This is a genomic window from Paenibacillus tarimensis (assembly GCF_021532315.1).
Classification (GTDB): domain Bacteria; phylum Bacillota; class Bacilli; order Paenibacillales; family Paenibacillaceae; genus Paenibacillus_I; species Paenibacillus_I tarimensis.
Map to the genome: position 1 here is coordinate 1 of NZ_JAKGAO010000027.1, position 57,671 is coordinate 57,671.

58 protein-coding genes (1 of these 58 running past the window's edge) are annotated in these 57,671 nt (G+C 52.6%); 5 read left to right on the top strand and 53 right to left on the bottom strand.

Annotation, left to right across the window (positions count from 1 at the left end):
* Positions 1-299 precede the first annotated feature (299 nt).
* The 3 genes from L1N82_RS20030 to L1N82_RS20040 form a co-directional block, all read right to left on the bottom strand.
* The gene (locus L1N82_RS20030) at positions 300-7,094 is read right to left on the bottom strand and encodes a PKD domain-containing protein (protein ID WP_235289241.1); all 6,795 of its coding nucleotides are present in this window, start codon (positions 7,092-7,094) and stop codon (positions 300-302) included.
* A gap of 24 nt (positions 7,095-7,118) precedes the next feature.
* Positions 7,119-8,051, bottom strand: a complete 933-nt coding sequence (locus L1N82_RS20035) for a copper amine oxidase N-terminal domain-containing protein (RefSeq protein ID WP_235289242.1) — start codon at positions 8,049-8,051, stop codon at positions 7,119-7,121.
* Between the two features lie 242 nt (positions 8,052-8,293).
* A complete protein-coding gene (locus L1N82_RS20040) occupies positions 8,294-9,178 on the bottom strand; it encodes a nucleotidyltransferase-like protein (RefSeq protein WP_235289243.1) in 885 nt (294 codons plus the stop codon).
* Positions 9,179-9,321: 143 nt separating this feature from the next.
* On the opposite strand from L1N82_RS20040, the gene L1N82_RS20045 reads away from it, so the two are divergent.
* Positions 9,322-9,738, top strand: a complete 417-nt coding sequence (locus L1N82_RS20045; protein WP_235289244.1) for a YgzB family protein — start codon at positions 9,322-9,324, stop codon at positions 9,736-9,738.
* Positions 9,739-9,820: 82 nt separating this feature from the next.
* Here L1N82_RS20045 and L1N82_RS20050 read toward each other — a convergent pair whose 3' ends face one another.
* From L1N82_RS20050 to L1N82_RS20215, 34 genes are all read right to left on the bottom strand, one after another.
* Positions 9,821-11,557: a glycosyl hydrolase family 18 protein gene (locus tag L1N82_RS20050; protein WP_235289324.1), complete on the bottom strand. Its 1,737-nt coding sequence runs from the start codon at positions 11,555-11,557 to the stop codon at positions 9,821-9,823.
* Positions 11,558-11,718: 161 nt separating this feature from the next.
* Positions 11,719-12,141 carry a peroxide-responsive transcriptional repressor PerR gene (gene perR / locus L1N82_RS20055; RefSeq protein ID WP_235289245.1) on the bottom strand — a complete coding sequence of 141 codons (423 nt, stop codon included), beginning with the start codon at positions 12,139-12,141 and terminating at the stop codon, positions 11,719-11,721.
* 87 nt (positions 12,142-12,228) lie between these two features.
* Positions 12,229-14,253: a DUF4097 family beta strand repeat-containing protein gene (locus L1N82_RS20060; RefSeq protein ID WP_235289246.1), complete on the bottom strand. Its 2,025-nt coding sequence runs from the start codon at positions 14,251-14,253 to the stop codon at positions 12,229-12,231.
* Positions 14,254-14,268: 15 nt separating this feature from the next.
* Positions 14,269-14,910 (bottom strand): MgtC/SapB family protein, encoded by a 642-nt coding sequence (locus L1N82_RS20065; RefSeq protein ID WP_328284504.1) that lies wholly within the window; start codon positions 14,908-14,910, stop codon positions 14,269-14,271.
* 361 nt (positions 14,911-15,271) lie between these two features.
* Entirely contained in the window at positions 15,272-16,714 is a 1,443-nt protein-coding gene (gatB, locus tag L1N82_RS20070) for an Asp-tRNA(Asn)/Glu-tRNA(Gln) amidotransferase subunit GatB (protein ID WP_235289247.1), read from the bottom strand.
* Positions 16,715-16,747: 33 nt separating this feature from the next.
* The gene (gene gatA, locus L1N82_RS20075; RefSeq protein ID WP_407946793.1) at positions 16,748-18,190 is read right to left on the bottom strand and encodes an Asp-tRNA(Asn)/Glu-tRNA(Gln) amidotransferase subunit GatA; all 1,443 of its coding nucleotides are present in this window, start codon (positions 18,188-18,190) and stop codon (positions 16,748-16,750) included.
* A 46-nt stretch (positions 18,191-18,236) separates the two neighbouring features.
* Entirely contained in the window at positions 18,237-18,524 is a 288-nt protein-coding gene (gene gatC / locus L1N82_RS20080) for an Asp-tRNA(Asn)/Glu-tRNA(Gln) amidotransferase subunit GatC (RefSeq protein ID WP_235289249.1), read from the bottom strand.
* Between the two features lie 159 nt (positions 18,525-18,683).
* Positions 18,684-19,064, bottom strand: a complete 381-nt coding sequence (locus L1N82_RS20085; RefSeq protein ID WP_235289250.1) for an ATPase — start codon at positions 19,062-19,064, stop codon at positions 18,684-18,686.
* A 146-nt stretch (positions 19,065-19,210) separates the two neighbouring features.
* Positions 19,211-20,062, bottom strand: a complete 852-nt coding sequence (locus L1N82_RS20090) for an ABC transporter permease (protein ID WP_235289251.1) — start codon at positions 20,060-20,062, stop codon at positions 19,211-19,213.
* Positions 20,059-20,988, bottom strand: coding sequence for an ABC transporter ATP-binding protein (locus L1N82_RS20095; RefSeq protein ID WP_235289252.1), 930 nt, complete (start codon positions 20,986-20,988; stop codon positions 20,059-20,061). The genes L1N82_RS20090 and L1N82_RS20095 overlap by 4 nt, the downstream gene beginning before the upstream one ends.
* Positions 20,988-21,194 (bottom strand): PLD nuclease N-terminal domain-containing protein, encoded by a 207-nt coding sequence (locus tag L1N82_RS20100; protein WP_235289253.1) that lies wholly within the window; start codon positions 21,192-21,194, stop codon positions 20,988-20,990. Before L1N82_RS20100 ends, L1N82_RS20095 begins: the two co-directional genes overlap by 1 nt.
* Positions 21,195-21,284: 90 nt before the next feature.
* A complete protein-coding gene (locus tag L1N82_RS20105) occupies positions 21,285-21,512 on the bottom strand; it encodes a sigmaY antisigma factor component (RefSeq protein ID WP_235289254.1) in 228 nt (75 codons plus the stop codon).
* Positions 21,500-21,886 (bottom strand): YxlC family protein, encoded by a 387-nt coding sequence (locus L1N82_RS20110; RefSeq protein WP_235289255.1) that lies wholly within the window; start codon positions 21,884-21,886, stop codon positions 21,500-21,502. Before L1N82_RS20110 ends, L1N82_RS20105 begins: the two co-directional genes overlap by 13 nt.
* Positions 21,870-22,412: an RNA polymerase sigma factor SigY gene (sigY, locus tag L1N82_RS20115; protein ID WP_235289256.1), complete on the bottom strand. Its 543-nt coding sequence runs from the start codon at positions 22,410-22,412 to the stop codon at positions 21,870-21,872. The genes L1N82_RS20110 and sigY overlap by 17 nt, the downstream gene beginning before the upstream one ends.
* Positions 22,413-22,679: 267 nt before the next feature.
* Positions 22,680-23,906, bottom strand: a complete 1,227-nt coding sequence (locus tag L1N82_RS20120) for a M24 family metallopeptidase (protein WP_235289326.1) — start codon at positions 23,904-23,906, stop codon at positions 22,680-22,682.
* A 195-nt stretch (positions 23,907-24,101) separates the two neighbouring features.
* Entirely contained in the window at positions 24,102-24,584 is a 483-nt protein-coding gene (locus L1N82_RS20125; protein ID WP_235289257.1) for a hypothetical protein, read from the bottom strand.
* Positions 24,585-24,821: 237 nt separating this feature from the next.
* Entirely contained in the window at positions 24,822-25,247 is a 426-nt protein-coding gene (locus L1N82_RS20130) for a hypothetical protein (RefSeq protein WP_235289258.1), read from the bottom strand.
* A complete protein-coding gene (locus L1N82_RS20135; protein ID WP_181438714.1) occupies positions 25,244-25,390 on the bottom strand; it encodes a hypothetical protein in 147 nt (48 codons plus the stop codon). Before L1N82_RS20135 ends, L1N82_RS20130 begins: the two co-directional genes overlap by 4 nt.
* A 34-nt stretch (positions 25,391-25,424) precedes the next feature.
* A complete protein-coding gene (locus L1N82_RS20140; protein ID WP_181438713.1) occupies positions 25,425-25,574 on the bottom strand; it encodes a hypothetical protein in 150 nt (49 codons plus the stop codon).
* Positions 25,575-25,597: 23 nt separating this feature from the next.
* Positions 25,598-26,497 (bottom strand): hypothetical protein, encoded by a 900-nt coding sequence (locus tag L1N82_RS20145; protein WP_235289259.1) that lies wholly within the window; start codon positions 26,495-26,497, stop codon positions 25,598-25,600.
* Positions 26,498-26,514: 17 nt separating this feature from the next.
* The gene (locus L1N82_RS20150; RefSeq protein WP_235289260.1) at positions 26,515-27,447 is read right to left on the bottom strand and encodes a type II secretion system F family protein; all 933 of its coding nucleotides are present in this window, start codon (positions 27,445-27,447) and stop codon (positions 26,515-26,517) included.
* Positions 27,447-28,826, bottom strand: coding sequence for an ATPase, T2SS/T4P/T4SS family (locus L1N82_RS20155; RefSeq protein WP_235289261.1), 1,380 nt, complete (start codon positions 28,824-28,826; stop codon positions 27,447-27,449). Before L1N82_RS20155 ends, L1N82_RS20150 begins: the two co-directional genes overlap by 1 nt.
* A complete protein-coding gene (locus tag L1N82_RS20160; protein ID WP_235289262.1) occupies positions 28,823-29,674 on the bottom strand; it encodes a P-loop NTPase family protein in 852 nt (283 codons plus the stop codon). Before L1N82_RS20160 ends, L1N82_RS20155 begins: the two co-directional genes overlap by 4 nt.
* Positions 29,671-30,402: an SAF domain-containing protein gene (locus tag L1N82_RS20165; RefSeq protein ID WP_235289263.1), complete on the bottom strand. Its 732-nt coding sequence runs from the start codon at positions 30,400-30,402 to the stop codon at positions 29,671-29,673. Before L1N82_RS20165 ends, L1N82_RS20160 begins: the two co-directional genes overlap by 4 nt.
* Positions 30,403-30,560: 158 nt before the next feature.
* Positions 30,561-31,169 (bottom strand): TetR family transcriptional regulator, encoded by a 609-nt coding sequence (locus L1N82_RS20170; RefSeq protein ID WP_235289264.1) that lies wholly within the window; start codon positions 31,167-31,169, stop codon positions 30,561-30,563.
* 106 nt (positions 31,170-31,275) lie between these two features.
* A complete protein-coding gene (locus L1N82_RS20175; protein ID WP_235289265.1) occupies positions 31,276-32,442 on the bottom strand; it encodes a YhgE/Pip domain-containing protein in 1,167 nt (388 codons plus the stop codon).
* A gap of 225 nt (positions 32,443-32,667) precedes the next feature.
* Positions 32,668-33,018, bottom strand: coding sequence for a type II toxin-antitoxin system PemK/MazF family toxin (locus L1N82_RS20180; protein WP_111147303.1), 351 nt, complete (start codon positions 33,016-33,018; stop codon positions 32,668-32,670).
* 3 nt (positions 33,019-33,021) lie between these two features.
* Positions 33,022-33,303, bottom strand: coding sequence for a CopG family ribbon-helix-helix protein (locus tag L1N82_RS20185; RefSeq protein ID WP_111147302.1), 282 nt, complete (start codon positions 33,301-33,303; stop codon positions 33,022-33,024).
* A 234-nt stretch (positions 33,304-33,537) separates the two neighbouring features.
* Positions 33,538-34,722: an alanine racemase gene (alr, locus tag L1N82_RS20190; RefSeq protein ID WP_235289327.1), complete on the bottom strand. Its 1,185-nt coding sequence runs from the start codon at positions 34,720-34,722 to the stop codon at positions 33,538-33,540.
* 183 nt (positions 34,723-34,905) lie between these two features.
* Positions 34,906-36,138, bottom strand: coding sequence for a DUF4367 domain-containing protein (locus tag L1N82_RS20195; protein WP_235289266.1), 1,233 nt, complete (start codon positions 36,136-36,138; stop codon positions 34,906-34,908).
* A gap of 115 nt (positions 36,139-36,253) precedes the next feature.
* Entirely contained in the window at positions 36,254-36,838 is a 585-nt protein-coding gene (locus L1N82_RS20200; RefSeq protein ID WP_235289267.1) for a hypothetical protein, read from the bottom strand.
* Positions 36,839-36,977: 139 nt separating this feature from the next.
* Positions 36,978-38,135 carry a PstS family phosphate ABC transporter substrate-binding protein gene (locus L1N82_RS20205; protein ID WP_407946790.1) on the bottom strand — a complete coding sequence of 386 codons (1,158 nt, stop codon included), beginning with the start codon at positions 38,133-38,135 and terminating at the stop codon, positions 36,978-36,980.
* A gap of 224 nt (positions 38,136-38,359) precedes the next feature.
* Complete coding sequence (locus L1N82_RS20210) at positions 38,360-39,169, bottom strand: VLRF1 family aeRF1-type release factor (RefSeq protein ID WP_235289269.1); 810 nt, start codon at positions 39,167-39,169, stop codon at positions 38,360-38,362.
* An 84-nt stretch (positions 39,170-39,253) separates the two neighbouring features.
* Complete coding sequence (locus tag L1N82_RS20215) at positions 39,254-40,306, bottom strand: CobW family GTP-binding protein (protein ID WP_235289270.1); 1,053 nt, start codon at positions 40,304-40,306, stop codon at positions 39,254-39,256.
* A gap of 88 nt (positions 40,307-40,394) precedes the next feature.
* On the opposite strand from L1N82_RS20215, the gene L1N82_RS20220 reads away from it, so the two are divergent.
* On the top strand, positions 40,395-40,931 hold the full coding sequence (locus L1N82_RS20220) for a DUF2062 domain-containing protein (RefSeq protein WP_235289271.1): 537 nt from the start codon (positions 40,395-40,397) through the stop codon (positions 40,929-40,931).
* 121 nt (positions 40,932-41,052) lie between these two features.
* Here the strand turns inward: L1N82_RS20220 and nadE are convergent, their stop codons facing one another.
* The 7 genes from nadE to L1N82_RS20255 all read right to left on the bottom strand — a co-directional run bounded on the left by nadE (position 41,053) and on the right by L1N82_RS20255 (position 46,536).
* The gene (gene nadE, locus L1N82_RS20225) at positions 41,053-41,862 is read right to left on the bottom strand and encodes an ammonia-dependent NAD(+) synthetase (RefSeq protein WP_235289272.1); all 810 of its coding nucleotides are present in this window, start codon (positions 41,860-41,862) and stop codon (positions 41,053-41,055) included.
* 16 nt (positions 41,863-41,878) lie between these two features.
* Complete coding sequence (locus L1N82_RS20230) at positions 41,879-42,313, bottom strand: BrxA/BrxB family bacilliredoxin (RefSeq protein ID WP_235289273.1); 435 nt, start codon at positions 42,311-42,313, stop codon at positions 41,879-41,881.
* A 153-nt stretch (positions 42,314-42,466) separates the two neighbouring features.
* Positions 42,467-42,883: a DUF3905 domain-containing protein gene (locus L1N82_RS20235; protein WP_235289274.1), complete on the bottom strand. Its 417-nt coding sequence runs from the start codon at positions 42,881-42,883 to the stop codon at positions 42,467-42,469.
* Positions 42,884-42,899: 16 nt separating this feature from the next.
* On the bottom strand, positions 42,900-43,037 hold the full coding sequence (locus L1N82_RS20240) for a hypothetical protein (RefSeq protein ID WP_235289275.1): 138 nt from the start codon (positions 43,035-43,037) through the stop codon (positions 42,900-42,902).
* A 58-nt stretch (positions 43,038-43,095) separates the two neighbouring features.
* Positions 43,096-44,781 (bottom strand): ATP-binding protein, encoded by a 1,686-nt coding sequence (locus tag L1N82_RS20245; RefSeq protein ID WP_235289276.1) that lies wholly within the window; start codon positions 44,779-44,781, stop codon positions 43,096-43,098.
* A gap of 137 nt (positions 44,782-44,918) precedes the next feature.
* On the bottom strand, positions 44,919-45,782 hold the full coding sequence (locus tag L1N82_RS20250) for an alpha/beta hydrolase (RefSeq protein ID WP_235289277.1): 864 nt from the start codon (positions 45,780-45,782) through the stop codon (positions 44,919-44,921).
* Positions 45,783-45,822: 40 nt separating this feature from the next.
* Positions 45,823-46,536, bottom strand: a complete 714-nt coding sequence (locus tag L1N82_RS20255; protein ID WP_235289278.1) for an HAD family hydrolase — start codon at positions 46,534-46,536, stop codon at positions 45,823-45,825.
* A gap of 149 nt (positions 46,537-46,685) precedes the next feature.
* Here L1N82_RS20255 and L1N82_RS20260 point away from each other — a divergent pair, with 149 nt between their 5' ends.
* On the top strand, positions 46,686-47,957 hold the full coding sequence (locus tag L1N82_RS20260; protein WP_235289279.1) for a BaiN/RdsA family NAD(P)/FAD-dependent oxidoreductase: 1,272 nt from the start codon (positions 46,686-46,688) through the stop codon (positions 47,955-47,957).
* Between the two features lie 69 nt (positions 47,958-48,026).
* On the opposite strand, the gene L1N82_RS20265 is transcribed toward L1N82_RS20260, so the two are convergent.
* Positions 48,027-48,656 (bottom strand): hypothetical protein, encoded by a 630-nt coding sequence (locus L1N82_RS20265; RefSeq protein ID WP_235289280.1) that lies wholly within the window; start codon positions 48,654-48,656, stop codon positions 48,027-48,029.
* A gap of 190 nt (positions 48,657-48,846) precedes the next feature.
* A complete protein-coding gene (locus L1N82_RS20270) occupies positions 48,847-49,266 on the bottom strand; it encodes a universal stress protein (RefSeq protein ID WP_235289281.1) in 420 nt (139 codons plus the stop codon).
* A gap of 171 nt (positions 49,267-49,437) precedes the next feature.
* Between L1N82_RS20270 and L1N82_RS20275 the strand changes: the two genes are divergently transcribed.
* A complete protein-coding gene (locus L1N82_RS20275) occupies positions 49,438-49,971 on the top strand; it encodes an NUDIX hydrolase (protein ID WP_235289282.1) in 534 nt (177 codons plus the stop codon).
* A 56-nt stretch (positions 49,972-50,027) separates the two neighbouring features.
* Here L1N82_RS20275 and L1N82_RS20280 read toward each other — a convergent pair whose 3' ends face one another.
* From L1N82_RS20280 to L1N82_RS20310, 7 genes are all read right to left on the bottom strand, one after another.
* Positions 50,028-50,429 carry a hypothetical protein gene (locus tag L1N82_RS20280; RefSeq protein WP_235289283.1) on the bottom strand — a complete coding sequence of 134 codons (402 nt, stop codon included), beginning with the start codon at positions 50,427-50,429 and terminating at the stop codon, positions 50,028-50,030.
* Positions 50,430-50,484: 55 nt separating this feature from the next.
* Positions 50,485-51,513 (bottom strand): hypothetical protein, encoded by a 1,029-nt coding sequence (locus L1N82_RS20285; protein WP_235289284.1) that lies wholly within the window; start codon positions 51,511-51,513, stop codon positions 50,485-50,487.
* Positions 51,514-51,567: 54 nt separating this feature from the next.
* Entirely contained in the window at positions 51,568-52,812 is a 1,245-nt protein-coding gene (locus L1N82_RS20290) for an ABC transporter permease (RefSeq protein ID WP_235289285.1), read from the bottom strand.
* Positions 52,813-52,825: 13 nt separating this feature from the next.
* The gene (locus L1N82_RS20295) at positions 52,826-53,542 is read right to left on the bottom strand and encodes an ABC transporter ATP-binding protein (RefSeq protein ID WP_235289286.1); all 717 of its coding nucleotides are present in this window, start codon (positions 53,540-53,542) and stop codon (positions 52,826-52,828) included.
* 204 nt (positions 53,543-53,746) lie between these two features.
* Positions 53,747-55,030, bottom strand: coding sequence for an MFS transporter (locus L1N82_RS20300; protein WP_407946794.1), 1,284 nt, complete (start codon positions 55,028-55,030; stop codon positions 53,747-53,749).
* A gap of 65 nt (positions 55,031-55,095) precedes the next feature.
* Positions 55,096-55,503: a GIY-YIG nuclease family protein gene (locus tag L1N82_RS20305; RefSeq protein WP_235289288.1), complete on the bottom strand. Its 408-nt coding sequence runs from the start codon at positions 55,501-55,503 to the stop codon at positions 55,096-55,098.
* Positions 55,504-55,586: 83 nt separating this feature from the next.
* Positions 55,587-56,354 (bottom strand): DUF2087 domain-containing protein, encoded by a 768-nt coding sequence (locus tag L1N82_RS20310; RefSeq protein WP_235289289.1) that lies wholly within the window; start codon positions 56,352-56,354, stop codon positions 55,587-55,589.
* A gap of 364 nt (positions 56,355-56,718) precedes the next feature.
* Between L1N82_RS20310 and L1N82_RS20315 the strand changes: the two genes are divergently transcribed.
* Positions 56,719-57,671 carry the 5' portion of a stalk domain-containing protein gene (locus tag L1N82_RS20315; RefSeq protein WP_235289290.1) on the top strand. It continues 418 nt past the right edge of the window, so the window shows 953 of its 1,371 coding nt (coding positions 1-953); the start codon lies at positions 56,719-56,721; its stop codon lies off the right edge, out of view.

Below are 57,671 nucleotides of genomic sequence, written 5' to 3' on the forward strand. Positions count from 1 at the left end.
AATGACAGGGCAGTTCGCTCGTTGTTCAGTTTTCAAAGAACAATCTTTGACAAGACTGTAATTTAGCTTGTCATTTTGTCGACCGACTTTTCAGCGGCGACTTTTATAATATATCATACAGCCTATCTTCAATGCAAGCATTTTTTTGAGAAGTTAATTAGCAAACTTAAACGCCGTTACTCTCAATCTTGCTGACCTCAGAAGCGGCGAAAGTTAATTTATCATAAAGCTGAATATAAAGTCAAGGGCTGCGACGACTTTTTTACACATTAATCGACCAGCCCTTATTTTCATTCAAGTTATTGTCTTCTATGCACCCGGACGGCCTGATACACACTGCCCAGGATTCGAACAGGCACTTCCGCTGTTTTCACCACACCATTCCGGTAGGTAACCGTGAACTTCACGGTATGCAGTCCCTTTGGCAACCCGCCATCAAGTGTACTCCACAAAGGGTTGAACATTTTTCCCGAAAATTGTGTGGAACTAGATTGGCTCAGGATTACCTCGGTTCGCAGCCTTTTATTATCGAGTGACAAAGCTTCTAACTTAGCGGTAAGCTCTTTTACTGGGGCTGGGGAGGTGACAGCTCTCAATAATAATTCCTCTCCTGCGTAAAAATCCTTCGGATGGCTCACCACTTCGTGACCCGCTTTTTTATGATAACTGTACCATTGGTCCGTATGCTGAACATCTCCTGTTAATGTCAACGGAATAACAACAATTCGTTTGACTGCCGAATCTTCGGCTTTTCCATCGGAACAGGTAAGCCTCACACTATAAGAGCCGGGAGACACTCTGTCTAACAAGGGATTCTTGGCCGTAGAAGCAATCCGGGTACCATCGGGCCGGGTGATCTGCCATTGGTATGTCAGAGTATCGCCGTCAGGATCAGTGGATCGATTAATAAGCTGCAGGTTGTCCCCTTCATAAACCGGCTTGGGCTCCCAGTCAAAGTCTGCAATAGGCGGCCTATTCGTTTCTATATAAAAGAACTTGGGCGCGCTCCACTCTCCCCAATCATAGCCATCATTAGATCTCACTCTCACATACATGTTTACGTGTTCCGGCAAGTCTACGCTCGGGAGCCACGATGCCCTGTTGCCATTCAGCACTCCTGAATGAATGACCTCATTGCCCCCATATCGATAAATTTTAACCTCGTAGCTAGTCTGCGGGTCTGCATCCCCATCCCAGTAACCCCATTTGAAAGTCGGTCGAAGCTCAATAAATTTGGTGGGATTAGCTTGGTCGGAACTAGGCGGTACCAAGATATTCGTATTTGGCAGCCGATTATGGATCGTTACGGTACGCGTATACTCAGCTGCTGCCCCTTCCGAATCTTCGACGACCTGCCGGATCGTAAAGGTTCCTAGTGTGCTGAAGGTTTTTACCCAGTTGGTGCGCGATGAACTCTGGAAGCTCTCTGCACCCGATCCATTACGGATATAATACCGATGCATCAAATTCTCTCTTCCGCCATCCTCCAAGTCGTACGCCTGTGAGTCAAAGGTGATATTTACGCCGCGGTACGTATTGATATGGCTGGTTGTAAACCCTGGTACCGGTGGATTATTTGGCGCTGCCAACATGCCAACGTCTATCGATACAACGTGATAGTTACTCCAGGCCGAATATTCATCCCGGACAGCCATACCGATCTCGTATGTGCCGATCTCTTGAGGCGACACAAGCTTGGTAGCCTGGTAATCTCCACTCGGTGAAATATAGTAGAACTTCTTCTCCAATACACCTTTTGTCGCTCGATAATCAATGCCGGTATTTTCGGTCGAATAATGGCTGGCATTCTCATAACGATCCGGATCCCGGCTGTAATCCGTCCACTTGAGCTTGCCATCAGGCTGCTGAGCAACCGTAAAGTTCGCAATTGGCCGCCGGTGGACCGTGATCCGTTCAACAAACTCGTTCGAAGACTTCCGATATGAATCAAACAACATATTTGGCATCCGGTGATCCGGATGCGGATCATCCTTGGCCTTCAGCCTAACGGTGTAGACACCAACTGCATCAAAGGCCAGCTGCTCTGAATTAAAGGTTTTTCCATTCAATCTCGATACTCCTTGGTTATTAATAAACCGTACGTTGTGATCGATGCTCCAGGTGAACCCTTCAGCTGCAGGATCGTTCTCCGAATCTTCATATTTAATCTTGTTGTACTTTACATCTGCTTTGAGCTTATCTTCATCCAGAATCGCATACTGATTAGACCATTCATCATTCTCTGTCACCAGTTTGTACCGCAGGCTGCTGTACGTCATGTAGGACTTGTCAGCGAAGTAGCCGAACCGTCCGCTGCTGTAAGTGGAATCTTCCACTTCAAACAATGGAATGTTATTAAGCTTCACCAGAATTTTATTTCCTGCAAACTTCACCAGGAAGGAGTAAGCTTTTTTGTCCTCCATTGGATAAGCAGCTGAACCGAGCTCTGTTCGCTGACCATTCACATATTTGACAAGCCGCACGGTCTGGCCGTTTGTTTCAACAGCATACCGGTTCAGTAGATTGGACTGAATTCGGAATGAAAAGCCGGCCCACTCTTTGTCGTAGTCCACATCTTCCATGGTCAAGGAATAGCGGACTTCTGCGTTGTCCAGGTTTACATCAGAGTAGAACTGGCCGTTTGTGAACGACTTGACCACTGCCTCTTTCGTACTCGGCTGACCAACAGATACGCTCATGTTCATAGTACTAGCCTTGTCGTGGTAGCTTTGGCCAATCGTAACATACACACCATCACCGAAATATTCAGCAAAAATAGTGTAATTACTGCAAGTAGAACCTGCTTTACCCACAAGATTATTACCTGAATAAACAGAATGGCTTCCTCGCCGGGCATCCCAGCCCCCGCATGCAGCTGATCCGTCATCGAATGTGGTTCGGTTACCTTCAATGGTCGTTGTGCCATTTGCACTGAGGTACCGCTCTCCATTCCAACGCATGGTATACTTTGGTCCACTATCAAGCTGCTTATCTCCATAATGGTAAAGGCTAAGATCATCCCGGCTCTCGTAATTTGTCTTTCGTTCCTTAATAGCGCCTGTGCGCATATCCAGTGCTACGACATCTTCAGCTCCCGGTGAAGGCATGATATCACCCGGTCTTACGTAGTTCCAATATACCTTGGCTAATGCGGTTCCAGATCCTACATCAAGCGCTACTTGGGCGTCTTGGTCACTTGCTCCTATATTTGACCAGAACAAGGTACTGCGTAGGGGACCGCTGCGCTTTCCCGGCTTCAAGTAAGTCCGCCAAGCAAGGGTGAAATCAGAATTATACTTCGTGACATTTAGATCGTCATGCTCTTTAGTGCCGTTCGAGTAGTACTGGTACGCATAAATGTTGCCTTCCGCATCGACATTGTAGCTTTTTCCGGCGTTAAATACGTAGGACGCTGATGCCCGTGCATTCTCTTTTTGAACGGGCCGGTTCCAGATTGCATGACGAACCACTTCAAAATTCATATTCATTTCCACCCAATGGATGCGCTGCGTACCACCGTTACCGTCAAACCAGTACATGGCGACATTCTTACCCTTAGTGTGGTTGAATTTGTAGCCCCAGTAGGCATTAGCCAGTGTTACGGTTTCAGGCTTATCGAAAGTGCTTCGAATCTCTTCGCCAGTAAATGCATCCAACACCGCAAACTCATAGTATTTCTGGTTTGGTTCTGGACCGCGTACCGAACCTTCCCAAAGCCGTTGCACAAAGAGATAGCGGCCATCTACAAGCTCCCAGTTAACAATATTTCTATCGGAGGACATATAAGCCGTCCGACCATCTGCCAGTGTCACTTCACGTCCGTTTGGCCAGTAATGAATAAACTCATATGGACTCTGGCCGCTCTTGTAGTCAAATTTTATATAATTCTGATATGGCCCATAAACATCATTTAAGCCAGACATTTTTGCTGGGTTTACAGCATAGATCTTGTCTCTGTGTACCGTCTCTCCTGACGAATTCCGAGTGGTATTTGGCTTAAAGAAATAGATGAGCTTCTTGTTAGAGCGAATCTTATCCAGTTCATCTCGATACCACATGATAGGATCTTTGGTGTCGGGATCAATCATCTTTTCAGATTGGATCGATGTCATAGACTCCACAGATCGCCACGGCGATAAGCGATTCGTACCATAACCATTATTGGTTAATGGAAAAGCAAGCGTCCAGGGGCCATTACCGCCAGCCGATGCCACATCGTAAAAATCCTGCTGCTGCGGACCAAAGTTCCGGCCTTCCCCACTGACCAGATTGTTCCCTGCAGCTGACCATAAGTTTTCCTTGCTGTAGACTTGACTGTTGCTGTTAGTCACATACACCGGCCATCCCAGCATTTCGCTTGGCTTTATAGTTATATACGGATCAAGATCCGGATTTGGGTTAAGTCCTTCCATACTGAAGGAAACCTCTGGTGCCTGGTTCACCACATCCATTGTACGTGTCACTTCGCTGGCATACATCGTATCTGCTGTCTTGCCGCCATCTTCGGTTACCTTCACATAAAACAGGTATTTACCGACCTTCTGTGGCTTGAAGGAAAGCTTGGTTAGTTCGCCATGTATGGTTTGCCATTCGTCATCCGCAAAACCATTATTATTCCTATCATACTTATACATATAGTCGGATTTAATGATTGGGTCACCATCTGGGCTGTAAGACTTATTAAGAATTTGCGAGGTTTCGTTACGAATACCGACTGCAGGAGCCTCTATAACCGCTACAGGAGGAATATCCGGCCTGACCGTGATATAGCAGTAATCTGCATACTCTGATTTCCGGCCCACACTGTCGTAGACATGCAAGCTAACCTGTACCGTAATGTTATCGGTCGTATCATTCTGATAAATGGTTTGTTTGTTGGTCCACTCGTCCCTGGAATGATCAATGCTCTTTCCGTAATCGGGGCTGTAGCTTCGGCTGGAGTCAAAGAGACTTGGATCGATATACCGGCCCGCTTTGACTATGGCCGGACAGCCAGCGATGGGTACAGGCGCTTTTGATCGCACATAAATGGTGGCTGAAGCAGTAGCTGATGCTCCGAATTCATCCCGTATAGTTGCCGATACGGTATGATAGCCTGGCGTGTCCATCTCGATATTGTAAGTACCCCATTCGGCAACAGTAGCTTTGGATGGTAACGTCTTCGCCCAATCACTATCCTCATCAAAATGCCATGCCGAGAAATAAAGATCGTCCCCGTCCGGATCGTAAGGAGTAGGAACGGATGGATCATTGATTACAACCAGGTGCATAGTGGTGCCTTCCACCACTTCGGTCACCGGCTTTCGTACATTATCTGGCATTACCCAAGCCAATTGGAGTTCAGGTGGCCTGTTATTTTGAGCTGCATTTACTGTTAACGGTTTGGTGCTCATCCAGTCCGATTCACCACAGCTTGTCGAGATCTTGATGCTCACATTATGGACCCCTACTCCAATAACCCATGGATATGTACTGTAGGAATACGATGTATCGGCTGTTTTACTGCTCTCCCAAGGGGTTAGAAATATGCCGCCTCGTTCGATTTTGTACCGGTGACCGATATACTCACAGCTACTCAACTGAAAGTCCTTCGGACGAATGGTGAAGGGCTCCCGGTAGTTAATGGTGCTCGGGATGATATCGAAGTTGCCGGTAAAAGCATTGGCTTTCTCGTAAAAGAATGAGATATATGCTGTGTTCTGTGTTCTCGATAATGTAGCCGTTACCGAAGTACCGTTAGCTACGGTACTGGAATAAGCGCGATAGTTAATGCTGTTGCCCAAGATTGTTCCATAGCTGCCGTTAGCTTGAACAGTATGGTTTCCCATAGGAACAGACTGGGTTTCTTCTGATCCTTGCTGCAGAAATCTACCATTTGAGCCGCTACGGACCATATGCCTGATCTTCAGGGTGCCTAAATCGGTTCCAGCAGCAGGTTCATAAATCTGGTACAGATATAGAGTTTTAAATGAACCATTATATGGTGTGTTCTTCAAACCATTATAGGTGCCTGATGTGTAGCTGCCACCAGAGAAACCAGGATCCGTTCCCGTAGTCGATCTCACATGCCCTATAAAAGTGTAGTTAGGATTCTCCGGCGGTGTGAACGGATAGGTTTGGTTTAATTCAAGGTTGACCTGCTGATCCGGAAAAACACTGGATATGCTTTTCCCGTCCTTGGTGACATGTTTTACGATGGCCTTACCGCCAGCTTTCTTGTAGTAATAATTGACAATATATGTATCGAAGTTACCGGAATACGTAAACTTAGATGGCGTACCTGTTATGATACTTCCGGATGGCGTTTCACCGTTATTAGAACTCTTATACCCTACGTATTCATAGTCTGTATGTTCAGGTGGGTTTGCAGGGTACTGTTGACCTACCGTCATTGAATTAGTACTGTTTTGAAACACACTGTTTAAGCTTGTCCCATCCGTAAGGTAATGGTTTGTTTTAATCTGACCAGCGTAAGTGAACTCGAATAAGACAGGGAAGTAATATCGGTAAGCTTGCACACTATCGTTACACTGAGGGCAAGGATCTCCCCCCTCTGAATCTCTTCGAACATCAAATGGCATAGGCGCGTCCAATGTACCATTCAACCCTACATTAAAAGAAACTTTGGATGTTCCTTTCCCATCCAACCCAGAAACCACTGGGCTACCTGTCACTGTACCAAAGTAGTCTTTATATGATGCATAATTATCTTTTGAAGTTCGAGAACCATCAAAATATTCAATATGTTTTATATTGCTCTGGTCAAACCGAGTGATTTTAACATCCTGAATAACGCGATTTGTTGCCGTAAAGGTATACCCATGGTTCAAATCGTTAGGTGTAACAGTAGCCCCGGGGGGCTTTTGTGTCCAACCCCCGGAGCCTTTCCATATCTCATAATACATAAAGCCTACCGCATATCGTTTCAGTGGATTTCCTTCATCACTTTTATCTTGATAGAGCTGAACATGAGCGTTTGAAAAGCTGGGAGCAGCGGCGGCTTTCCGTGAAGGGAGTAATTCTAAAAAAGGTAGAAAAAATGGTGCGACAATTGTTAGGATAAGGCACAACGCCAAGTATTTCTTACGAATCATTTATGATTTCACGTCCTGCCTGCATTATTTAAGATAATTTTTAATAAGAATTGCTGCATCGTTATATTCTTGAAAACCGATGTACTCAATATCTTTTAGTTTGAGGTTTTCGTAGTCCTGGATATTAAGGAGATATAGATCATTTGGATGAACCACTCGGTTGTACTGAATCCTTGTATCTCCAAACGTATCTCTTCCCGATTGAGTTTCAGGTCTTAATTTGGTCTCTTCTCCAGACTGTAAGAAGTAAATATTCATACCCATCTTACTTACTTTGGTCGATGCTATTCTTACAAGCTCTTCCCCTTCAGGAGTCGTTCCTTTATCTACTCGATAAAAAATATTTCCATTTATAACAACAGGAAAATCTTTTTCTGTTAACACATTTACTTTTGTATGAGGTTTCAACTTGGAGTCTTCAATGGCTGATTTCGCTTGTTTCCCCTCATAGTATTTTAGGAATGGCTTGATATCCTGAGCTTTCACCACATCCCCAATCTTCGGCACATCCTTGCTGCCGATCCACACAAACTGATTCAGCGAATCCCATTCTACCTTCACGCCTAACCCTTCCGAGATAAAGCGCAAAGGAACCATTGTACGGCCGTTGATAGCCGATGCTGGCTGACCAAGCTTCAGCTGCTTACCGTTTACCGTTGCCTTGCTTGCGCCGATGGTCAATTTAACCGTCCTATCTCCCTTTACAATCGTAATGTCCTTCCCTTTCAGCGAAAGCTTACCGCCAAGGTTCTCCGAGACAAAACGAACCGGAACCATTACCGACCCATTCTTGTTGATTGGCTTCTGATCCGGGAAGGACACCTTCCGGGCGTTGATCAATACTTCCAGCGACAGCTTGTAGTTCATCTTCACCGTTGCTGCAGAGGCCGGTTGTCCAAGCGCGCCCAGTCCCATAATCAGTGCCAAACCTATCATAAGCTTCTTTGCTTTCTTCATCATAAAATCCCCTTTGCGGATATAGTCGACAAAATAATTGTCCTTTTTCTATAATACGGTACTATTTTCCTATATTGCCAGTAAAAATTGTGCGACCGATAAGGAGTTCTTATCTCCCATTGCACAAAAAAACACCCGCCCCCGCATGTCGAAAACATGCATGGGCGGGTGCTTCCCACCGTTCATTCATCTGGATTGATTATACAGCGACTCCCAGATATACGCAATAGATAGATTTATATCTAGGCTTCCTGGGCAAGAGGAGCATACATTAGTTCAATTGAATCCGTATCGCCCGATTCGGGGATAACGGCTACTTCGCGGATAAGGCCGCGTTTGACCAGCTTTTGCAGCAGCAGCGCATAGTCCAGCTTGAGCGCCTGCAGGCCGGGATGCTCAGACAAATCCATCACATTCCACGGTTCTTCACGGCCTTCCATGACTTCAAGCAGCAGGGTGCAGCAGGACTTCATATTACTCATGACCTGGAACTCACAAGCCAGCAGAACCAGATGAACACGCTGCTCCAGCGTTTCAGGGCTAACGGTCAGTTCATCGTACAGCTTATAAATGCCTGGATTGATTTTCCGGATCTGCGCCCACACGGTCACTTCCGGATGCACACCCGCTTCAATAAGCGAAATATGCGCCCAGTGATGCAGGGAATTCAGGATACAGCTGTGCGCGTCAAGGATGTTGCCGTCCTGTAGATTTTGCTTCGCCTGGAGATAGGTGCGGAGAAAAGCGGAAAACTCCGCCAGCTTTTTCTGCTTGCGCAGCTCTTCAGGAAATACAGCCAGACGCTGCTTCATGTGCGACATGTATTCGCCCTGTTCGAACAAAATTTCACCCCGCAAGAGCCATGGTATAATATTTCGATTCTCATTACCCGTCAGCCAATATTCCAGCGTATCAGGCGCTATAGTGCGAATCTGAATTCGCTGACCGTCACTTGTGACATGCTCAATACCTTGATCATACGGCAGATTATTCCTTACAGCCAGCAGCAGCAGATCCATGCCGTCAATTAGCGGATTATACGAGAATGGATTGTCCACTGCGAGCAGTCCAAGTAAACCATCCTTCTCGATGAGTCTGTCTAGCAGAAGCGTCTTTGTCATCTTCATCACACAAATCCCCCATATAGCTTAGTGCCTCTCTTTAAGCTATAATAAATATCTGCGGTATGTAGTAATGTTCGACAACAAGAGACCGTTTCCTGCTAAGGGGAGCGTCTTAAAGCTCTTTTTCATGGAAGGATGAAGACTGCATGTTTTTTAAATCAGCCAAAATTAATGAATTCCGTCTCTGGGGACTTGTTTTTACATTACTTGGCATGGGCCTCATGATAGCAGGTACTGCTGGCATTGTATTCTGGGGAGGACAAGCAGGCAAAATATTCGCAGCTGTCTTCATGGTCATCGGCATGATCGCCATGTTAATCAGTGTCGGCATTTACTTCTGGGCAGGCATGCTCTCAACCAGCGCCATTATGCTGCAGTGTCCGGAATGCGGCAAGCAGACCAAGATGCTGGGCAAAACAGACCGTTGCATGTTCTGCAGAACCATGCTGACGCTCGATCCGAAGGCCGCCACCGAAATACCCGCAGAACCGGCAGCATCAGCACCCGATAACGCAATCGATGCTGCTGATACAGCTCCATCCCAATCGACACCAGGCCGTTAATGCTCGCAGTATTCATATCAGCTAACAAAGAAGCTTCCCGCAGCTGATGCGGGAAGCTTCTTCTTTTGTTTACCTATGGAGATTAAGGGCGCTTGTTCAGCCCTTCCTCAATCGTCGACCAAATCGCAGGCTTCTGGAAGCTGCGCTGCCAGCTTGCGACTCCGCCCAAATCATACTTGCGCACCAGTGCAATCCGGGCGGCCATGGAGGTTTCATCCTCGAGCCAAATCCGGTTCAGCGCGCCATCTTCCTTGTACTCGACATAATTCTGGCCAGTGTCCGGCTGAAAGACAGGCTTCAGCTTTTTCTCCCGGATCAGTTCTTCTGCCGCTTCCATACCAATCGCCTTGGAAGTAACCTTGACCGTCCCGTCCTTCTGTTTAGTCTCTGTCCAGATCCGCGTATACAGCGGCAGGCCAAGCAGCAGCTTGCGCGGCGGCACGCCATCCTCCTCCAGAATCCGTGTCACGGACCGCTCCACCCAAGGAAGCGAAGCAACCGAGCCAGCCACCGGGCTGGAGCCCCAGTGCTCGTCATAAGCCATGAGCATCATGTAATCCACCGTTTGGCCGAGTGCGGCGCGGTCGAGGAAGACCGACCACATCTCACTGTTGGACTTAGGAGTCACATCAATGGATACAACCAGATTCTGCTCATGGGCAAGCGGGGTAAACTCCCGTACGAACTGGACCAGATTCTCCTTGTCCCTCGTATAAACATTCTCAAAATCAATATTAATGCCCTGGAGGTTATAAAGCTTAGCATATGACAGCAGCTGCTTGACCATACGGCTTCTTGTTGTATAGCTCTGCAGAGCTTCCGTCGTCAAATCCGGATCAAAGCCGTTGGCAAACAATCCCCAAACCTGCATCCCGCGATTATGAGCCCAAGCAACATAATTCTTGTCACCCTTCATGCGAATGGTACCGTCACCCTCTACAAGCTCCATCCAGGTCGGGCTTACCACATTAACGCCAGGCATGTCCCCAATCTTACTGGTATCCGGCTGCCGGGAATAGACTGCTTCCCAAGTGAGGTTGATCTTCTCGCCAAGCACCTTCCACGCGATAAAAGGCTCCTCCTGCTTCGGCGCTTCGGCCTCTTCAACACCGGTAAAAATAATGTCCGACTTGTCGGCATAGCCCAAATGCCCTGCCGGTCCCTGCACACGGTACCAGCCTTCCGCTTCTCCCCAAATTCGTACTCCATCGCCGCCCTTGACTTTCTCCACAATAGCTGCGCGAATCGTTGGCTCCTCCCGGATTGCAGTCACATCCTCCATCACCGCCTGCCCTCTCTGAACGGCCTGGCCCGGCATAAGCAGCGTTACGATTCCCGTTGCTTCAGCCAAATCAGCCGTTAGACCCGACAGCTCCTCCACCGGGGTCAGCGGTATATATATCTGATCGTCCTGCTTCTCTGCCGCGAAGGCAAGCTCGAACGGCTTCTGGTTGAGCGTCGCTGTCAAGGCCTCCGTCTTCATATGCAGCACTCTATCCCCTGTCGTCATAATAATGGATTCACTATCTGCCTCATACCGTATGGGCAGCTTGTCTGCGAACACCTCCTGCAGCAGCTCCAGCGGGAGCTTAATCTGCTGCCCCTCGAGAATAGCCTGGCCTTCGAGAAGGTCTCCTTGATAAACAACCGGGTTCGTATACCCGTATTCAGGCACTTTCATTTCTGTGTTCGGAATGTAATTCAACCATACCCAGTAACCTGCCGCCACAGCGGCTGTAATAAACATAACCGTCAGCATAAAACGGACAAAACCATTTCCCCTTCTCCTGCGCGGCGGCTTGATCATGCGCGCCTGCATCGTTTCCAATGAACGTTCCTCCCCGCTCTCCCTGTTGCTTGTCTATGATTCGGTAAAAAAATAAAAACGTACAGCGGCCGGCAGGTTATATTGTCCCGCACCTCTGTACGTATGTTGACGACCGGCCCGGCCGTTTGGTTCTATTAATCGGATACCCATCACTACTTCAAGCAGCTGCCGCACACGCCGTAAATTTCCATTCTGTGCCCTTCTACGACAAAGCCTGTTTCCTTAGATGCCGCGCGCTCCACATCCAGCAGGGGCGGATAAGCAAAGTCCACGATTGAACCGCAGCATTTGCATATGGCATGATAATGATCAGATAAATCCGCATCAAACCGGCTGGAAGAATCCCCGTAGGTAAGCTCCCTTACCAGACCGGCTTCAACGAACAATCTCAGGTTGTTGTAGATGGTTGCGACGCTCATGCTTGGAAATTGTGGCGATAGCGCCTTATAAATTTCATCAGCTGTCGGGTGAGTCATCGAATCCATGAGATAGGCCAGAATAGCATGACGCTGCGGGGTCATCCGGACGCCAGTCGATTTCAGTTGTTCCAGAGCTGCAGCAACACTGGTTCCCATTCCCCTCACGCCTTTCTTTAGAAGTATTAGTATTATAAAATCATTTTAAGGGTTACCTTTGATTTTTGTCAATTCAGCCATACGCCATCAGAGCTGGTATTTATATACCGAAATGCTGCTGTTTGCATTGATGTTAATGCGCTGAGCCCCTTCACCAATCTGGCCCTGAATAGTCTTCTTGCTAACCTCCAGCGGCAGATCGGTCTCTATTGAGCCGAAGGTGACGGAGCCTTGGACTGTATAGCTGCCATTGTCCGGAATATAGAGCTCAATCTCGCCAACGGCACTGCCTACGTCCCAGTTCCCCCCTACAGTCGAGCTCTTAATAACGATTCGCCCGTTGAGAGTATCTGCATTCACAGCAGAAGCCGCCTCTGTAATGAGAATCTCGCCATTCTTCGTTTCCGCCTCGATTCTGCCCAAGATGTTCTGGAGCATAACACCGCCATTGGTAACATTCACTGAAACTTCGCCTTCAACACGGACAGCCTCTACCTTCCCGTTAAAGGTCGATGCTTCAATATCACCGGCTATATCGAGCAGCTGGATGCCGCCATTCTTTGTGGAAGCCTTGACCGAACCGCCTGTGTCTTGGATCTTGATCTCCCCGTTTGTATTCTCCACCGTAAGCTTACCAGCAATGCGCACCCCCGCAACCTCAACCGGCCCGTTGAGAACGGTAATAGACATTTTCTGCAGTCCGGAAGGCGCTTCTTCCTCCACTGCACCCGGTTGTTCAGACCCGGATTGTTCAGAATCTGTCTCTGCCGGCTGCTCCACCGTATTGGGAAAACCTACCGCACTTTCAGCACTTTCAGCACTTTCAGCATTTCTACCTTCCCCACTACCGCCACCATTAACCTGTTCGTTAACAGCAGCCCGCTCTCCCTGTTCCGGCTCAGCTGCTGCTTCCCCTTGGCCATCAGGAAGAGCATAATCCGTTTCATTCTCCTGGGCTTGGACTGCCCCCTGGCCTTCTTCCGTCTCATTAACAGCACCAGGTGCCTCCGTCACTTCGTCAGGCATACGCGGGAATGTCACGGTCAGGTTCATTCGCGGCTTCATAGCCCCATTCGTGCCGTATGGCTCCCCTTTAGCCTCAATGGTCATCTTATCCGAGCCGGTAATTTCAACGATTGACTTCTCGGCAATACGGTCTGCTTCCTCCGCATTGTCGAGATCAACCCATACAGTCGCCTTCACCTGCACCTCCTGAACATCACCTTCGCGGACGATTACCTTCCCGTTCGGATTACTGATGACGACAGAAGCAACGGACTCATCCCACGGCGCAATAACAAGTTCTTTCTCGTATCGGCGGCCCTTCTCTTCGGTATAGCCGCTCAGACTGCCAACCTCGGCCTTCCATTGATCAATCCACTTAAACGGCAGTCCCGAAAACTGCGTCACTCCATACGCAGCGACTGCGATCACCACGGCAAGCAGAATACCGCCCATGTCGAACGCCAGCCTTTTCCTGCTCCGGCGCATGCCTACCGCTGCCGCGACCACCTCCGCGCCAAGCGCAATCAGCGCAATCGGCCACCAGCGGCCAAGAAGAGCGATATGATTGCGCTCTGCAATATGATCCCACAGCAGCAGCGCGCCCACTGTTATAATAACAAGAGCAGCTGTCACTCTCCCAAGCCTGTACATACCATAAGACTCCCTTCGCAGCACCAGCAATACACCGATTAACAACAATCCGCCGCCAGTCATGTAATCCCCTGCAACTGCGAGCCAGCTGCTGACCGTGGCTCCAGGGCGGACAAATATCAGCAGCAGCACACCTGCGGCGATCAGCCCAAAGCCCTGCAGCCGTGATAATCCGCCAGTCTCCTCTTCATGCGAATCAGCGGCCGAAGGCGATGTAGCCTGCAGGATGGAATACACGCTCAAGAAATAAAGCACCGGTACCGCCAGACCCAGATATACGATCAGAAGCACATGCCGTCCGCCGCCCGTTCCCGCATAGAAAACAATAGCAGCAACCGCCATTACGGTAGCAACAAGCAGTGCCAGGCCTGAACCCAGGCGCCCGATATACAATTGTCCTGCTCCCGGGATCAGGAAGGAGAGCAGCGTTGCCGTAAGGCGGTTTTTGCCAGACATAGCGTTATCCTCACTTTATTCCATACTAATGCTCTGTACACCTTCCACCGCATGAAGCTTCTCCATGACTGACAAAGGCTCCTCCTGTTTGCGCAGCGATAGATGCAGCCGGATCACATGGCGGTCCTGTGTCATCCCGTTCTCAATCTCCGTCTGCATGGACGCCTTGCGCACCAGTGTCCCATTCGCGAGCAGCAGGCCCTGCAGCTTCTCCATCATATCCGCCCGCTTATCTGTTAGGATCACGAAGACGCGTTCCTTCTTGCCGTTCATGAATCGTCTCTCTGCCTTATTGAGAGCCCACAATGTGAACAGTACAATTATCGTGGCAGAGATGGAGGCAAAATAAAAGCCAGCACCAACCGATAGGCCAATGGCCGATACCACCCAGACCGATGCCGCCGTGGTCAGGCCCGTGATCGACTTACCTGTATGAAGAATCGTCCCAGCGCCCAGAAAGCCGATACCCGTGATGACTGCCGCAGCAAGACGCGCAGGGTCCATCCGGACATTCGTTTCCTCCGCAAACGCTGCAAACCCGTAAGCGGACAACAGCATAAGCAGACAAGAGCCCATGCAAACCATAATATGCGTGCGCAGACCTGCCGCGTGATTATTTTGCTCCCGCTCAAATCCGATAAGACCTCCGAGCAACACCGCTACAAATAACCTTGCAGCCACCTGCATTTCACTAATGTACCAAGGATCAGTCCCGATAGATGGCAATTGATGCTCACGACCTTTCTGCAATATCAGTATTGTAGCATAATGGTTTTAATTACGTGTTAATGAACCATTACTCTTCTTATTGATAAAAAATAACCGAAGCGTGACTATTTTACTCAGTTTTTGTGTTCATGGCACCGGCTGAAAGCAATTCTCAATCAAAACGGGCGGGAGCCCGATTGAGAAGCAGCAGAGAAGAGGCGCACCATTCTGTGCATAACAAAAAACCCTCCATTAAAAGGAGGGCTTACGTATGTTACATGCAGCTTGCCGGGCTGGCTTATCGCTTTGGTTACTGATTCAACCGCTCAACGAGCAGCTTGTTGACAAGAGCCGGGTTCGCCTTGCCTTTGGTTTCCTTCATCACTTGGCCAACGAGGAAGCCGATGGCCTTCTCCTTGCCTGCCTTGTAATCTTCAACCGACTGCGGGTTGTTCGTCACAATCTGATCTACAACCGCCTTGATTGCGCCCTCGTCGCTGATTTGGACCAGACCCTGCTCTTCGACGATCTGCTGCGGCAGCTTGCCGCTCTCCAGCATGGCCTTGAACACGGTCTTCGCAATCTTACTGCTGATCGTGCCCTTCTCCAGCAGGCCAATCATTTCGCCGAGCCCCTGGCCGGTAATCTTCACATCCTCAATATCCAGGTTGTTGGCATTGAGGTAGCCGAGCAGATCGCCCATAATCCAGTTGGATACCGCCTTGGCATCCTTCGTGTAATTCAGGCTCTCCTCGAAGAAATCCGCGAGCTTCTTGGAAGAGGTAATGACACCCGCGTCATAGGACGGCAAGCCGAGTTCGCTTGTGTAACGCGCTTTGCGGGCATCGGGCAGCTCCGGAATCGTCGCGCGCACGCGCGCCTTCCATTCATCGTCAATAAACACCTTCACAAGATCCGGGTCCGGGAAATACCGGTAGTCATGCGCTTCTTCCTTACCGCGCATCGAGATGGTCACACCCTTGGCGTCATCCCAGCGGAGCGTCTCCTGCACAACCGTGCCGCCGGAATCCAGCACTTCAGCCTGGCGCCACTGCTCATACTCCAAACCACGCTGTACACCGCGGAAGGAGTTCATATTCTTCAGCTCGGTACGTGTGCCGAATTTCTCCTGGCCGTAAGGGCGGAGACTGATGTTCGCATCGCAGCGAAGCGAGCCTTCCTCCATCTTGACATCCGATACTTCGCAGTACTGCATGATCGCCTTCAGCTTCTCCAGATATGCCTTCGCTTCCTCAGGCGTGCGGATGTCCGGCTCCGATACGATCTCCACCAGCGGCGTGCCGACACGGTTCAAGTCCACGAGAGACGCATAGCCGCCATCGACGTGTGTCAGCTTGCCCGCATCCTCTTCAAGGTGAAGACGGGTGATGCCGATCCGCTTCGTCTCGCCGTTCACTTCAATGTCGATCCAGCCCTTCTCGCCGATCGGCTTGTCGTACTGCGAGATCTGATACGCCTTCGGCGAATCCGGATAGAAGTAGTTCTTGCGGTCAAATTTGCTCTCTGTCGCAATTTCGCAGTTGAGCGCCATGGCCGCCTTCATCGCATAATCAACCGCCTGGCGGTTCAGCACCGGCAGGACACCCGGATGTCCAAGACATACCGGGCATGTATGTGTATTCGGCGGGGCTCCGAAGGCTGTCGAGCAGCCGCAAAAGATTTTACTGTTCGTATGCAGCTCCACGTGCACTTCAAGCCCGATAACCGTTTCGTATTTCGTTGCTTCCGTCATATATTCGATCCTCCTGCTTCGCTCTCTCGTATCCTACAACTGCGGCCGCAGCTTGTGATGCTCCGTCTGCTGCTCGAATGCGTAAGCCGCGCGAAGTACCGTTGTCTCATCGAATGCCTTCCCGATGATCTGAAGACCGACCGGCAGGCCGTCAGCCAGGCCGCAAGGTACGCTGATCGCCGGGACGCCCGCCAGGTTGACCGGAATCGTACAAATATCATTCAGGTACATCGTGAGCGGATCTTCGACCTGCGTGCCGAGCTTGAACGCTGTCGTCGGAGCCGTAGGCCCGATAATGACATCGAACTTCTCGAATACCTGGTCGAAATCCTGCTTAATAAGCGTACGAACCTTCTGGGCTTTCAGGTAATACGCGTCATAATAACCGGAGCTGAGCGCATACGTGCCAAGCATGATCCGGCGCTTCACTTCCGGACCGAAGCCCTCGCTCCGCGATTTGCGGTACATATCGATCAGGTTATCCGGGTTCTCCGCACGGATGCCGTAGCGCACGCCGTCGAAGCGGGCCAGGTTGGAGGAAGCCTCCGACGAAGCCAGCAGGTAGTAGCATGCAACCGCATATTCCGTATGCGGCATCGACACTTCTTCCCAGACCGCACCCATGCCTTCATAAACGCGAAGCGCATCCATCACGGCTTCCTTCACCTTCGGATCGATACCCTCTCCGAGATATTCCTTCGGCACGCCGATGCGCAGTCCCTTTACATCACCTGTCAAAGCAGCCGTATAGTCAGGTATAGCCACATTCGCTGAAGTCGAGTCCTGCGGATCATGACCGGCAATCGCCTGCAGCACATACACCGAATCTTCCACGTTCTTCGTAACCGGACCAATCTGGTCCAGCGACGAGGCAAACGCGACCAGACCAAAGCGTGAAACCAGGCCATAGGTCGGCTTAAGTCCGACAACACCGCAGTATGCCGCAGGCTGGCGGATCGAGCCGCCCGTGTCAGAGCCAAGCGAGAAGTACACTTGTCCGGCAGCAACGGCAGCTGCCGAGCCGCCGCTGGAACCGCCAGGAACGCGTTCCTTGTCCCACGGGTTGGTTGTAACCGCATAGCTGGAATTCTCTGTCGAGCCGCCCATTGCAAATTCATCCATGTTCAGCTTGCCAATTGTGACCGACTGAGCAGCCTTTAGCTTCTTCATGACCGTCGCATCATAGATCGGGTCATAGTTGCTGAGAAACTGGCTTGCGCAGGTCGTCGTAAGCTTGTCTGTAACAATATTGTCCTTGATGCCCGCTGGTAAACCAAACAGAAGGCCGCGCTCTCCGCCTTCCTGGAGCACCTTGTCCAGCTGCGCAGCGGCTGCGCGGGCATTTTCCTCATCGAGCGTTATAAACGCCTTGACCGCCGGCTCTGTCTCCGCAATTCTGCGGTAGGACGCATCCACCAGATCGGTGACGGTGATTTCCTTGCTGTGAAGTTGATTATGTAAATCCTGCAGGCGCATATCAAAAGCTGCCAACAGCGGTTCCTCCCTTCAATAGTGCACCAAATTATTCAAGTACTGCCGGTACGCGGAATTGCCCGTCTTCTTCATCCGGGGCATTGCGCATGACATCTTCAATCGGCCAGGACGGTCTTGTCTCATCCTCACGAAGCACATTCGTGATCGGCAGCACATGGCTGGTCGCCTCTACGTTATCCGTGTCCAGCTCATTAAGCTTCTCCGCATATTTTAAAATCGCATTCAGCTGGTCCGCAAACGTCGTCTTCTCCTCATCGGTAAGCGTAAGACGCGCGAGATTCGCGACATGGTCAACATCTTTAATCGTAATGCTCATCGCTTTGATCCTACCTCCTCTAAAATCCGCTAGCTCATTCTTCCTATTATAGCCCAGAGCATGTCCACAACTCAATGCAAAGCGCACACTGCTTCCGCAGTCCTAACGCCTCCAATGGCAAAAAAGCCCTCCCAAGCGGGAGGGCCCTGAAGCGTCAGCTTAAATCCAGGCCTTCAAATTAACCTGCCGGATAAAATCCTCACGCGTCTGTACATCCTTGGCCGGCTCTTCAACTGCTTCTTCCACTTCGCCGCCATTCATAATTCTGCGGAACAGCTCCTCATTATGAGTCGCCAGCGCGAAATCAATCAGCGCCTCCCGCTCCACGCGGTCGGCCTCCTGGCGGATCAGCACCTCTTCCAGCTCGATATCGTCAGCGGGCACGAAGAAATTCTTGCCTGCCTTCGGTACCCTGATCACGTAATCGAATGCATTGTCCGCATTCCGGTCATACGCGATAATATATCCGTAATCTCCGATCGGAAGATTCTGTTCGAATGAATCCGCCACAACGACGATCTTCTGACCCAGCTTCAACATCGCTATCGCCCCCTTGACGCCAGTACCTGTTCGTACAATTCTGTAGATAATATACGAAAACTATCAGGTCTATGATTCTATCCTACAAAAAAATAGAGCCTTGTGCAAATCGAAAGTTACGCACGTTTAAGGGGCAGGATAGAGTGCTAGTCAACGGATGGCTTGGCTCTTAGAGCAATAACTGATCCGGCGCAGGCCGCAGTCAAGCATAATAATGTAATGACAACCGCTCCGGCTGCAGCACTTCCCGGATCTGCGCCTGCCAGCAGGGCGGATGCGTAGGACGGCAGCCTCCCCGGGCTCCATGCCAGCTGCTCCGCATATAGCGAGCAGACAATAGACAGGACAGCTGCTGTCCCAAGAGCCGCAAAAGCTGCGGCGGCACCGCTCTTCAGAAGCGAGCTGAACAGCAGGGTGCAGGTTCCGATAAAAACCAGCCATAAGCCGTACAGCAGCAGGCTTATGAGGAACTTGCCGGCTCCCACCGCTCCGAACAGCACATAGGTATAATACCAGGCTGCAGCATAGCCGGCCGAGAAGGACAGCATCGTAATCGTCAGAAGCCCTGCCCATTTGCTCGTGATAAAGGCCGCTGCCGAGATTGGCTTAGTGAGCATTAGGGCAGCAGTTCCGCTGGCCCGTTCCCCTGACACAACAGCCATGAAGGCGAGCGCTGTAATTAAAGCGCCCATCGTATCGTACTGCCCCAGGGTCTGGGCAAGCACCTCGAATGCCTGCGGCCGCGGAATTTCCATCAGCGCGCTCTCCGGCAGACTTCCAGCGCTGGCCAACAGCTCCGGCAGCATATGCAGCATCACCGGCTGCATGGCGCCAAGCAGAATGAAGACAAGCGGCATCCAGATCAGCTTGAAGCTGCGGAGAGACTCCAGCAGCTCCTTCCGGTAGAGCACCCACCACCGTACGAGCGGTGAAGTAAGCTTGCTGACGGAGCGGCCCGCTGCCACAGTACCACCGGTCATTTTGTCCGGAATCGTCATTGCGCTGCCACCGCCTTCATGAACAAATCCTCCAGTGAGGTATGGCCGAATTCCATCCTGCGAACCGCAATATCTGCTTCCGCCAGTGCCCCAAGGAGATCCCTCCGCGCGGCTGGCACATCGGAGACAACAAGCCGGAAGCCGTCTGCGGTTCGTGAGCGCTCCACAATATAAGGCTTCCCGGTCCCTGCTTCAAGCCAGCGGTCCACCCAAGACATCGCCTGCCCGCTGCCGTCGGTCTGCAGCTCCAGCACCGGCTGCTGATGCTCGCGCCGGATATCCGGCAGCGTTCCCTGGACCGCGACTTTGCCCGCCGCCACAATGATGACATCATCGCACAGTTCCTCGGCATCGGGCAGAACATGCGTGGAGAACAGGACCGTCGTCTCCCGCTTCAGATCCCGCAGCAGCTCCAGCACCTCCCTCCGGCCGACCGGGTCGAGCGCCGATACCGGCTCATCCAGCACAATAAGCCTTGGTTTATGTATGAGGGCCTGTGCAAGACCCAGCCGCTGTTTCATCCCGCCCGAATAGCCTCCAACCCGGCGCTTGCCTGCCTGTTCCAGACCGACACGAATGAGCAGCTCCTTGGCAGCGGCAGCCGCTGCTCTTGCTGTCATGCCGCTTGCTCTGCCGCAGTGCACCAGAAATTCAATGCCGGTCATCCAGCCGTAGAGCGGTGGTGTCTGCGGCAGGTAACCGATTGAAGCCCGGAAGGCATCGGCTTCTGAAGCCCCCGCAAATCGGATCTGTCCCGAGGTTGGCTTCAGCAGGCCGGTCAGCATGCGGATCGTCGTCGTCTTGCCTGCCCCGTTAGGGCCAAGCAGCGCCACGCAGCGGCCTTCCCCGATCGTGAAGCTGACGCCTTTGACCGCCTGTGTCGTGCCAAATGTCTTGGTTACATTCTCTACCCTCATCAGCTCCATCAGTCATTGTTCCTTCCAATTACAAAGAACAGCACCGGTCCGATCAGGTTGCCGAAAATAATAGCCAGCAGCCAGGCCCACTTGGGTCCGCGCGTCCGTTCTGCCCGCAGGCACACGATTATAGCCGTTACCATTAATATCAATTGAAGCGCCAGTACCGGCGCAAGCACCGGCATAAGCTCCTGCAGCTTTGACCAATCGTCCATTCCCGTATCCCCTGTCGTATAAGCTCTATTTTCTCCCCGGCATTCCTCTATCTCTTCTCTACTTGGGTCAAACCGCCCTAATCTTCCGCCCTATTCCTTCCGTTCTCCATCAGCCCGCTTCCCCGGCTTCCAGCCCTTCCGGACAAACAGAATGTACAGAAGCGGCGGCATTGGCGTCTGGATAAGCCCCCACAATCCCCAGAACCAGTAGTATTTCGTCCGCTTCCGCGCATCGATGAACAGCCAGGTTGACTGAGCGAGCAGGATAAGCGGCAGCACAATCAAGGCCCAGACGGGCAGCTCTCTTAGCTCATCCATTCCTGCTCCACCTCTCTGCCGGTGCCCCGGAGCCAGTGAACCACCGCAAAGCCCGTACCGCCGATAAGCGCCAATACCTGGAGCACAATGAACCAGACGACGTTACTGCTCAGCATCAGCATGAGAACCGAGAGGATAGCCCCCCCTGTCAGCCAGAAAATCGCGAGATCACGCAGCAGCTTGCGCCTGGCTGATCTCCGGCCTTCAAGAGCCAATTCTTCAAACCACACCGATGACGGGACATTGATATCCCTTTGCTCGTCGAAATCTGCCAAACCCTCCTGCAGCCAGGCTTCTACCAGCTTGAGATCCTCTTGTTCTGCCGCATCAGCTTGACCAGCACGCTTGCCGTCCTTATTACGTTTCACTGCCACTTGCGATCAGCTCCTTTCTCAGCTTCTTCAAACCGTTGTGTATGCGGGATTTCACCGTCCCAGCCGGAATATTCATCCACTCCGCAATCTCATCCACCGTGTAGCCGTAATAATGCTTCAGCATTATCGGCACGCGTATGTCATAATCCAGCTCAGCCAAGGCTTCCATCGCCTCCGGCCATGAGCCTCCTTCCGCAGCGGACATAAATTTCATTGATCTCAGTGCCTGCAGCCGTTCGGCCTCCTGATGCTTCCGCTCACGCACCCTCCGCCTCATCGCATCGATGTACAGCCGGGTGCCGATGGCAATCAGCCAGGTTGAGAATTTGGACCTTCCCTCATAAGCGCTGATATTCTCGATCGCCCGCAGCATTGTATCCTGCACAAGGTCCTCGGCCAGGTTGCGGTTCATTGTAATCTTTAGCATATATTTGTATAAAAACGGGTAGTGCTGCTGCAGCAGCGCGGCCAGCGCCTTGTTGTCGGTTCTCGCCTGCTGCCATATTCTCTCTTCGGCCTCTGTCACTGCCGGCGTCCCCCCTTGCGATTCCGGAATCAGCCATAAGACGTCCAGCTTTCTTCAAACGTTCACGACATTAAAAATATATTTTGCAGCTGTTTGTTTTAATCTGTCCAACCCTTCCAATCCTTCCAACCATGCAAAAAACCGGCAGCGGACCCATATCTGGTCCCACTGCCGGTGCCGGGGCTATGCGCATGCCGCACCAACGTTAAGAAGCTTCCTGCACTCTTTAACTGCATGACTTTCAAATAACCTCATTAACCAGCCTGCCTAAGGCAGCACAATTAACTGCTCCGGCGATCGTGTCAGTGCTAGCGGAGGGCCTTCCTCCTGGATCACGTAGGTGTTCTCAATGCCGACCACACCAACCCCGGGGAAGGTGAATTTTGGCTCCACGGCAATGACCATGCCTGCCCGGAGCGGCATCGTGAACCCTTTGGCCAGTACAGGCCATTCATCCACTTCCAACCCGATGCCATGACCGAGGAAGCGAACCCTGTCTGCTCCGAAGCCCATGAAATGGTCTGCCAAGCCTTCCTGCTCAGCCATATGTAGCGCTTCCTGATACGGCTTCTCCGCTATAATGCCGGGCAGCAGCAGCTTCTCCGACTGCCGCATTATCCGCTCTGTCACCCCGTAAGCCCGTAGCAGCTCTTCCGGAAGCTCGCCGATGACGGCCGTCCGCGTCTGGTCAATGATATACCCGTCAATACAGCAGCCTACATCAAGAAGAATAGGCTCGTTCCGTCCGAACAGCCGGCGGCTGACACTCTGCGGGGCCGATGCTCCCAGCCCTCGTCCGCCTGCCGGTCCATCAAAATAAGAGGGTACAGCCGCCGCTTCCCCGGCGCCTACCATCCCGGTGATGACTTCCTGATTATAAGCACGCATCCGCATGAGACCGATATGTCCCCGCTTGCGGATTTCATATTCATAGCGCGCCATCCAGTCCAGCTCGGACACGCCTTCCTTCAGGAAATTCAGGGCTTCGGCCAACGCTTCCGCTGCTGCCTGCGCAGCCTGCTCGATGCGTGCAATTTCCCAAGGCGACTTGATCATCCGCTGCCGCCTCATGAGCGGGCTGGCATCCGTAAGGGCTGCCCCTGCCGGCTCCAGCAGGTCAGCCAGCTTGAGATAAGTCTGCGCTGGCAGCACATCGAGAGGCGTACCGATCAGCCGCTTGCGGCCAGGCGGCACAGCTGCGGCTAAACCTGCCGCCAGCTTGGCGCCGAATTCACGGAATGCACCCAGCTCCTCTGTACGGATATGCGCTTCTTCTCGCGCACGGGCAACGCTGCGCCTTACATAGAGGACTGCTTCGCCTACAGCGGGAATGAAGCAGTAGCCCGTCTGCATCGTACCGGTCAAATAGTAGATGTCCGTGTTCTGTGTAAGCAGGAACCCGTCCAGTCCCTCTTCCTGTATCACCTGCTGCATTCGGCTAATTCGGGCTTCCGACTCTCCCGCAGGAAGAATTCTGTACTCCCCCGCACGCATAATGTCACTCCCGTTCAAGCTCGATTCTTCCACTCTCTCATGCCGCATCCGTAACCCCATCCTTCCCCAGCATCTCGTTCCTTCATTGAAGCAGGTTTCAAGCGGGGCGTCAAACCTCCCGCGGGACTTGAATGAACGCCGAAGAGCCCTTACTCAGTTCCAAATTCCATGGGCCCTGCTCCATAATAAGGCACATCAATAGACCACCTCGGCCGCACCCTTAATATCCCACTCAATCGGTTCAAGCATGCGGAATACATTCGGGTTACGGAGCCGCACGATCATAATGACCCCTGGACGCTGCAGCGTAACTTCATAGTTGAAGGCTTCATTCCGGTAGTGATAAGGGAAGCTTTCGTCTCCGTCCACCACCTTGAAGAGCAGCAGCTCCGCCCGCTCTCTTAACTTCGACCCTCTGAGCGGCATACCGGTTTCGTCAATCTTCAGGTTGCCCTGCAGATATAAGGCACCCGCTTCAGCCGCAGCACGGGGGTCGATCCTGATTTCCCCGCGGCTCAGTGCCAGCGGATCGAGCTGCTGAGCTGCCGCGTGGGCCGCACGGTTAACGGCATGCTTGCCTTCGAACAGCGTACGCATCGCCATTTCCTCGTCGATCTGCAGCGTATGAACCATGATCCACACAACCGAAAACAACAGCAGCAGCAGCAGCTTGTCCATCTTCTCTCATTCCCCTCCTTCCTGGCAGGACCTCTAATGTGTCCATGCTGGATCAGCTTTGTAAGCCTGCTATCCTTTCGCTTGTTTATCACCGCCCCTTCTGTTTTGTAATTGTTCATACCGCTGACCGCCTCCGCTCATCTGTTTAATAGCAAACAAAGACAATTCTCGTCAGCCCTCAATCCCCCTTGTCGTCCTTATCCTTCTTGTCCACCTTAACCCTGCTGTTAGCATCGCTCAAGGCACATATTCGCTCATCTTGATGCCATAGGCGCTCATACGCTCATCATCACCCGGGGGCGTAAGGCCTATTAGACGGTCGATTTCGAACAGCCGTTCATAGGGGTAGCGAACGGTCAGCTCAAGTCCAATTCCCCGTGGAAGGGGGAAAGCCTCATCCGTTGCCGCCGCTCCTGAGGTAGACCTCACATCATATTCGAGTTCATCCGCCTGCAAGCCGTAAGCAGCCAAGCGTTCAGCAGACTCCCTCATCATAGCGCTGCTGATGTATCCGTGATCTCCGTTTGCACCAATCTCCAGCAGGTAATCCACCTCCTTTTGCAGGACCGCTTGTCTGACGATAAGCACATGCTTGTATATGGGAGAGAACATCAGCCAGCAGAATGTTGCCGCGAACAATACAAATACAAGCACAGACCTCATGGGCTAATCCCCCGGATCGATTCACTCATCGCTCTGCCGGAGGACTCGACCTGCGCCTTTGTCCCCGACTCTCCTTCCACCACGGCCGTATAGATCAAGATGACTGTCACCAGCAGCATCAATGTCATTAGCAACCCCCGCATCAGGCTGCACCTCCTGTTCCTGCCGCTTCCTGCGTTAAGGATTAATGGCCCCAATCTTCGTATTCGCCGCATTGCCCTGCGTCTCAATCTGTGCCTGGGTGCCTGTCCCATCCTTGGCAATAATCGAGTTGAACAGCAGAATAACAACCACCAGCAGCATTACCGTCATCAAAATATTTCTCACCTTAAATTTCCTCCTCTGACCGGTTAAGAGTTCAATGATTGGAACAGCTTCTGCCCTTCCTGAACCCATGGATAAATAAAAATCTGAAAGGTGTACAAAATCGGGACACCCGCCAATATGAACAGCACATAAGACGCCGACTCCTTGCGGGTTTCCTTCCTCAGCTCGAGCTTGGCCTTGTAATCGGTAATCCGTCCCTTCAGCAGCTCATAATAAGCTTCATCCTCATGCATCCGCATCGCTTCGATAGTTTCCACGAACCCTGCTCCCTCAGCTGTACCCAGCCTCTGTTTGAAGCGTCTCAGAGCGGAATCCGCATCATGGTACCATTCGCCGAGCATCCGCTCGAGATCAACGCGAATTGCCGAGGTATAGGGCAGACAACGCGTCAGCTTCGCATGAATATGGAGCGACGATCCGGCAAAATACAGCAGCTGGTTGCTGATCGCGTGAATCTCTCTCATCATCCGCTCTGAGCGGTAGCCTCGAAAAGCCTCCAGCATGGGAAGATCCCAAAGAAAAGCTGCAGCTGCCGCAAAGAACAGGGTAGCCGGGCCATACACCGGCAGTCCCTGCACCGGAACAACCTCCGGGTACAATGCCAGCGCCGCCCCGCAGCCCACACTGCCGATTACAAGCATCCGCCTGACAGCCGCATACAGCCCTGGGTCCACGGACAAGCCGCAGCCGGCAAGCGCCGCTTCCCGCTCCAGATAATATGCACTGCTGCGCGAGATTCCGAGCAAGCGCAGCAGCCATTCGGGTGCAGTCAACCGCTCTGCGCCATCGTCACCTGCGGCACCGCTCCAACGCGGTCGCCTGTACATGATCGCCCGCAGCAGATGGATGAACATTGTCACACCAATCACGAACTGACTGGCCATTAACAGCATAACGACCAGCCGGTAAACCTGATCTCCCACTAATGCCAACCCCCTGGTCACATCTTCTTACGCGACAAATAGATCCCCATGACAAAGGATGCAAATATCAGTACTAGTGCGTTAAGAATCATATCCCTGCCCTGCGGGTCCAGAACATAATATTGATAAGCGCTGTCTGGCGTATAATGCATGTTGATCCCAATGAATAAAGCCAGAAACAGGATCGGCGAGAAGTTGGCCAGCCGGATCTCAAGCAGACGGTTCCTCTCCTGCTGGTTGGCAAGCTGCGACTGCCGCATATCGGTAATAAGCGTCTTAAGATTATCCCCGACCCTGCAGCCCTCCGATAAGCCGACCCGTAGAATACTAGCAAAGTAATCCCCCCATACATGGCCAAGCGCCGAGGCAAAAATCCGCAGGCTTGAATCCGCATCCTCCTTAATGGACAGGTTGCGGTACAGCTGGTCAAACACCGCGTGCATCGGGCCGAGAAGCCGGCGCTCCTCGACAGTCCGGCGCAGAGCTGTGCGCAGGTGATGGCCTCCGGTCATCATATAGCTTTGATAAAACAGCTCGACCGCTGGCAGAAAATCCGCCCGGCTCTGCAGCTGCCTGTGGGTCAATACCATCCGCAGCACCAGATACGGCGTGCCGAGCGCTAGAAGGAACAGCAGCAGCGTTCCCTTTGGCGTTTGTATCAGCAGCGCTCCCGCAGCCAAGCCTCCCAGCCCGAACAATCCCGTCATCAAAAGGAAGACTGTCGGCTTCACCTGCCACCGTACACTCGCAAGCAGGATAGACAGATGTCCATCCTGAAGCCACAATCTGGCGGCTATGTCTGCCGACCTTCTGCGAAGGCCGTTCCTCCTGCGGTAAGCTAATCGTTCCCGGTGCGCGCCCTCCTCGCCGAACAGAAGCATTAGCTGCCTGACAGCCGTGAAGACTAAAACGAACAGCACACCGGCGACCGCTCCCACCTGCCAAGACATCATACCGCCCCCCTCGGGCCGGAGATTATGTACCGCACCGCATCTGTATTCATTTGCCAACCGCTCCGGCTCTCATCATAGACTGCCAGATTACGGACATGCGCGCTTCCTTCCCGCCATTCAAAAGCCCCGATTCGGGCGACGCGGCGTTTGCCGCCTACTATACGCATCTCAATGCCAATCTGGGTTACGTACCGGGTGATACGCCTTGCGAGCCGCTCTGCGTTCATCGAACGGCCATCCAGCATACACATATCGGTAATCGCCTCCGGCACATCCTCCAGCTCATTGGCGTGAACAGTCGTCATACTTCCCGAATGCCCCCTCGTACAGGCCCTTACATAGATGTTCGCATCCTCATCCCGTATCTCTGCATGTACGATCCGCCTGGGCGACTGCCTAAGCGCCAGCTTGAAGGCCTGCATGGATCGGTGCAGCTGATCCTCCTCATCTACCTCATACTCAATGACATTCATAGCGGGAAAATCGCGCCCAAGCATCATTTCATGCCGGCCTTCAATCGTAATAATCCGCTCCTCGTCCGGCAGCTCGGCCAGCAGCGCCTTAAGCAGATGCGTCTTGCCTGAGTTGGTCGCACCGATGACAACAAGGTTGCGGCGGGCTTGAAGCACCGCAAGCAGCAGCTCCTTCACCTGCTGATCCATCGTGCCGTATTCCTCAGCGCATAGTGTCTCAAGGTCATAATGCCTAACGGTGTAAAACCGGATGGTCAATGTTGGTTCTGCCGTGAAACCAAACCCTGTTAGCGTAACCCGGGAGCCGTCGCTCAGCGACACCTCCGCCCATCGCTTGCGGGGCGTGATGCGGTCATTGTTATACAGCACGAGATTTTGTTGAATCCGCTCCACTTCCTTCACAGAGGCGAAGCGATGCTCTGACATTACGGCTTCCCCGCCGCGTACTTCATAAATCCGGGTGCCAACCACTTGGATTTCTTCCAAGCCTTCCTTGTTGGCAAGAACAAGCTCCAGCACATTCAGGCCCACCACCTCGGCAAACAGGGCATCTGCCAGGCTGCGGTAAGGGTGATGCCCCCCTGGCAGACGATGTATCCGCTGCCGGATCAGCCGGTCGGTTATTACAGCGAGTATCTCCGCCCGCTCGCGCGGGAAGCCGAGCACGGCCCTGTTCAGCCGCTCTCCATATCCCTTACGCTCCTCTTCGGTCATCCCGCGCGGCGCAGCGAGGTAGTTGCGTATATCCTCAGCAAGCCGCTGCAGATCCTGATTGCGGCTGTCGGCTGCATCCTGCCGCCAAGCCTCTGCCCCCCCATCCGCTGGCAACGCCAGCCTCAGCCGGGCAGCGTAGTCTGCCGGCGAGAAGCGAACTTCATCCGGTTGGCCGCCGACCGGCTTCATGAGCCAACTCCGTTGCGGTGATCCAGAAGCTTGCGGTACCATGGCTGGCGTTTGATATGGGAGCCCAATCGGACACTGTGCCGATTCATGAGCTTATCTGCCGTCTCCTGCATGGCGCGCTTTCCCTGTTCATGCCTGCCAAGCCATTCCTCCATACTGCCGCTGTCCAAATGAGCGTAGAACGGCTCCGCCAGCTTCAGCTCCCCGATAGCGGCAAGGCCGCTCTCTTTCTCAATATCCTTCATCGTATACCCTCCATTTCTCCATGGCGGCCGTACAACGACCGTTTCATAAGCTTCAGATGGAATGCCGAACAACGGGGAGGATTGGCCCAGCCACCGCCGCGTATCCTCCTGAAAATGCGATAGTGCAGTTGTGGTTACCAATATCCTGCTGTCTGCCTCGAGCAACGCAGTTACCGTCGCGGCATTGTCCCAATATGCATTTACATCGGCTACGATCAGTCCGAATACGGTACGGGCGGTCTCCAGCAGATGCCTGATCTCCTCCGGGGAGAAAAATTCGGCCTGATCTCTCATCATGCTGCCGAACAGAATGTTGAGATTGGGGGCGGCTGCCGGACGGAATACAGCCTGTCTCAGCTTCTCAGGCGTCAGCAATCCGGCTTTCAGCTCCGGACGAAGACTATCCAGCGTAATCGCCGGCTTGTCTACACGCAAATACCGGTGCAGCTTGGAGCTCTTCAGGTTCAGGCAGAGATAAGCCACCGGCAGTGAGCTCCTCTCCGCAATCCGCCAAGCGGCAGCAAGCGCCGCTGTCGTCGTGCCTATGCTCGGTGTAGAGCCGGTAAACGTAACGAGCGGCGAACGAATCGGGCTTATGCTCATCTTCCCTCTCCCTCCCCGCCAGTCATACCCGGGATATCAAGCGATTCTGGACTAAATGCGATAACGAGCTTAACACTACCCTGCTTGCAGAGATTATCCAGTACCAGCCATTCCTCCTCCGTCAGGTTCAGGTTGATCGCATCGATTGTTCCGTTGGCATCCCGGCGGGAAGCATACATCTGCTCGCGGTCCCCGCTGGCCATCGATAAGAGATTGGGGTTCTGCATATCATCAATCTCCGTATTGGCCGACGTCTTCACGGAGGCTACGGTGACAGCCTGCGGGAACAGCCTGGCCGAATCCGCTGCCTCTCCTGTCGTATACACCCGGACGCGGTCTCCCGCTCTGATTCCGTTCGAGATGGAGAGAATATACGGCTTCGGAATCTGGAAGGTTGACTCATCCCGTGCAGGCAACAGGCGGTATTGATCGAGCTTCCACTCGAGGATCGGCTCCTCCTCTCCCAGCGGTACGGCTGTTTCCATGCCGATCATAGCCTCCGTATCCGTCAGCATGCCGGGCAGGTAAGCACTCTTCGCAATAGACTTAACCGTGACGTCTCCGGCAGCCAGGCGTTCACCAGCCGGTATGAATTGCACCGGGACAGCAACCTGAATGGTCTCCTGCAGATCAATCTGGCGCAGTTGAAGCTGATACAAGCCGTATACGAGCAGTGCTGACAACAGGGCCGCAGTCAGAGAGATCCATACATGACGTTTCCTGTTCACATGAAGTCCTTTCCAGCAACGAAAAAAAACGCAAGTAACAGGGCTAAAGCCCAATCACTTGCGTTCTTCGCATAGCGTTGCTTAGTATTAGTGTCGTTTATAGTGGAAAGTCTACCAAATTATTCTACAGCTGTCTACAGCTTTTTTAGAATATAATGTCATTCTTCCGCAGAAGCTGTCGGATCGACACCCAGCCCGCCGAGCACAAAATCGGTAATATCCTGGATGAGCGACTCACTGTCCTGCTGCTCCTCAGTAAAGAGCGGACGAAAATAGTCTGACTTCTTGTGGAACAGGATGGCCCCCGTCACCGACATGAAGGTGTGGTCAATGGAGCGAAAGCGGAACACGCCCTGCCGCCTGCCCTCCAGGAGCACATCCCGGACATAGGTCCAGACAGGGAACGCATACTTGCGGATAATATCAATTCTTGGAGACTGGACCATGATCTCCTGCTGCAGCAGGCTGATCAGCTCCGGTTCACGCAGCCTGGTGAGCGTTATCTCCCGCACGACCAGCTTGATCCCCGCAAGCGGGCTCAGCCTCAAGCTGAGTACCTCCTGTACGCGCTTGCTAGGAAAAAAAGCATCAAACAAAGCGCCGAACAGATTTTCCTTCCCGCCAAAATGATAAGATACTAGCGCAACGTTGACGCCGGCCTCTTCACATATTTGCCGTACGCTCGTTCCGTCATAGCCCTGACGGGCAAACAGCTTCTTCGCCGCCAGTAATATGCGCAGCTTTACATCCGTTTCTTCCGGGCACAATATCTTCTCCCCCTAATCCAAGGCTCTTGATGCCATCAATGAGGCTGACAGGGCAGTACACAACCACTGCGCCCTCCGGCCGTCAAAACGTCTTAAGCAGCAGCTGTTAAGACTGAGCCGGCCGTGATGCCGGCACACCTGCAAGTGCCCCAGTATCCCCCTTGCGCAGAGCGGTTGCCAAAGCGCTGACTGCCACTGCCGCCGCAAGCACACTAAGCAGGCCAAGCGCGGCATGCACTACATCAGGCCCTCCGAACAAGATGTTCATACTGCCTTCCACCGCATAGGTCGCCGGGAAAATACTGCTGAGTCCCTGGTAAAAGTCGGACAACATCTCTCTTGGCATCATAGCCCCTGAGGATACGAGTTGTGCCGACAGCGTCACAATGTTAAACAGCATACCGGCCATGCCGAAGATCACCAAGAACATCTGAGCGACAAACATAAAAGTCAGCACGAACAGCGCCTGAAAGCCCCATAACGCCAGGAAACCGTGCGCGGACTGCCCGCCAAGCGAAAGCACAAAGGCCGAACCAGCCAGTGATACAACTGCGGCAGCAGCTACATTAATGATAACCCGTGCCCCAAACACCTGCCAGCGTCCTGATTGAGCCCGCACTGCCAGCGAAGACAGATGCAGGTTCTGAGCCATAATCATCGCTCCCACATAAGAGGCCAGAACCATCATCATCGGTACCATCTGGTTGTTAATGCCCTTTACAGGGTTGGTCGACTGGATATTAGACACTACCCTCTCGGACAGCGCCGCACCTATCGCGCTCGCCTGCTCCTGCGGCATGTTAAGACCTCCAAGCACATTCGCCGCCCCGCTTGCGACGGCCTGCTTGTTAACGGTAGAGGTAATCTGAGCCGCCATGCCAGACATCATTGTCTTGATCATCTGAGGATTCGATTCATTGATCGTGTAGTTCAGGACAGCCGTTCCCTCGCCGCCCGTCACCTTAGCCGAGAAATCAGCCGGAATATGTACGATCATCTGCAGCTTACGCTCATCCAGAAGCGTCTCCGCTGAAGAGAGCTCCGCCACCTCCTCCACCTGCACGGGCAGCGATTGCTTTAGATTCTCAAAGATGGTTGAGCCTAGCGCCTTGTCTTCATTTACAACCCCGATTGTCAGGTTCTCTGTACGATCGGAAATCCCTGAATAGCCGGTCATCCATACCACCGAGAAGATCAGCTGAAAAAGCAGTGCTGTCGCGATTCCTATCATTGTGGTAGGCCGTTTGAAAAATGCCTGTAAAGCTTGTTTCAATTTCTCCACTCCTCTATCTATATGATCGGTCTTATCATTAAACAAATGTTTTAAACATATATTCTAAACACACGTTTAACAATAGCCGACCTTATTATATCTAACCCGGTCTATGCCGTCAACCAGAGACCCGTAGATACTATTTACATTCATGTATCCGGCTATTTAACTAGATACAGAACAAAAAAAAGAACCGGCTGCCCGGTCCTCTATGGATCATAGCTATTAAAAATCAATCAATCCGACGCTGATCTGCAGCGATTCATCCACCTTGCGCATTGTATCATCATCAAGATGTGTAATCTTATCAGTCAGCCGCTGCTTGTCGATCGTGCGAATCTGTTCAAGCAAAATGACGGAATCACGGTCGAAGCCATGTGTTTCCGCGTCAATCTCAACATGCGTTGGCAGCTTCGCCTTCTGAATCTGCGCTGTAATAGCGGCTACGATAACTGTGGGGCTGAAGCGGTTGCCGATGTCGTTCTGAATAACGAGAACTGGCCGGACGCCTCCCTGCTCTGAGCCGACAACCGGTGATAAATCCGCAAAAAACACATCGCCGCGTTTCACAATCAAAGACTACACCCCGCTTACGAGACGACCGAGTGTGCCGTCGGCATCTTCCTCCGCTTGAAAGGCTTCCGAGGCCATGTTCAAGTTAATCTTTGCCATCTCCAGATATCCGCGCTGCATCGATTCACGGATTTGCCGCCTCTTGCGTTCAATTAAATACAATTTCATAGCCTGACGGATAAATTCGCTGCGGTTGGAGTTTTCACGTGCAACGATACCGTCCACTTCCTGCAGCAAGTGATCCGGCAAACTGATCATGATACGTTTGGTATTCTGTATATTGGCCAAGAATAACGCACCTCCAAAGACATTTCCAGAAAAACACTATTACCATTATGTCCGTTTACTAGGCGACCTTATACACTATCATTTGTATGTGCGCCGTATGGATAATATGCTGCATTAACGCATATACCCGGAGCATGACAGTGTCCTCTGCCTGAATAATTTCGCGACAAAGCGGCAAATTCCTCTTTAACTTGCTTAAAAAAGAGCTGGAAATAAATATCCCTGCCCATTTTGTCAGCCGAGAAGCGGATTGGTAACCGCAACCGTCTGCCCGTTCCGTATATACACACGGGGTACACGGGCGGCCAACATGCACGTAATCTCATAGGGAATCGTTCCTAAACTTACGGCCAAATCCTCAGCGGTAATACTAGCGCCGCCTTGACTGCCGAGCAGCACAACCTCTTCGCCTGCCTGTACCGGGCCTGTCAAACCTCCCGCATCTGCAGCGGGATCCAGATGAATCATGCACTGATCCATACAGATCGTTCCGAGCACCGGTACACGGACCCCCCGGACAATCGCTTCGGCCTTGCCTGTGAGCATGCGGCTGAATCCGTCCGCATAACCGATCGGCAGGGTGCCGATACGCTCTCCGCCCGACGCTATATACCGTGTGCCGTAACTGATCCCCCAGCCGGCAGGCACATGCTTAGCCATGACGATCTCCGTCTTAAGAGACATCACTGGCTGCAGAGCGATCCGGCTCTTCATCACTTCATCGGACGGATATAATCCGTACATGCCAATGCCCAGCCTCAGCATGCCATACGCCCATTCCGGCGTATCAATTCCCGCAGCGCTGTTGGCTGAATGGATATGCGTGACGGGCAGCGAATGCCGCCGGACATAATCGACGACTTCACTGAAGCGCTCGTACTGCAGCTTCGTATACGTCTTGTCCTGCTCATCCGCCTTCGCGAAGTGGGTAAACAGGCCTTCTACCTCAATCCCCGGAGTGCGAAGCGCTTGTTCAATAAATCCTGTTGCTTCCTCGCCGGGCAGAACACCCAGCCTACCCATACCTGTGTCGACCTTGATATGAACCTTGAGCGGCTTGGCTTCTCCAGTACTAGCTGCAGCCTCCAGCGCATCGACGCGGAAGAGGGTAACCGCAATGTTCAGCTCCCTCGCCAAAGCATACCCCGCAGGCGGCACATAACCCAGCACCAGAATCGGTGTATCAATGCCTGAGCGGCGGAGTTGAACAGCTTCATCCAGGAATGCGACACCGAGATAATCAACTCCAGCTGCAGCTGCTTCCCGGGCCGTCTCAACAGCTCCATGCCCATAGGCGTTTGCTTTGACAGATGCCATAAGCAGCATCCCAGAAGGTATAGCGGACCTGAATGCCGTGATGTTATTCCGCAGGGCATCCAAGGATATCTCTGCGCGTGTCGAACGATGATAAGCGTCCACTTTCCCTTTCACCTTCTCCTGTTCCATGAACCAATAGCATTATGGTAAACCGGGCGGGCTTACCCTGTCAATGAATGAATCCCTACCGATACGGAAAAAGCCCGGCAGCCAGCCAAAAAATAAAGAGGCCCGCAGGGTCCGCCTTACGCGGATCACCTGCAGGCCCCTCAGGGCACGCGGCTGTTATTTTCCCATTTCCTCCATAACTGACTGCGCTACCTTAAACATCTCGGCTTCCGGCAGGGTAGCCGTAGTCAGCCTGTACTCGTAACCATCATATGTCCATGCCAGCGTCCGCTGCTCCTCGCCAGCCAGAAGTCCCCAAGTATGCCCCAGATCAATCCATGTCCCCTTCGGGTGAAACACAGCCTCGTCCTCAGGCATAGACTGGATCAGCGTATAATCATAGGTTCCGCTATAGCGCTGCATCACGCCTTTGCTGCCGCCAATCGTAATATCGTTCATCTCATGAAGGGAAACTCCTTCAGGAAAATAGCTCGGCGCCATCGTGACAAAGTTCATCGGCACCTCTTCACCTGAGGAGGCAGCACCCTCATTCTGCTCCTCTCCCGGCTCTCCGCTGCCCGGTTCGGCTTCCTTGCCGGTGCCTTCGCCGTCTTCGCCTTCCACCGGCAGCTTGCCATCAGTCTGCTCATCCGGCTGCGCCCCGCTGTCCGGACTGTCGGTTCCAAGCCCTTCCTCATCGGCAGCCTCGCCCGGCTGAACGCCGGTCATGGCATCCTGATCCTCCTGCATGCCCTCGGCTTCGTCCTCCACTCCGCCCTGTGCACCCATGTTCGCTTTCATATCGAACGCGTTCTTATCGAAGGTGACGTCAAATTCAAAGCTCTTAAAATCCACTTCGACCATAACCTTGGCATTGGCATCACTTACTTCCACATGCTTCGGCTTGTAATCCGTCTTATCCAGCCAGATCTTCTGCCGCGCAAGCGATGCATTCTGATAGTTGGCCATCACATCAAAAACATACGATTCCTCATCCATAACAAACTGGCGCTGATTGTCCTTCAATATGCTCTGGACGAGCGTCTGATATAAGTAAACCTGCCCCTGGTCCTGCGGCCAGTCGCTTTGGAACCGGAAGCTCTTGTTCAGCTTCGGGGTCAGCACGAACACGCCATCATCATTGCGAAGCACCACTTGTGTAATATCCTTCTTCTCATTCGTTAAGGCAATTCTGTAATACTGAGGCTGCTGATACCATACCTCTACCTGGTAGTTAAGCGGCTGCTGGCCGGTATGCAGCGTCATTGTACCGCTTCCCCGGTAGCTCTTCATGCTGCCCATCACTTTATCCAAATCCTTCACAACCGCTTCCGCATCCTTTGTCCCGCATCCCGCAACCAATACCGAGAAGCATACAATGATGGCCGCAAGCCACTTCATGCGACGCATGAGATCATCCCCTCTTCACAATGTTTTTCCAACTGATAACATGTCTATGAGGGAACTTGACCAATTATGCGGACTGGTTTGACAAGCGTGACGAGCCGGATACGTTTCACCTCTGTCATCCCATCTCGTAAACCAGCAGATTACGATACGGGTAACGGCTGAAGGAATACTGAAATAGCAACGCGAGGCCCATATCCTGGATCGTGACCGATCTTAATGCCGGCGTAGGCACTATACTGCGTACCATGCTGTTCACCGCACGCTTGTCACCAAGCCGGATGGCCTTGGCGAGAGCGGCAGCATAGGACCTGCTCGCCGCCAGCTTGCGGTAGAAGGGCAGGACAGCTCTGGCTAATGAGCGGTGCACCCTCGTCTGAAAGGTAAATTGAACAGTACCGGGCGGAATCGTTATTCCGTTCGTCAAGAGCGCTATAGAGTCACCTACAGGAAACGAGATAAAATATCCGATCCCGTTCGTTCCAAGACCCTGTTTCGCCGCTGCCGGCGACACGAGCTTAAGCAGCTCTTCAAGCCGTACCAAATCAGGCCGGGCAATAGCCTTGGACCACCTTCGGGCATAACGTTCGCTGCTTGCAATCGCACGGTAAAAGGGCACCATAGCGGCTGCCGCCTTACGCAGCGGGACCGAGCTCAGCCGCCGTCTGCGGCGGGCACGGCAGTTTCCTTTTTCAGCTGCCATACATTTCACCTGCTTCCTTACCAGTCTTGACCTGGCAAGTATTTGGTTACAGTGTATGGCGGAACCTCCTGTACGTGTGCGGGCCCTCCCGTGCCAAGCTGTTCATCCCGGCCAAAAGGTGCGCCTGCCTCCCTTTGCATCAATGTCCGGCCAGCGGTGTGTAGCCGGTTTTGTGAACGAGCTCCTGCCCTTGTGGAGACAAAATCCAATCGATTAAGAGATCAATATTAGGATTGTCCGAACCTGCCGTAACCGCATAAAAGGGCTTAGCCAGCGGATACTCCCCGCTTCGAATCGTCTCGCGCGACGGGTTAACCCCGTCGACTGCCAGCAGCCGGATGTCTCCATTGGAAGCCATCTCGGTCGCGTAGAACAAGAAGGAATAGCCAATGGCATTCGGATAATTGCGGTAATCGGCCGTCTGCGTGATAATCTCTCCCATCCCGCCCGCAACGTCCTCAGTCGGCGGTTCCTCGATGGGAGTTCCATCCATAAAGGCTGTCAGCATAGTCTGGCTGCCGCTGTTCTTCGGCCTTTGAAAAGCACGTATTCTGCTGCTGTCTCCGCCCACCTTCGACCAGTTATTTACCTTTCCTGAGTATATATCTCGAAGCTGTGAGCTCGACAAGCCTTTTACAGGATTATCTGCATGGACAAAAAAGACAAAAGCCTCCTTTCCAATAGGCGTGAGTTTCAACTCCACCCCCTTCTCTGCCGCTGTAGCCAGCTGCTCCTTAGACGGCTGAGCTGCAAATACAATATCAACCTTCCCTTCAATTAGGCGTTTATAGGCCTGACTGGTCGTTGTGGAGGTGACAATACTGTCATACGGCTTATATTCCCCCTCAGGGTATACTGCCTGAACAAAAGCCGCATAGAGCGGGTAGAGCGCCGTTGCACCATCAAGGCGCGGCAGCTGTTCGTGAAGTTTAAGCTCCGGCCGTTCAGCCAGCCGGGCGACCTTGCTGCCCTCCACAAAGGGAGCATATCGGTCAAGTATCAGGGAATCCTCATTAATTGTTGGTATACTACGTATATACTGGCTGCGGAGCTCATAGGCAACTGCCGCTGTCATGAACAGCAGCAGGGACACCAATACAATTTGCCAGAAACGCCGTCTTCCCGTCCTTCCAAAACACTTCCACAAGACCATCACAGCCGCCCAGCCTGCCACAACCATACAGAAGGGACGGTAAAATACTGCACCTGGCATGAAACTAATGATTAACGTTGCAATGAAGCCAGCCCCAATGACCAGAATCAGTAAAAAAAGCACTTTACCTGTCTTCCAAATCATTTCCATATCCCCTCCATTAATAGGCCAAATCAACCCGGCTGCCTGCTCACCTCCATTATAGGGGCCTATTCAGGACCCGTCCCTTAAATTCACCTAAAAAAAGAAGCTGCCACCCCGTCTTTCGGGTAACAGCTTCATCTCTATAGATAAACAACCTTAGCATGTAGAGGAGTTAGCCTTATCGACATCAAACTTGTAAACGCTTGCTCAATAGCTTGCTGTGATCACCGCAGGTTAGAGTGAACCTCCTGCAGCAACTGGGCGGAAGGCATGCCATTAAAGTTCTTCGGGATAATTCGTTGACGGGACTTGGTGTTCAACATCCCAACCAGGTCACTCGTCACATCCGGTTCACCAGTCAGAATGATTTCCTTCCACTTCTGTTTACGGGTATGAGACTCTAGTACAGGAACGAAATCCTTCAGCCAGCGCTGACGGTTCACATCCAGCTTTTTGTCGTATTGATCCCTGTGATTAGCGCTCGAAGCCAGGATCCCTGCATGTCCGAGGCCTTTCTTCTGCCTCCACCGATCCTGCTGAATATCCCATTCATAATGCCATTCATCCACAATCTCACCTAGAGAAGTCGAAATGACCGACACGCCGTCGCTCCCGGCCTGCACAAGGCCGGCTGGCGGATAGGTCTTCATCATCTCCTGCAGCTCCTGCATATGAGGACGGTCCTCCCAGTAGAACGCGTCCGGCGTAGGCACCTGCACCGTTTCCACCACCGTGAATTGTCCTGAGGAGCAGGCAAAGAGCAGCAGGCCTTTCTTCAGGTCGCCGCGCATTTCCTCCACGGCATGCTCTACAGACGGGCGGAGATGGTCGAACATTTTCACCTGCTCTTCGCCGCCTTCAGCTTCCGCATACTCACGCAGACGCTTCATTCCGCTCTTGAACTTGATCTTCCATGACTGAGGACGGTTCCGGTCCGGTTCCGTGTTCAGATACAGACTGAGAACACGGTGTCCGGATTCAGCACAATAGTCTTCCAGCTCTTTCACATGTCGTTCTAATCTCAAAAAAGACATAGGATGGAACACCTCCTTGCTTTCCCTGTACCCGTCCCCCGTCATGATGAAACGATAATCAGCCGCATCCGTGTGCCCCGCCGCTCATCCTTCCAGCTTAGCCAGTTCCTCCAGCAGCGCCCCCCGTGAGAAATGCTCTCCAATAAATACTGCCACATCATGGACCGTGCCCTGCGGGGTGATTTTAATAAAATCAGACTCGCGGAAAGCATACTGAAACAGGAACCGGCTTGGGGTGTCCCGGAATGTCAGAACTCCCTTGGCCCGGTATATATTCTCGGGAAGCTTCTGCAGAAAAAGTTCAAATGCTTTGCTGTCCACCGGCCGATGAAAATAGTAGGTAACCGCCATAACATGATCATGGCTCTCGTGCTTGGAAGCCTGATGTGACTCTGATTCGTCATAATGATGACCGCAGTTCTGTGAATGCTCATGAAGCTCTCCATTATTCCGCGCTGAACCGGCATGTCCAGCCGCAGTCCGTGTGGCCGGAGGCACTGCATCTGCAAGCTGCCCGAGATCAACTGCGCAGCGAACCGTCGCCGTGAGGAGCGCATGCGAATTCCACTCCCGGACTGTCTGCTCCGCCAGCACCAGTTCTTCCGGTTCCAGCTTGTCAGCCTTATTAAGAATCAATCTTGTCGCACAGCGGATTTGCTCCCGCATCAGCTTGTAGGTACGGTCCTTGGGGCGCTTTTGCCTGTCGATTAGCGCCGGCCCGTCCACGACTGTAATGATGGAGCGAAGCTCGGTCCGGGTATACATTGCCGCTTCGGTCACGCCGTCAATAATTTCAAGCGGGTTGGCAGCGCCCGTCGATTCAATCAGAATGACATCAGGATTATGTTCATCAATCAAAGCCTTTATCTCGAGCGTCAAATCTCCGCGGATCGTACAACAGATGCAGCCGCCCAGCATTTCAGTCATGGCAACATCACTGTCCAATATCTGGCCATCAAGATTGACTTCTCCGAGTTCATTCATTACGATGGCCGGCTTGTACCCCATTTCCCGGTAATACTCGGTCATTCGGGTCAGCAGCGTCGTTTTGCCGCTGCCAAGAAATCCGCTTAAGATATGTACGGGTATAAGCTTTTCTGCTGTTTTATGCTCAGTCACGCCGTTCAACCTCTCCATCATGTAAAGTTTGTTTAAAGTTTCGGTATTTTGCTGCAGAATCATGTAGAATGATAGGAAGAATATTAGGAATGGAGTAATACCCCGCATGAAGCTCACTAAACGCGCTAAGTACTATATGATCCAACTATTCCGTCAAAATAAAGGCCCTCATGCCGTCTCACTAGGCTTCATTGTCGGCTTCTTTCCGTGCTGGTACCCTACATTCGGTATCGGACCCGCATTGTCAGTCGGGCTCGCCAAGCTGCTAAGAGGCAATGTGCCGACTGCTTTGATCGCCGCGGCGATCGGCTCCGTCGCCTGGCCTCTGCTATTTTTCCTGAACGTCCAGAGCGGACCTCTGGTACGCGGCCTGTTTTCTACAGCTCCTCTGGAGGAAGCGGTCAACAGCCCGGCCGCTGAGCCTGCATACAGCGGAGTATTCGGTCCGCTTATTAACGGAGTGCTGCACTGGATCCGCAAGGTTGGCCTTGATATCTTCATTGGAGGCACCTTAAACAGTGTTATCTTCTCGGTGATCGGATATTTCATTCTGAGGGTCATCTTCTCCAAATACCGGTTGAAAATCCTCAATAAATTAAGAGGCAAGCGCAAAGCCGGCACTGTCCGGGCCAACCAGACTTAGCCTTATGTATAGTTTACGGCTTGAACAAATCACCCGGCGGAGCACAAGCAAGGCTCACTCCCCTCGCCTGCCGCAATAACGCAAACAGCCCCTGCGAAGGGGCTGTTTGCTGTTCCATGATCTAAATACCTGGTATCGGCTCACGCTTATGGGCCGTAATCAGGTACTTCTTCTCCAGCTTCTCACGGATGGCAGGGTCAATTTCCTTGCCTTCCAAGTAGTCGCTGTTATCATCATACTTAATGCCAAGCTCGCCCTCGTCTGTCTGGCCTTCCCACAGCCCTGCGGTCGGTGCCTTGTCCAATATGGACTGCGGCACGCCAAGCGCAGCGGCAAGCTGTCTGACCTGACGCTTATTGAGCGAGCTCAGCGGCGTAATATCTACAGCCCCGTCGCCCCACTTCGTGTAAAAACCGGTTACGGCTTCGGATGCATGGTCTGTTCCAACAACGAGCAGGTTCAGGTCAAATGCCAGCGCATATTGGACTACCATCCGCATGCGCGCCTTCACATTCCCCTTGCTCTCACGGCTGATGTGACGCGGATTCCCCATGTTCTTGTAGGCATGCTCCACCTCAAGGGCCACTTCGTTAACGGCATCCTCAATATTCGTCTCAGCCTGGTATTTCAGATCGAACGCCTTGGCTACTGCATAGCTGTCGGCAATATCCGATTGTTCACCATAAGGCTGGTACACACCCAGCGTGATGTACTCCTTGCCGCTCTCCTGTGAAAGCTCATCGGTCGCAAGCTTGCACAAGCCTGCTGCAACCGCGCTGTCAATTCCGCCGCTGATCGCGATCAGCAGCCCCGAAGTGTTCGAGCCTTTCACGTAATCCTTCAGAAAGTCCACCCGTTTGCGAATTTCTTCATCGACATTAATCTCGGGCTTAACGCCCAGCTTGGCAATAATCTCCTGCTGCAAGCTCATGTCCGTTCCCCTCCCCTTATCGGCAGAATCGGTCAAAGGCACCTGTTAAGTCCGCGGCAATCTCCTGAGCCGAGCGGTTCTCGATCTGGTGGCGTTCAATAAAATAGACCAGTTCTCCGTCCTTCATCAGTGCAATGGATGGTGAAGAAGGCGGGTATGGCGCGAAATACTCACGTGCCTTGGCCGTTGCTTCCTTATCTTGACCGGCGAATACGGTAAACAGATGATCAGGCGTAATATCATGCTTCAGGGCTTCCGCTACGCCTGGACGGCATTGGCCTGCTGCACAGCCGCACACGGAATTTACGACTACAAGCGCCGTGCCCTTGGCATTGGGCAGCTTCTCCTCCACTTCCTCCGGCGTACGCAGCTCCTGGATGCCAAGACGCGTCAAATCCTCACGCATCGGCTGTACCATATCCATCATGTATCGTTCAAATGACATCGACATACGTAAATCACTCCTCTACCCCTATCGGATTTGGTTCTATTATACATTCGGATATAAGTGAAAAGCAAAGCTGCACGCCGTCACCTTTTATTTAACCTTATATATAGAGAAACAACCGGAGCGCTGCTCCCGGTTGTTTGTCACACCTCATATCTAGCCCTTAGACTCCAGCTCCGGATGGAATGCCTCATAAGAAGTACTCAGCTCCGGATGCATATAAATACCCGATTGAGGCCGTATCCCTTTCTCGAACAGCTGCCGGTTTTCCTCTGTCCGGAAACCGATATCCTTAAACGGATGAACCCATTCCTCACCGCTCATCACAGCTGGGTCTGTATCCGAAGACCAGTTATGGAGCGGGGATTGAGGGGAATCATAGTCATGGTCGCCGATTACGACACCCTGAGAATTGAGGAACGGGCCGCGGGGACCGCGGTTCTGCCTGAATTCGGGCAAGAAGTCAATCTCGTACGGATCGAGCTCGGGATCATCCTTTAAAGTGCTGTTCTGTCCGGCAGCCGCTTCCTCAGCAGCAGCCGGAGAGGTATTACGTTTATGATTCCCTGGCATTTCAGGTAACCTCCCGTCAAACAGACGGACGGTTCGGTCCATCCAGCTTCTTGTCGAATGCGGGATTTTCAGGCTGGACGGACTGGTTGCCGCGGCTGCCGGTTTTACTTGGACCCTTGTATTTTTCCGAGTCGCGCTCACGATTCTTGGACATGTACACCGCCTCCTTCCGAGGCTAGTATATGCAGTGTCAGACCGCACTATTCTGTATGTTATCCTGCTTGCTGCGGTATAGGATCACTCCCGGCTTCCCTCCGGAAGGTTACAATAAAGGTTGTCCCCTTACCCTCTTCCGACTCCACCCTAATGGAGCCGCTGTGCCTCTCCGCTATACTCAGGCATAAGGGCAGGCCAAGACCGGTTCCCCGCGACTTAGTTGTATAAAAGGGCTCAAAGAGCCTCTCAAGCTGATCGGCCGGGATACCCGCGCCATTATCCTCGACGTAAAGCTCCACTGTATCGTCTGTGCAGCCGGTACGGATAACCAGCTTGCCCTTCTCGTCCATGGCTTCCATGCCGTTGCGGGCAAGATTGAGAATTAACTGCTTGATTTCCTTTTCATTCATTTCCATGGGCGGCATATCGCTGCACAGATCAAGCTCAATGACTTGTCCCCTCAGATTGGCATCCGCCCAGAGCAGAGGACTGAGCATATTCAGCACGTCGTGAAGCGATTGACTTTCCTTCTCGATAACACGATTCTGGGCAAGAGACAGAAAATCATTAATTATGCTGTTAGCACGGTCCAGTTCATCCATAATGATCCTGTAGTACTCATGCTGCCCTTCTGCACTACGTTCTTGCATAAGCTGTACGAATCCGCGGATAACAGCCATCGGGTTGCGAATTTCGTGTGTAATGCTGGCGGCCATCTGCCCCACGAGGCTGAGCCTCTCCACACGGGTTATCTCGTCCTTGAGATGGCTCACTTCCGTAATATCGTGAATAATGACCGCGGCCCCAATAATATCGCGGCTGACGTCATCCCGGATATTAAATGCCGTCCTCACAAGCACCCGCTGCTCTTCCCGCGTAATATCCGGGGCCAGCGTGCGTCCCTCCAGCACCTCAAGCAACAGGCCCCGCACCGGGGAAGCCTCTTCCCTGAAGTCCATATCACCAACCATACCGCCAATCAGTGACGCCCGTCCATGGCTTGCCGGATCTTCGCTTATATAACGGACAGCTTGTTCGTTAATATGCGTTATAGTTCCTGCTTGGTCCACAATAATTACACCCAACGGCGTCAGATCAATGAACTGCTGCAGCTTTTGTACTTCATTGCGGTAATCCTGCGATACCACCGTAAGCCGGTGGTGCATTCTCTGTTTTTCTATTGTACCTTCAATGAGCAGGATAGCGGCCCACAGCAAGGCGGCCGAACCCGCCGTGTGCAGCACGGTTGTCATAACAGCAGCTGCTGTGAAGCCTGTGTAGAAGACGTGCTCAAGCAGAATAACTGAAGCAATTTTCAAAAAAATCATGAAACTTACTGCCGCTATAGCCCGCAGTCGGGTCGTTCGATCATGCTGCTCAAACCGTCTTCTGCCAAACATCAGCATAGGGATCAGAAGAACTGTAAAAATCGTCATTTCGAGAGCGTCCCCGAAGCCTGTCAGCTGGGGTGTCCACAATGCTGCATACATGACTGTCAGCAGTACAGTGCCTGCGGGTCCCCCGTAGAGAGCTCCAATTACATAAGGAATAGAACGGTTGTCCACTCCCAGACCATATTCAATATCTTTGGAAAAGTGCGCACACAGGATAAGCGTCAGTATGGAGAATAACGCCAGGAAAACCGGGATACCCTTTCGTCTTCCAGGTCGGTCGTACCAGATCTGAAACGCAAAAACAGGAACAAGAGATAAAAACATTTGCAACAGGATATGTTCCAGCACGGATTTCAGCTCTCCCCCATTCCACAAGCCTTACTACTTCCGATTAAAGCATATACACCCATATATTACAATCCAGAGGTATTATCCTTAAGCCTATATATAGCTTCAAAAAAAGCAGGCTGGAAGCCCTGTCGCTTCTAGCCCACCCTATTAGCCGAATGTACATGCCGGTTCAGCCACTCAATCAGGATGCCGGTAAAACGCTCATGCTCTTCGTCGTGATGAAGCTCGTGATAGCCGCCTTCGAGCGGAACAAACTGACATTCACACTCAACCCTTCCCGCCGCCTCGTGACTCGCGGCATAGGATGTAATCGTATCGGCCGTACCGTGAAAATGCAGCAGAGGCACCTTCAGCTCAGACATGGAAGAGATGGAGCGGCGTCCTTCCTCGGTCAGGGAGAAATACAAGGCCGCTGAAATCCGGTTGTGCAGCAGCTTATCCTCCCAATCCTTCATAAGCTGATTATCGTTGCGGTACAAGGCACCCGCTTCAAGCTGGGTAGACAGAGTCAGGGACGGCAGCAGTCGGGCCAGCACCTGTCCGAGCATGACCTTATGGCGGGGAGGCTCGAACCCCAGCCTTAGCCACGGACTGGAGAGCACCAGCCCGGCTATGGAAGGACGGTAGCGGAGGGCGCAGCTCAGCGCCACATTCCCTCCCATACTGTGGCCATACAGGAAGACCGGCAGCCCCTTATGCAGCGCTTGTGTATATTCAATCGACTTGGCTGCATCCTCAGCGAGCCTCAGCACCGACTCCGCGTGCCCCCTCTTGCCGGGTGTGCAGCCATGTCCCCGCTGGTCAGGCGCAAGGATGGCATAGCCTTGCCCCGCCAGCCGCCCGGCAAGCTCTTCATAACGCCCGCCATGCTCACCCATGCCATGAAGCAGGCAGATGGCGCCCACCGCCTCACGGTCAGCCGGAGAATAATGTGTCGCGTGCAGCTCCAGACCGTCTGACATTGCCAGCTTGATTGTGTCTAACTGCATGGCCTGCATCTGTCACTCCTCCTCATCACAGCAATGTATTGATTGGTGTCTAACGGTCTGCCAGCAGCTCCTCAAGCTCTGCCAGGTCCGTAATAACCGCGGCCGGCTTCGGTTCAGCTGGCTGCGGCAGCCCCTTGCGGTTCATCCAGACGGCCTGCATTCCCTGCCGGATCGGGCCTTCCACATCGTTCTGCCACGAGTCACCGACGAACAGCACCTCCTCCGGCCGGACGCCGAATGCTCTGGCAGGAATCAGGTATGAATCCGGGGTTGGCTTGGCCGCCCCCATCGCATCCGAGATGAATACATTCTCTTGTGTAAACAACATATCGAGTCCCATCCGGTTCAGCTTGTTGAACTGATCCTCAGTTGTTCCATTGGTCACAATCCCAAGCGGATAAGCCGCTGCGAGCCGCTGCAGTCTGGCAATGAGGGACGTGTCGTACGGAATATGAGGCGCCCGTGCAGACCAGTACCAACGTTCAAAAGCATCCGCCTCCTCACGGCCTGTAGCCACACCAACCGCGGCTAAAGTATCAATGAACCGAAGCCTGCGGAATTCGCTGCCGTCCAGCCGGCCTTCCAGCCATTCAATATGAAAGAGCTCGTCCTTCTCCAGGAAAACCGGGAACAGAACCTCCAGGTCGATATCCGCCGTCAGCGGGAAAGTCCGTAAGGCCTCCCGCATGCTAACCGTCCAATAATCGTCGAAATGAAGCAGTGTGTCGTCCAAATCAAATAGGATGATGCGTACTGGTTTCATTGGCCACCTCTTCTGGTTCGTCTGTTATTATTATTTATCAGGAAGCCCCCTTATGGCAAATTCTGGTCCACCCTCGCCGGGAGCGAGTTGTCTTAATTCCGATCCTAATGGTATTATCTGCATGACTCTAATGAAAAGGAAGATGACAGTTGCATTACGACGTGATCGTGATTGGCGGAGGCTCTTCCGGGCTCATGGCATGCGTCTCGGCAAGCAGGCTTGGAGCCAAGGTTCTGCTCGTGGATAAAGGGGACAAGCTGGGACGAAAGCTCGGCATATCGGGCGGAGGCCGCTGCAATGTGACGAATGCCAAGGAGCTGGATGAGCTCATTAAACATATACCCGGCAACGGCCGTTTTCTCCATAGTGCGCTAGCAGTGTTCAGCAACAGGGATATTGTGGATTTCTTCGAGGGAATGGGAATCAGGCTGAAGGAGGAGGACAACGGCAGAATGTTCCCGGTGTCCGACAAAGCGAAGACTGTTGTTGATGCTCTGGTTAACAAGGTCCGCTCGCAGAAGGTCGAAATCAGGGTAAACTCCCCTGTAGAAGATGTCCTGTTCCGCGACAGGCGGGTAGCCGGCATCCGGCTCAAGAGTGGAGAGACTTTCACATGCGGGGCTGTCATTATTGCAGTCGGGGGCAAATCGGTGCCGCATACCGGATCAACCGGTGACGGCTACGTATGGGCTGAGAAGGCGGGACATACAATCACGGAGCTGTATCCGACAGAGGTTCCATTAACCTCCAGCGAGCCCTTCATCCGCAGTAAGGAGCTTCAGGGCTTGTCACTGCGTGATGTGACCCTTACGGTCTGGAATCCCAAGGGCAAGCTCGTCATTAAGCATGAAGGCGACATGATTTTTACCCATTTCGGAATTTCGGGCCCCATCGTCCTGCGCTGCAGCCAATTCGTTGTGAAGGTACGCAAGCAGTTCAAGGTGCCGACCGTAACGCTTACAATTGACCTTAAACCGCAGCAGGGAGTCGACGAAGTCTATTCCCATACCTACGGGCTGTGCCGGGCCGAGCCGAAGAAGACGGTCAAGAATGTGCTCAAAGCCTACCTGCCCGAGCGAATGCTTCCTCTCATTTTAAAACTTGCAGGCGTGAAAGAGGACATCACCTACGATAATATCCCCAAGCAGGCTTGGAATGAGCTGGCGAAGTTAATCAAAGCGTTCCCAGTGGAGATTAACGGAACCTTATCCATCGAGGAAGCCTTCGTAACCGGCGGCGGTGTCAATATTAAGGAGGTAGATCCGAGAACCATGCAGTCCAAACTAATGGACGGACTCTACTTTTGCGGTGAGGTGCTCGACATTCACGGCTACACGGGAGGCTACAACATTACAGCCGCCTTCTCCACCGGCTTCATGGCCGGCCAATGCGCCGCTGAGCGGGTCAAGGGCCTGCATTAAGAATGAAGGGATGTCCCGGAAGTCATATGACTTCGGGCCATCCCTTTAGAAAGACTACAAACATCTTCGTTAATTTGGATTTTCAATTTCAACACTGACCACTGTTTTCCATGTCTCTGGCAGATGACATTGCATTGCTGGTGTAAGATAGATTTCTTTGCGATCCCCTATAATCTGATACCCTTCTCCGCCGGTGTAATGTTCTATTTCCTGGTAAGTCAATACAGTGTCACAGTAATGTCCCACGTGAAGTTTCTGGGCACAGAGTATGGAATCGACTTCTATTAACTTAGTTTCTGGAATTGCTTGTCCACGCAGGTTCCTCTCAACTTTAGCTCTTGCTTCTTCATACATACAAAGAGTAATACAATCAGGAACTTGCATCATATAAGTAACGGAATACTGATTGCAATCATTTAGCCCGTGCCAGATAATCTCATGTGGCATTAATTTAAATTGATAGCCCAATCTATTTTTTGTAATCTGCTTTAATTGATTAACGACTTTGACTACAATCCATTGTTCATCTATTGGTTCTGGATGTCCAGCCCAATTCATATGGAAAGCTGTGTTCATTTGCTGCGACACATATTGCATTTTAGGAATTTGCTGAATTCTTACGTCTCCTGGTTTTAGCGCGTAAACTTGAGGGATAATCTTGCGATGATCATATATATTTTTTCTAATTTTAGTCTCCAAGGTTTATCTCCCCCTGAATTGAAAATGTTAACCGCAGAAGCAAAATAGAACTGCTGAGCGGTATTTAACATTATACCAAACAGACGAGCGTTAACTAGCATATTTTTCCTAGATTTCCAAACAGCAAGTCGAGCCTCCTTATAGGACGGCCCCTCTCTGTTATTCGCAACGCTGCTTATTATACCAGTCATTATTTAACGATCATAACCGGACAGTTGGCACGCTTGGCAACCTTGTGACTGACACTTCCTAGAACAAGCTCCTGCAGGGCGTTCAGCCCTCTGCTTCCTAGGACGATAAGATCCGCCTCGTTCTCATTGGCATACTTCACAATAGCCGGTCCCGGCTCCCCGTGCAGGATTCTGGTCACATAGCTCACACCCGCCTGAACCGCCTTCGCTTCCACCGCCGCAACACGCTGCTTCCGGATATCGCCCCGGTCCAGCGCATTCCAATGGTGAATCACATCTGACTTCGCATGCTCGGCATCAAACACGTATAAGATCTCCAGCACCGCCGCCGGATTGGCGGAAGCCACAGTCACCGCATGGTCTGCCGCACGCAGCGAGTGTTCGGAACCATCCGCCGCTATAAGAATTTTCTTGTACATATTTGTTCCTCCCTCCGGAAGTTGGCAAGAAGTATACCCTATACTTATAATACACGTATTAGACACGTTTCCAAAAGGGCGTCTGCGCTAGCTTCCTGCCTGACCTGGCTGCTGTGCAGAGCCCGGTTATCGTGTGATAAAACCAGTTGGTACTCGAAAGGCGGTACATGCATGAGACTAATCAAAGAGTTTATTCATAAAGACCTGACGAGCTTGGATGGAATGGTCTTCCACCGCCGGGCGGCCAGAGGGATTATACTCCGCGGCAGCGACATTCTCCTGCTGTATACCAAGCGGTATAATGATTACAGCTTCCCCGGCGGCGGCCTGGAGGCCGACGAAGATCTCATAGCCGGGTTGGAACGGGAAATCGCCGAGGAGACTGGAGCCAGCGGCATTAGCATCCTGCAGGAGTTCGGAATGACTGAAGAGTATAGACCTTATCATAAACCGGGTTACGATCTTGTCCACATGCTGTCCTATTATTATGTCTGTAAGGCAGATGAGCGGCTTGGCGAAGTCCGGATGGAAGACTATGAGGTGGCTAACGGGATGTCCGCGGTCTGGATCCCGGTTAATGATGCGATTGAGCACAACCGTATGGTAATGAAGAATAAAGAATCCTCCATGGGCCTCTCTATCGAGAGGGAAACCTGCGTGCTCGAGCTGGTTGCCAAGGAGCTTCTCCACTCGCCTGCTCCTTGACCATCTTCTTGTTAACCGCTACAGATTCACAAGAAAAAAACGCCAAAGCGTACAAGCTACGCTCTGACGTCTCCCGAGAAGAAACCGTATTCTCCGCCATCCGGGTCAAAATCCGTGTCCTCGGCCGCACCGCTCTGATTGCGGAGCTCTTCATTGCCTGGCGTGTCGCCGGCATAAGCTTCGGTCCAATCTTCATTCACTGTATGGGCGGGTATTGGAATGGCATCTATATCATAAGCTGTTTCTATGACCGTATTGTCCCGGATCGCTGCCTGTCCGCACAGCTGGCCGCCATGTGCCATAGCAATCTCCAATGCCGAGGTGAGATCACCCTGCTGGATATGAACATGGACGCGCTCCTCCTCACGCACTGGGGAATACCCCAGCTCCTGCAGAGTGGCATACGCCATCGATGCCTCGCTGCTGCTTACAAACGAGAATTGTACTGCATGGTCCATCGTACCTGCCTCCCTTCCGGGTAAAGTCATACTTCCTATACATACCATACCCTTATTACAGATAAATCATGCTTGTACCGCCATCACGCTCTCCTCCTGCGCACCGCCAGGCCTTCGTCGATCCGCCGCCCACTTTAATGCCGCCCAGCCAGCGGACCGGCCAGCGCCCGTCACGCAGCACATCCGCCTGGCCGGTAAGCACTCTCGCGCCGTAGGATGTCATCGTAATAAGCCTGCTGTCGTAATCGGGCGGCTCCACCGCGCGGCAGCCAGGATATGCATGGTGATAGTGGATGACGATCAGACCCGCCGCCTCCATCCTCCGCAGGTATCCGTCATACGCCAGCTCACCCAGTCCGTACAACGGATAAGCACGTTTAATCTTGTTCAGCAGCTCGTCAGGCCGGGCCGGCCCTATGCTGAGCTGGAGCATGGTTTCGCGCTCTACTGAGCCAAGGCCGCTGCGCAGAGAAGGGAAGCGCCGGAGATGGAAGCGCATCGCCTCCAGCATGACACGGCTCGGCTCCCCGGGTGCCGGCCTCGTAAGCCACTGCTCCAGCCATTGCGGATCCTCCGAAGAGAACCCGATCCATCCTTCTGCGGCAAATTGCAGCTGGTTCTCCTCCACAATTCGCCGCGCCGACCATAATTCTGCCAGCCGCTGGGGGTCCTGATTCCCAAGCGGCTCTCTATTCTGGCTTTCCCAGCTGTAAGGTGGCGCAATCCACTCCAGGCTCCCGATTGACTTGCCGGAGGCCTGCCGCTGCAGGAACCAGTACAGCAAAGCAGCCATTATCGTCTGGTCATATAAATCACCGTCAAACCACAAAACGATGGTTTCCCTGGCCTCCGCAGCCTCCTCGAGACGCTTCAGCTGATTGCTGGCTATCTGTATGAATGCCTTCCTTGGAAGGCCCAGTGTCTCCTCAATATAGGTTGCGCGTTCCTCAATGACAGCCGGCTTGTACCAAGCTGTCCGAACCGGCCCTTCTGTCATGAATTCACGCCAGACTTGCACATCACCTTTGAGCCCTGCCCGGCCAAGAAGCATTGCCGTATGATCCGTGCTTGTCAGATGCAGCAATCCGGTCACCGCCTTTCGGTCAATATTCAGGCAGCCGCAAGGCTGCCTTTGTCGTTACTCTTTATTAGTAACCGGGTCCATGATGGTGTTAAGCAGCTTATTCGAAACCCACCAGTACAAAATGCCTGCCGGCACCATAAGAACGGTCATCATCAGGCCGCCCAGCAGCCAGCCCGTCAGCATGAACAGCCAGATGACACCCGGCAGAAGCAGCAGCCAGCCCGATAGCGAGGCACCCTTGCGCAGCGCTTCATCCTCCCATTTAAACTGGATAAGGAAAGGCTCCTTCGCCCACTCCTTCCATTGCTGATGAAGCCAGCTTGCAGCCAGCAGCGGCAAAGTCACGGCCAGCAATAGACCTAGCCAGCCGGGTGAGGCCAGAGTGGCAACCGTTGAAACGGAGAAGAAACTGACCCAAAGTCTGACATGCGCAAACTTCCGAAGGAAAGCTTTTATCCGCATCTCCGCCAGCATTGTCCCGGCGTCTGACTTCCTGAATATACGTCCGGAGCGGCGAAAGACAAGCGGCCTATCCAGCTTAACAAGCGGCTTCTTCTCCATAACCGGTGTAAGCAGGATCTCTGTCACGGCAGCCGAGGCTTTACGTTCCTGCTCCACATCGGCTGCGAAGGTCCCCTGCATCCGCAGCTTTCGCCTGAACAGGCCAGCCCCGGCAGCAGCCGCTGCCGCTGCCGCGGCGAGCAGCCAGACCGGTTCCTGCAGCAGCAGCAGGGCAGCTGTCATATAGACGGCAGAGGTAAGCAGCGAAAGCAGCAGTTCCATTCCCAGCTTCTGCAGTCCCTTCCACCTGCCATACAGCATATTCTGTATTACCCCGATTCCAAACTTCATGACCAAAGTAAACAGGCCCAGTACAAAAATGGTATAAGAGTTTAATCCCATGCTCTTAACCAGAAGGAGCAGCAGCAAGCCGCAGAGCAGCGCCGTACCAACCGTATGCTTCAGTAATGTATACAAAGCACCGTACCGGATTAAGCTTCTCAGCCACTCCTTGCGCTGCAGCAGAAAGAGCATATCAGCCTCATACAAAAACACACGCAGCCCGCCGCTGAGCGCATAGAACAGCAGAGGCAGAAGCACAACCCACTCCGGAAGCCACATCAGCCAGGACGGCTCCTCACGCCACCATTCCAGATAGGTGCCCCCTGCGATCCAGATTCCCGGCACCAGAAAGTAAACCCAAACCGTCCAATCAAGTGCCAGCTTCCAAGCCTTGAAGCTCTTGATCCAGCTGCCGGTCAGCCGTGAGCGGAATAATCCCCACTTCGTCCACTTCATTCTCCCCGCCCCCTCATGTCAAGGCGTGAAAGCAGTCGAATAAAGTGGCATCAGACGGACATTCCGCCTGCTCCCGGATCATGGGCAGCGTCCCTTCTGCCATAACCGAGCCCTGGTCCAGCAGGATGAACCGGTCGCAAATCCGCTCTGCCGTATCCAGCACATGAGTGGACATCAGAATGCCTGCTCCCCGCTGCCTCTCCACAGCAAGCAGGTCAAGAAGATCCTTCGTAGCCCTAGGATCTAGACCTATGAAGGGCTCGTCTACGATATAAATATCCGGCTCCAGTATAAAACCGATGATTAGCATCAGCTTCTGCTGCATACCCTTCGAGAAGGTAACCGGCAGCTCGTGCTTGACCTTCGCAAGCCGGAATTTATCCAGCAGACTGTCTGCCCGGCTGGTGAAGGTTTGCTCATCAATACCGAAAGCGGAGGCCGCCAGCCGCAGATGCTCCCACAGCGTAAAGGATTCATACATAACCGGCTGCTCCGGTACATAAGCATATCTTCCTGATGCACCGAGAGCGACCTGGCCTTCCAAGTGTTTGATGAGCCCCAATATGGTCTTGATCGTTGTGCTCTTGCCCGCACCATTGGGCCCAATAAGGCCAACAAGCTCTCCTGCCTGAACGTCAAAGGCTATATTCCGGATAACCGGCGTCTTTGCATCATAGCCTGCCTCCCGGATATCGACGTACAGCCTGCCGCTTTTACTGTCTGTTTCCATCCCTAAGCCTCCTACCGGAACAAATTGCTCCATTATATCCATTATATATGAGGTAATACGGACAGCCCTCACAAAGGATACGCATTTTCTTCAGGAACGCCGGAATATAAAAAGCTGCCCAGTCAGGAGGGCAGCTTTATGGGTACATTACCTGCAACAATCTACAGCGCGCCGCAAATCAAAACGGGCTGAAGGAACCGGCCTTCAGTGAGGCGACAGTACGGCAGCCGCTGAGGCCTCCTCTTTGACAGGCGGCTTGTGCTTGAACAGCGGCAGCAGCGATATGGAGCCCAGCAGCATAAGGGTTCCGGAAATCGTATAGATCGTCACGAGCGGAATCTCCCGCTTCATTAGACCCGCAGCAGACATCATGATGACCATCATGCCGACGAACATCGGACTCATCACGCCATTCACACGGCCGACAATCGAGTCATCCGACCATTGGATGACCATGGTGCTGATGGCGATCTGGATCGCCGGGAAAGCAAGCCCGCTGAAGAACTGCAGCGTAAGCGTCAGCGGCACGCTTGTCGAAAATCCCGTCCCTGTAATGCACAGAGCACTGACCAGCATGCCGGCAGCCAGCATGCGCTGAGGAGGGATTTTCTTGGCGGCTGCGGCGATCACACCCCCGCCGACTAGCATGGCGATTCCATTGATCATCAGCATAAACTGCAGAAATTCCTTTGGCTTGTTCAAATTTTCCGTCACAACGAAGATGCTAAGCGTCTGGGCAATTCCGACGGATAAACCCGCAAGCGCGAATGAGAGGGCAAGCACCTTCAGTACAGGACTGCGCCATACATAGCTAAAGCCTTCTGCCAGCTCTCCCCGCAGCCGGCCTCTAGCCTGGGTCTGTCCCGGCTGTACTTGGTCCGAGGCTTGCTCAACCGGCTGTTCGGGTATTTCGGGCAGCCGGAACAGCACGGCCGCTGACAGCAGGAAAGCGACACCCATAATGGCAATAGATATCTCTATGCCGTACGTGTTGTAGGCATAGACGCCCAGACTTGGGCCGGCCACCATAAAGATGGCAACCATCGACTGAAAGAATGCCATCGCTTGCTGCAGCTGCTCCGGAGGCACATGGGTCTTGAACATCCGGAGTGCCGAAGGCTGCGAGAACTGGGAGAGAATCGCCGATACAAAGGTTGCAAAGTAGACCGCCTGCCACGCCTCCAATACCATGGTGAGCAGCACAACAAAGACGGATACAGCAGACAGCATATCGCACCAGATCATCGTGCGCTTCGGCCGCCAGCGGTCGGCAAACACGCCCCCAATAAATGAAAAGATAAAGATCGGCGCGAACTCCGCGACCAAAATAAGCGAGACGGCAACAGGGTCCTCATTTGTCTTCTCCGTCACATACATCAGTACCGCGAAATTACGGACCCAGATTCCAATCTGCAGCAGCAGATTGGATAACAATATCGTCTGAACGAAACGGTTTGCGAACAAGCCCTGCCTGCGTTCTGCTTTTATCGTTGACACTTATCTATCCCCTCCGGGTTACGGAGCCGCCAACTGCCGGCACGCCCCCATGATCATTACTTGCTCCGGTTGTATCCATACGGCTCACGAGAGCCGTTCCGATCCGCCCAGGCTGCCTCCAGTTTCTCGAGCTGTCTGCGGTAATCACGCATAATGTCCGTGCGTAGGCCCTCCGGCGTTATCACATCCTTATAATCCATTCTGATCGAATCATCAAGCTTCAAAACCTCGACAATCTCAAAACGGAAGGCATGTTCTCCATAACGCTTCCAATCATCCTGCAGCGCTTTGTTCTTATGGCCGCCCATGTTCAGCTCAAATCTCTCCCGTCCCTCGGCCGCGGGAAGGTTAAGGCTCCACGCCACGTACTGCTTGCCATTCTCCGTATTGGTAAACGTATAGATTCCCATCTCCCGCTTCCGGTCCTGGTACTGTCTGACTAAATCTTTACGGTTCTGTTCCACTCACGTATCCCTCCTAGTATTCGCCGGGCTGAGCAGGCCGCTGATAGGATCAACCGCCCGCTCCCCATGAATTCCCCGCCTGCCTACAGCTTCAGCCAATAGGCACTGCCATCGCTTTCCCGGTCCATAAAGCCATACTCAATCAGATAACGGCGAAGCGTGACATAATCAGCCTCATACACCTGCTTAAGCACATCGTTAACCTCCTGCTCACTGTACCGCTGCCGGGGCTTGAACCGTCCTGCGACATGCTTCAGGATCGCTATTTTCCGCTTCTCCTTGCGGGGGAAGTTCGTTAACCTCCCCTCCGGTCCATCAGGGAAAAATTTACGAATCAGGCTGTCGTACTCCTCTTCCGTAATCGCATACCGCTCATCCACCTGGGTAGCCGTCCGATGGATCGGCATAAAACGCGGTGCCCCTCCCTGTGCAGCTTGATCCATAAGCTCCATGATCGCGAGGAAGAGCTTTGCCTGTTTTGCCCTCTCCTTGAGGGCAAAACGGTGGTTGCGTATTGTCGAGGCACTTCCGGCGCTCGTGCGCTTGACGATTTCCGCATCAGCAAGTCCGGCTGCAAAATAATCAATCAATTCCTTCTGCAGGTCGGTCAGACCAGTCGCCTTCTTATCGAGACTGAGCAGATAAGCAAGCATTGAGCCATGAAGATGCTCCATATGCACAGCCACCATACGTCTCGCTTCGTAAAAAGCCTGCTCATGTTCATATACACGCCCATCTTCGTACCTCTCTCCACAGACGAGACAGAAGTAAGCAGCCGATTGCGGGTCCCATATATATCCCCGCTTCAATTCATCCAAGCCAGCACTCCAAAAACGATTATCTACATCCATAGACCAATCACCGCCAAAATTCGTTTGCTGTTTCTGTAGATAATATAACATTACGTTTGTTAATTGGTCAATCGACGAATCAGCAACCAGCCTGGGTAATTTACATTTTACACGGCCTATTTACTGGTCCCAGCAGGGTCCCGCCTTACGGGACAATAGAACGTTTACAATTAGTTAGTTTTTCCAAAATATCCGGTTAACACATCGCTGTTACTATTGCTTTCGAACTAGTAAACAAGCTTGTGAGCATCTTGACCGTTCTAGGGGGGATTAAGCCTGTCGAATCGCCGACGCGGGCTGTCGGCAGAGCGATCATGCTTTTTAGAGAAAAACAAATTTGAGTATGAAGGGTGAACAGAAGCTAATGACGATGAAAAAGACGATTGCGGTCACAATGATAGCCGCGGCAATCAGTACGGCAGCCGCGAGTGGTGCTTATGCAGCTCCGGCTCCAGCAGCGGCTGTGCAGATTGTACAAGGAACTCTAAACGTCAATGGTGTGGACACACAAGTACGGACAATTGTTAGCGGCTCCGTTCAACTGATCGCTGTACGTGACCTCGCATTATCGCTCGGGGCTGAGCTGGGTCATAACGGCAGCAGCTACTATTTGAAGCTGAACGACAGCATCGTGGAATTCAAAGCGGACTCCAAGCAGATTACGGTGAACGGCTCCGCTCAGCAGCTTTCCTTGCCTGTGCTGAAAGTTCAGGGTGTCAATTACATCGATTCCGCTGTCGTATCCTCCCTTGGCGCAACCGTAGATGCGGATGGCGGCATTATCACCATCAACCTGCTGGAAGCAATTGATTCCGCCCAATGGATCGGCAAGGGCAAGCTGCTTGCTTCTACTTATGGCGAAGCTGGCCGCACCGACTATATCGTTGATTCTAAGACTGGAAAACATGAAGTGCTGCTCGTATCCATGGACACTTCCGATCTCGCAATCGCACCAGATGGCGCACGTGCTGCATACGTAGACGGAGAAGGATTCGTTCATATTCTTGATCTGGCTTCCAAGCAAGATTCTAAGCTGGGTGAAGATAACTCCATCAAGAGCGAGCTTCAGTGGTCTGCCGACGGTAAGGCACTGTACTTCCTGCAGGGTGACAAGAGCTCTGTCGTAGCCAAGATTAGCGCAGCTGACGGCACGGTAACCAAACTGCTCGAAGACAAGGTCGATTATAAGAGCAACCTGCGTGTTGAGGGCGGGACCATAGCTTACACGGTCGTTAAGACCGGTAAAGTAACAGCCGATGACAAGAAGCCGGTAGAAGAAGACGCTATTTCGATCGATATGACGGGTACTGAGCCGCA

What these genes read in the sequence shown, in the direction of transcription:
- L1N82_RS20230 (WP_235289273.1), bottom strand. Translation starts at nt 42,313, where the DNA reads ATGTCGATGTCATTTGAACGATACATGATGGATATGGTACAGCCGATG.
- L1N82_RS20125 (WP_235289257.1), bottom strand. Translation starts at nt 24,584, where the DNA reads ATGGACAAGCTGCTGCTGCTGCTGTTGTTTTCGGTTGTGTGGATCATG.
- L1N82_RS20205 (WP_407946790.1), bottom strand. Translation starts at nt 38,135, where the DNA reads ATGATTTGGAAGACAGGTAAAGTGCTTTTTTTACTGATTCTGGTCATT.
- L1N82_RS20155 (WP_235289261.1), bottom strand. Translation starts at nt 28,826, where the DNA reads ATGAAGCCGGTCGGCGGCCAACCGGATGAAGTTCGCTTCTCGCCGGCA.
- L1N82_RS20040 (WP_235289243.1), bottom strand. Translation starts at nt 9,178, where the DNA reads ATGAAGATGACAAAGACGCTTCTGCTAGACAGACTCATCGAGAAGGAT.
- L1N82_RS20200 (WP_235289267.1), bottom strand. Translation starts at nt 36,838, where the DNA reads ATGGCAGCTGAAAAAGGAAACTGCCGTGCCCGCCGCAGACGGCGGCTG.
- L1N82_RS20090 (WP_235289251.1), bottom strand. Translation starts at nt 20,062, where the DNA reads ATGACGATTCCGGACAAAATGACCGGTGGTACTGTGGCAGCGGGCCGC.
- L1N82_RS20235 (WP_235289274.1), bottom strand. Translation starts at nt 42,883, where the DNA reads ATGCCAGGGAATCATAAACGTAATACCTCTCCGGCTGCTGCTGAGGAA.
- L1N82_RS20295 (WP_235289286.1), bottom strand. Translation starts at nt 53,542, where the DNA reads ATGGAAACAGACAGTAAAAGCGGCAGGCTGTACGTCGATATCCGGGAG.
- L1N82_RS20160 (WP_235289262.1), bottom strand. Translation starts at nt 29,674, where the DNA reads ATGAGCATAAGCCCGATTCGTTCGCCGCTCGTTACGTTTACCGGCTCT.
- L1N82_RS20220 (WP_235289271.1), top strand. Translation starts at nt 40,395, where the DNA reads ATGAAGCTCACTAAACGCGCTAAGTACTATATGATCCAACTATTCCGT.
- L1N82_RS20290 (WP_235289285.1), bottom strand. Translation starts at nt 52,812, where the DNA reads ATGAAGTGGACGAAGTGGGGATTATTCCGCTCACGGCTGACCGGCAGC.
- L1N82_RS20195 (WP_235289266.1), bottom strand. Translation starts at nt 36,138, where the DNA reads ATGCGTCGCATGAAGTGGCTTGCGGCCATCATTGTATGCTTCTCGGTA.
- L1N82_RS20210 (WP_235289269.1), bottom strand. Translation starts at nt 39,169, where the DNA reads ATGTCTTTTTTGAGATTAGAACGACATGTGAAAGAGCTGGAAGACTAT.
- L1N82_RS20280 (WP_235289283.1), bottom strand. Translation starts at nt 50,429, where the DNA reads ATGGACCATGCAGTACAATTCTCGTTTGTAAGCAGCAGCGAGGCATCG.
- perR (WP_235289245.1), bottom strand. Translation starts at nt 12,141, where the DNA reads ATGGGAACCAGTGTTGCTGCAGCTCTGGAACAACTGAAATCGACTGGC.
- gatA (WP_407946793.1), bottom strand. Translation starts at nt 18,190, where the DNA reads ATGCGCCTGCAGGATTTACATAATCAACTTCACAGCAAGGAAATCACC.
- L1N82_RS20095 (WP_235289252.1), bottom strand. Translation starts at nt 20,988, where the DNA reads ATGGAGCTGATGAGGGTAGAGAATGTAACCAAGACATTTGGCACGACA.
- L1N82_RS20100 (WP_235289253.1), bottom strand. Translation starts at nt 21,194, where the DNA reads ATGGACGATTGGTCAAAGCTGCAGGAGCTTATGCCGGTGCTTGCGCCG.
- L1N82_RS20310 (WP_235289289.1), bottom strand. Translation starts at nt 56,354, where the DNA reads ATGGATGTAGATAATCGTTTTTGGAGTGCTGGCTTGGATGAATTGAAG.
- L1N82_RS20105 (WP_235289254.1), bottom strand. Translation starts at nt 21,512, where the DNA reads ATGGATGAGCTAAGAGAGCTGCCCGTCTGGGCCTTGATTGTGCTGCCG.
- L1N82_RS20150 (WP_235289260.1), bottom strand. Translation starts at nt 27,447, where the DNA reads ATGTCTTGGCAGGTGGGAGCGGTCGCCGGTGTGCTGTTCGTTTTAGTC.
- gatB (WP_235289247.1), bottom strand. Translation starts at nt 16,714, where the DNA reads ATGACGGAAGCAACGAAATACGAAACGGTTATCGGGCTTGAAGTGCAC.
- L1N82_RS20270 (WP_235289281.1), bottom strand. Translation starts at nt 49,266, where the DNA reads ATGTACAAGAAAATTCTTATAGCGGCGGATGGTTCCGAACACTCGCTG.
- L1N82_RS20250 (WP_235289277.1), bottom strand. Translation starts at nt 45,782, where the DNA reads ATGCAGGCCATGCAGTTAGACACAATCAAGCTGGCAATGTCAGACGGT.
- L1N82_RS20050 (WP_235289324.1), bottom strand. Translation starts at nt 11,557, where the DNA reads ATGCAGGCGCGCATGATCAAGCCGCCGCGCAGGAGAAGGGGAAATGGT.
- L1N82_RS20130 (WP_235289258.1), bottom strand. Translation starts at nt 25,247, where the DNA reads ATGAGGTCTGTGCTTGTATTTGTATTGTTCGCGGCAACATTCTGCTGG.
- L1N82_RS20045 (WP_235289244.1), top strand. Translation starts at nt 9,322, where the DNA reads ATGTTTTTTAAATCAGCCAAAATTAATGAATTCCGTCTCTGGGGACTT.
- L1N82_RS20035 (WP_235289242.1), bottom strand. Translation starts at nt 8,051, where the DNA reads ATGAAGAAAGCAAAGAAGCTTATGATAGGTTTGGCACTGATTATGGGA.
- gatC (WP_235289249.1), bottom strand. Translation starts at nt 18,524, where the DNA reads ATGAGCATTACGATTAAAGATGTTGACCATGTCGCGAATCTCGCGCGT.
- L1N82_RS20215 (WP_235289270.1), bottom strand. Translation starts at nt 40,306, where the DNA reads ATGGAGAGGTTGAACGGCGTGACTGAGCATAAAACAGCAGAAAAGCTT.
- nadE (WP_235289272.1), bottom strand. Translation starts at nt 41,862, where the DNA reads ATGAGCTTGCAGCAGGAGATTATTGCCAAGCTGGGCGTTAAGCCCGAG.
- L1N82_RS20060 (WP_235289246.1), bottom strand. Translation starts at nt 14,253, where the DNA reads ATGTCTGGCAAAAACCGCCTTACGGCAACGCTGCTCTCCTTCCTGATC.
- L1N82_RS20240 (WP_235289275.1), bottom strand. Translation starts at nt 43,037, where the DNA reads ATGTCCAAGAATCGTGAGCGCGACTCGGAAAAATACAAGGGTCCAAGT.
- L1N82_RS20085 (WP_235289250.1), bottom strand. Translation starts at nt 19,064, where the DNA reads ATGTTGAAGCTGGGTCAGAAGATCGTCGTTGTGGCGGATTCATTCGAA.
- L1N82_RS20030 (WP_235289241.1), bottom strand. Translation starts at nt 7,094, where the DNA reads ATGATTCGTAAGAAATACTTGGCGTTGTGCCTTATCCTAACAATTGTC.
- L1N82_RS20120 (WP_235289326.1), bottom strand. Translation starts at nt 23,906, where the DNA reads ATGCGTGCGGGGGAGTACAGAATTCTTCCTGCGGGAGAGTCGGAAGCC.
- L1N82_RS20135 (WP_181438714.1), bottom strand. Translation starts at nt 25,390, where the DNA reads ATGCGGGGGTTGCTAATGACATTGATGCTGCTGGTGACAGTCATCTTG.
- L1N82_RS20255 (WP_235289278.1), bottom strand. Translation starts at nt 46,536, where the DNA reads ATGAAACCAGTACGCATCATCCTATTTGATTTGGACGACACACTGCTT.
- L1N82_RS20275 (WP_235289282.1), top strand. Translation starts at nt 49,438, where the DNA reads ATGAGACTAATCAAAGAGTTTATTCATAAAGACCTGACGAGCTTGGAT.